The sequence below is a fragment of the Tabrizicola sp. genome, assembly GCF_016792905.1.
Taxonomy (GTDB): Bacteria; Pseudomonadota; Alphaproteobacteria; order Rhodobacterales; family Rhodobacteraceae; genus Tabrizicola.
Genome location: NZ_JAEULP010000022.1, coordinates 1 through 44,862 on the forward strand (window position 1 = coordinate 1; position 44,862 = coordinate 44,862).

Annotated in this window: 46 protein-coding genes and 1 tRNA gene; 26 read left to right on the plus strand and 21 right to left on the minus strand. The window is 66.9% G+C overall.

What is annotated here, in order from left to right; translation table 11 throughout:
• Positions 1 to 446: 446 nt before the first annotated feature.
• Together msrQ and msrP are read right to left on the minus strand one after the other, a co-directional pair.
• The gene (gene msrQ / locus JNL31_RS04320; protein ID WP_294970457.1) at positions 447 to 1,055 is read right to left on the minus strand and encodes a protein-methionine-sulfoxide reductase heme-binding subunit MsrQ; all 609 of its coding nucleotides are present in this window, start codon (positions 1,053 to 1,055) and stop codon (positions 447 to 449) included.
• The gene (msrP, locus tag JNL31_RS04325) at positions 1,055 to 1,957 is read right to left on the minus strand and encodes a protein-methionine-sulfoxide reductase catalytic subunit MsrP (RefSeq protein WP_294970458.1); all 903 of its coding nucleotides are present in this window, start codon (positions 1,955 to 1,957) and stop codon (positions 1,055 to 1,057) included. Before msrP ends, msrQ begins: the two co-directional genes overlap by 1 nt.
• 365 nt (positions 1,958 to 2,322) lie before the next feature.
• Here msrP and JNL31_RS04330 point away from each other — a divergent pair, with 365 nt between their 5' ends.
• A complete protein-coding gene (locus JNL31_RS04330) occupies positions 2,323 to 3,828 on the plus strand; it encodes a caspase family protein (RefSeq protein ID WP_294970459.1) in 1,506 nt (501 codons plus the stop codon).
• Positions 3,829 to 3,934: 106 nt separating this feature from the next.
• On the plus strand, positions 3,935 to 4,471 hold the full coding sequence (locus tag JNL31_RS04335; RefSeq protein WP_294970461.1) for a hypothetical protein: 537 nt from the start codon (positions 3,935 to 3,937) through the stop codon (positions 4,469 to 4,471).
• Positions 4,472 to 4,543: 72 nt separating this feature from the next.
• Here JNL31_RS04335 and clpB read toward each other — a convergent pair whose 3' ends face one another.
• The gene (gene clpB, locus JNL31_RS04340; protein WP_294970463.1) at positions 4,544 to 7,159 is read right to left on the minus strand and encodes an ATP-dependent chaperone ClpB; all 2,616 of its coding nucleotides are present in this window, start codon (positions 7,157 to 7,159) and stop codon (positions 4,544 to 4,546) included.
• Between the two features lie 295 nt (positions 7,160 to 7,454).
• Here clpB and JNL31_RS04345 point away from each other — a divergent pair, with 295 nt between their 5' ends.
• Positions 7,455 to 7,892, plus strand: a complete 438-nt coding sequence (locus JNL31_RS04345; protein WP_294970465.1) for a hypothetical protein — start codon at positions 7,455 to 7,457, stop codon at positions 7,890 to 7,892.
• On the opposite strand, the gene JNL31_RS04350 is transcribed toward JNL31_RS04345, so the two are convergent.
• The 4 genes from JNL31_RS04350 to JNL31_RS04365 form a co-directional block, all read right to left on the minus strand.
• Complete coding sequence (locus JNL31_RS04350; protein WP_294970467.1) at positions 7,889 to 8,713, minus strand: hypothetical protein; 825 nt, start codon at positions 8,711 to 8,713, stop codon at positions 7,889 to 7,891. The genes JNL31_RS04345 and JNL31_RS04350 overlap by 4 nt on opposite strands.
• Before the next feature lie 102 nt (positions 8,714 to 8,815).
• Positions 8,816 to 9,589, minus strand: a complete 774-nt coding sequence (locus JNL31_RS04355) for a hypothetical protein (protein ID WP_294970469.1) — start codon at positions 9,587 to 9,589, stop codon at positions 8,816 to 8,818.
• A gap of 9 nt (positions 9,590 to 9,598) precedes the next feature.
• Complete coding sequence (locus JNL31_RS04360) at positions 9,599 to 10,393, minus strand: copper homeostasis protein CutC (RefSeq protein ID WP_294970470.1); 795 nt, start codon at positions 10,391 to 10,393, stop codon at positions 9,599 to 9,601.
• On the minus strand, positions 10,384 to 11,253 hold the full coding sequence (locus tag JNL31_RS04365) for an ROK family protein (RefSeq protein ID WP_294970472.1): 870 nt from the start codon (positions 11,251 to 11,253) through the stop codon (positions 10,384 to 10,386). The genes JNL31_RS04360 and JNL31_RS04365 overlap by 10 nt, the downstream gene beginning before the upstream one ends.
• Before the next feature lie 75 nt (positions 11,254 to 11,328).
• Between JNL31_RS04365 and pyrF the strand changes: the two genes are divergently transcribed.
• The 8 genes from pyrF to JNL31_RS04405 all read left to right on the plus strand — a co-directional run bounded on the left by pyrF (position 11,329) and on the right by JNL31_RS04405 (position 19,302).
• The gene (gene pyrF / locus JNL31_RS04370; RefSeq protein ID WP_294970474.1) at positions 11,329 to 12,033 is read left to right on the plus strand and encodes an orotidine-5'-phosphate decarboxylase; all 705 of its coding nucleotides are present in this window, start codon (positions 11,329 to 11,331) and stop codon (positions 12,031 to 12,033) included.
• A gap of 134 nt (positions 12,034 to 12,167) precedes the next feature.
• Entirely contained in the window at positions 12,168 to 13,418 is a 1,251-nt protein-coding gene (locus JNL31_RS04375) for an imelysin family protein (protein WP_294970476.1), read from the plus strand.
• A 4-nt stretch (positions 13,419 to 13,422) separates the two neighbouring features.
• On the plus strand, positions 13,423 to 13,671 hold the full coding sequence (locus JNL31_RS04380; protein ID WP_294970479.1) for a bacterioferritin-associated ferredoxin: 249 nt from the start codon (positions 13,423 to 13,425) through the stop codon (positions 13,669 to 13,671).
• Between the two features lie 161 nt (positions 13,672 to 13,832).
• A complete protein-coding gene (gene bfr / locus JNL31_RS04385) occupies positions 13,833 to 14,318 on the plus strand; it encodes a bacterioferritin (RefSeq protein WP_294970481.1) in 486 nt (161 codons plus the stop codon).
• Between the two features lie 234 nt (positions 14,319 to 14,552).
• On the plus strand, positions 14,553 to 15,092 hold the full coding sequence (locus JNL31_RS04390) for a hypothetical protein (protein ID WP_294970483.1): 540 nt from the start codon (positions 14,553 to 14,555) through the stop codon (positions 15,090 to 15,092).
• A 699-nt stretch (positions 15,093 to 15,791) separates the two neighbouring features.
• A complete protein-coding gene (locus tag JNL31_RS04395; protein ID WP_294970485.1) occupies positions 15,792 to 17,300 on the plus strand; it encodes a di-heme oxidoredictase family protein in 1,509 nt (502 codons plus the stop codon).
• Positions 17,300 to 18,256 carry an imelysin family protein gene (locus JNL31_RS04400; protein WP_294970487.1) on the plus strand — a complete coding sequence of 319 codons (957 nt, stop codon included), beginning with the start codon at positions 17,300 to 17,302 and terminating at the stop codon, positions 18,254 to 18,256. The genes JNL31_RS04395 and JNL31_RS04400 overlap by 1 nt, the downstream gene beginning before the upstream one ends.
• A complete protein-coding gene (locus JNL31_RS04405) occupies positions 18,256 to 19,302 on the plus strand; it encodes a DUF1513 domain-containing protein (protein WP_294970489.1) in 1,047 nt (348 codons plus the stop codon). The genes JNL31_RS04400 and JNL31_RS04405 overlap by 1 nt, the downstream gene beginning before the upstream one ends.
• Before the next feature lie 406 nt (positions 19,303 to 19,708).
• Here JNL31_RS04405 and mtaB read toward each other — a convergent pair whose 3' ends face one another.
• Both mtaB and dapF read right to left on the minus strand, forming a co-directional pair.
• Positions 19,709 to 20,959, minus strand: coding sequence for a tRNA (N(6)-L-threonylcarbamoyladenosine(37)-C(2))-methylthiotransferase MtaB (gene mtaB / locus JNL31_RS04410; protein ID WP_294970535.1), 1,251 nt, complete (start codon positions 20,957 to 20,959; stop codon positions 19,709 to 19,711).
• A gap of 17 nt (positions 20,960 to 20,976) precedes the next feature.
• Positions 20,977 to 21,816, minus strand: coding sequence for a diaminopimelate epimerase (gene dapF, locus JNL31_RS04415; protein ID WP_294970491.1), 840 nt, complete (start codon positions 21,814 to 21,816; stop codon positions 20,977 to 20,979).
• A 95-nt stretch (positions 21,817 to 21,911) separates the two neighbouring features.
• Between dapF and JNL31_RS04420 the strand changes: the two genes are divergently transcribed.
• Positions 21,912 to 21,987, plus strand: a tRNA-Lys gene (locus JNL31_RS04420).
• A gap of 43 nt (positions 21,988 to 22,030) precedes the next feature.
• Here the strand turns inward: JNL31_RS04420 and JNL31_RS04425 are convergent.
• Both JNL31_RS04425 and JNL31_RS04430 read right to left on the minus strand, forming a co-directional pair.
• Positions 22,031 to 22,735, minus strand: coding sequence for a hypothetical protein (locus JNL31_RS04425; protein WP_294970493.1), 705 nt, complete (start codon positions 22,733 to 22,735; stop codon positions 22,031 to 22,033).
• Complete coding sequence (locus tag JNL31_RS04430) at positions 22,707 to 22,991, minus strand: hypothetical protein (protein ID WP_294970495.1); 285 nt, start codon at positions 22,989 to 22,991, stop codon at positions 22,707 to 22,709. The genes JNL31_RS04425 and JNL31_RS04430 overlap by 29 nt, the downstream gene beginning before the upstream one ends.
• Positions 22,992 to 23,245: 254 nt before the next feature.
• Here JNL31_RS04430 and JNL31_RS04435 point away from each other — a divergent pair, with 254 nt between their 5' ends.
• The 5 genes from JNL31_RS04435 (at position 23,246) to JNL31_RS04455 (ending at position 28,032) form a co-directional block, all read left to right on the plus strand.
• On the plus strand, positions 23,246 to 23,707 hold the full coding sequence (locus JNL31_RS04435; protein WP_294970496.1) for a hypothetical protein: 462 nt from the start codon (positions 23,246 to 23,248) through the stop codon (positions 23,705 to 23,707).
• A gap of 142 nt (positions 23,708 to 23,849) precedes the next feature.
• Positions 23,850 to 24,482, plus strand: coding sequence for a ribonuclease HII (locus JNL31_RS04440; protein WP_294970498.1), 633 nt, complete (start codon positions 23,850 to 23,852; stop codon positions 24,480 to 24,482).
• A gap of 89 nt (positions 24,483 to 24,571) precedes the next feature.
• Complete coding sequence (locus JNL31_RS04445; RefSeq protein ID WP_294970500.1) at positions 24,572 to 25,693, plus strand: site-specific DNA-methyltransferase; 1,122 nt, start codon at positions 24,572 to 24,574, stop codon at positions 25,691 to 25,693.
• Positions 25,694 to 25,841: 148 nt separating this feature from the next.
• Positions 25,842 to 26,486: a DUF2062 domain-containing protein gene (locus JNL31_RS04450; RefSeq protein ID WP_294970502.1), complete on the plus strand. Its 645-nt coding sequence runs from the start codon at positions 25,842 to 25,844 to the stop codon at positions 26,484 to 26,486.
• 1 nt (position 26,487) lies between these two features.
• Positions 26,488 to 28,032 carry an acetolactate synthase large subunit gene (locus JNL31_RS04455; RefSeq protein ID WP_294970504.1) on the plus strand — a complete coding sequence of 515 codons (1,545 nt, stop codon included), beginning with the start codon at positions 26,488 to 26,490 and terminating at the stop codon, positions 28,030 to 28,032.
• Between the two features lie 106 nt (positions 28,033 to 28,138).
• Here the strand turns inward: JNL31_RS04455 and JNL31_RS04460 are convergent, their stop codons facing one another.
• Positions 28,139 to 29,254, minus strand: coding sequence for an alkane 1-monooxygenase (locus JNL31_RS04460; protein WP_294970506.1), 1,116 nt, complete (start codon positions 29,252 to 29,254; stop codon positions 28,139 to 28,141).
• 105 nt (positions 29,255 to 29,359) lie between these two features.
• On the minus strand, positions 29,360 to 30,403 hold the full coding sequence (gene mutY, locus JNL31_RS04465) for an A/G-specific adenine glycosylase (RefSeq protein WP_294970508.1): 1,044 nt from the start codon (positions 30,401 to 30,403) through the stop codon (positions 29,360 to 29,362).
• A gap of 141 nt (positions 30,404 to 30,544) precedes the next feature.
• On the opposite strand from mutY, the gene JNL31_RS04470 reads away from it, so the two are divergent.
• Genes JNL31_RS04470 through JNL31_RS04480 form a run of 3 tightly spaced genes read left to right on the plus strand, consistent with a single transcriptional unit; the run spans position 30,545 to position 32,867 of the window.
• Positions 30,545 to 31,069, plus strand: a complete 525-nt coding sequence (locus JNL31_RS04470) for a DUF721 domain-containing protein (protein WP_294970510.1) — start codon at positions 30,545 to 30,547, stop codon at positions 31,067 to 31,069.
• Positions 31,070 to 31,121: 52 nt separating this feature from the next.
• Positions 31,122 to 31,733, plus strand: coding sequence for a DsbA family protein (locus JNL31_RS04475; protein ID WP_294970537.1), 612 nt, complete (start codon positions 31,122 to 31,124; stop codon positions 31,731 to 31,733).
• Entirely contained in the window at positions 31,734 to 32,867 is a 1,134-nt protein-coding gene (locus JNL31_RS04480; RefSeq protein ID WP_294970512.1) for a CaiB/BaiF CoA-transferase family protein, read from the plus strand.
• 71 nt (positions 32,868 to 32,938) lie between these two features.
• Here the strand turns inward: JNL31_RS04480 and lpxK are convergent, their stop codons facing one another.
• The 3 genes from lpxK to JNL31_RS04495 are packed head-to-tail and all read right to left on the minus strand — an operon-like array spanning position 32,939 to position 35,370.
• Complete coding sequence (lpxK, locus tag JNL31_RS04485) at positions 32,939 to 33,925, minus strand: tetraacyldisaccharide 4'-kinase (RefSeq protein WP_294970539.1); 987 nt, start codon at positions 33,923 to 33,925, stop codon at positions 32,939 to 32,941.
• Complete coding sequence (locus tag JNL31_RS04490) at positions 33,925 to 35,121, minus strand: glycosyltransferase N-terminal domain-containing protein (RefSeq protein ID WP_294970513.1); 1,197 nt, start codon at positions 35,119 to 35,121, stop codon at positions 33,925 to 33,927. Before JNL31_RS04490 ends, lpxK begins: the two co-directional genes overlap by 1 nt.
• A 3-nt stretch (positions 35,122 to 35,124) precedes the next feature.
• A complete protein-coding gene (locus tag JNL31_RS04495; protein ID WP_294970515.1) occupies positions 35,125 to 35,370 on the minus strand; it encodes a DUF4170 domain-containing protein in 246 nt (81 codons plus the stop codon).
• Between the two features lie 160 nt (positions 35,371 to 35,530).
• On the opposite strand from JNL31_RS04495, the gene JNL31_RS04500 reads away from it, so the two are divergent.
• From JNL31_RS04500 to JNL31_RS04510, 3 genes are read left to right on the plus strand one after another with little or no spacing between them, the layout of a single operon-like run.
• Positions 35,531 to 36,412 carry an SPFH domain-containing protein gene (locus JNL31_RS04500; RefSeq protein WP_294970517.1) on the plus strand — a complete coding sequence of 294 codons (882 nt, stop codon included), beginning with the start codon at positions 35,531 to 35,533 and terminating at the stop codon, positions 36,410 to 36,412.
• 4 nt (positions 36,413 to 36,416) lie between these two features.
• The gene (locus JNL31_RS04505; protein ID WP_294970541.1) at positions 36,417 to 36,695 is read left to right on the plus strand and encodes a hypothetical protein; all 279 of its coding nucleotides are present in this window, start codon (positions 36,417 to 36,419) and stop codon (positions 36,693 to 36,695) included.
• Between the two features lie 9 nt (positions 36,696 to 36,704).
• Complete coding sequence (locus tag JNL31_RS04510; RefSeq protein WP_294970519.1) at positions 36,705 to 37,859, plus strand: CDGSH iron-sulfur domain-containing protein; 1,155 nt, start codon at positions 36,705 to 36,707, stop codon at positions 37,857 to 37,859.
• Between the two features lie 214 nt (positions 37,860 to 38,073).
• Here JNL31_RS04510 and JNL31_RS04515 read toward each other — a convergent pair whose 3' ends face one another.
• Positions 38,074 to 39,777 carry an acyl-CoA dehydrogenase gene (locus tag JNL31_RS04515; protein WP_294970521.1) on the minus strand — a complete coding sequence of 568 codons (1,704 nt, stop codon included), beginning with the start codon at positions 39,775 to 39,777 and terminating at the stop codon, positions 38,074 to 38,076.
• Positions 39,778 to 39,889: 112 nt separating this feature from the next.
• On the opposite strand from JNL31_RS04515, the gene JNL31_RS04520 reads away from it, so the two are divergent.
• Positions 39,890 to 40,834 (plus strand): L-threonylcarbamoyladenylate synthase, encoded by a 945-nt coding sequence (locus JNL31_RS04520; RefSeq protein WP_294970523.1) that lies wholly within the window; start codon positions 39,890 to 39,892, stop codon positions 40,832 to 40,834.
• A 172-nt stretch (positions 40,835 to 41,006) separates the two neighbouring features.
• Entirely contained in the window at positions 41,007 to 41,378 is a 372-nt protein-coding gene (mscL, locus tag JNL31_RS04525) for a large conductance mechanosensitive channel protein MscL (protein ID WP_294970525.1), read from the plus strand.
• 50 nt (positions 41,379 to 41,428) lie between these two features.
• Here mscL and JNL31_RS04530 read toward each other — a convergent pair whose 3' ends face one another.
• Positions 41,429 to 42,037 (minus strand): ferric reductase-like transmembrane domain-containing protein, encoded by a 609-nt coding sequence (locus JNL31_RS04530; protein ID WP_294970526.1) that lies wholly within the window; start codon positions 42,035 to 42,037, stop codon positions 41,429 to 41,431.
• A gap of 55 nt (positions 42,038 to 42,092) precedes the next feature.
• Positions 42,093 to 43,211, minus strand: coding sequence for an alanine dehydrogenase (gene ald, locus JNL31_RS04535; protein ID WP_294970528.1), 1,119 nt, complete (start codon positions 43,209 to 43,211; stop codon positions 42,093 to 42,095).
• 140 nt (positions 43,212 to 43,351) lie between these two features.
• On the opposite strand from ald, the gene JNL31_RS04540 reads away from it, so the two are divergent.
• Complete coding sequence (locus JNL31_RS04540; RefSeq protein ID WP_294970530.1) at positions 43,352 to 43,816, plus strand: Lrp/AsnC family transcriptional regulator; 465 nt, start codon at positions 43,352 to 43,354, stop codon at positions 43,814 to 43,816.
• Here JNL31_RS04540 and JNL31_RS04545 read toward each other — a convergent pair.
• A complete protein-coding gene (locus JNL31_RS04545) occupies positions 43,813 to 44,400 on the minus strand; it encodes a TetR/AcrR family transcriptional regulator (RefSeq protein ID WP_294970532.1) in 588 nt (195 codons plus the stop codon). The genes JNL31_RS04540 and JNL31_RS04545 overlap by 4 nt on opposite strands.
• A 233-nt stretch (positions 44,401 to 44,633) precedes the next feature.
• Entirely contained in the window at positions 44,634 to 44,840 is a 207-nt protein-coding gene (rpsU, locus tag JNL31_RS04550; protein ID WP_008027119.1) for a 30S ribosomal protein S21, read from the minus strand.
• Positions 44,841 to 44,862: the final 22 nt, after the last annotated feature.

The window sequence follows — 44,862 nt, forward strand, 5'->3', positions numbered from 1 at the left end:
CCCACAAGTAGTGAAGCTGACACTCACATCATCGGTCCATCCCCTCGCAGGAACTTCCCTAGTGAGCCGATATGCGCGTCTCCGACGCCGATGCGCCCAAACCGCCCGCATATCCCTTCATTCATTCAAATTTCAAAGAGCCATCGTCAGACAAAAAACGTGCGATCCGCCAATTCCTTGGCGTATCCCTTCGCGCCTTGCCTTCAGATTTTCCGAACTTCCGCTTCCGTCGCCAGCCGCTTCCGTCCGTCACCGTCGCGTCTCCGCTTCGGTGAGGGGGTATTTACGGAGAGGCCGCGGCGCCCGCAAGAGCAAAAAACGCGTTCCTCGCAAAATTTTCGCAGATGGCGGAAAACAGCGCAAAATCTGGTGGTTGGCGCAAGAAACCCCACAATCAACGCGGCACGGCGGCAATATTCTTGCCTTGGCAGCCTTGCCGGAACGGTTCAGGCCGCGGCCGGACGGCGCGGGCGGGCCTTGGGCAGCAGCCGCAGCGCCAGCAGGCCAAGGCCGAGCGTGAGGTAGACGAGGATTTCCGTCGTCCACACCTTGGACAACAGCGCCAGATGGATCACGCCGGCCAGAATCGCCACATAGGCCAGCCGGTGCAGCCGGTTCCAGGCCGCCGCCCCCATCCTGCGGATCGCCCCATTCCAGGAGGTCGCGGCCAGGGGAATCATCGCCGCGAATCCGATCATCCCCAGGATCACGAAGGGCCGCTTGGTCAGGTCGCCCGCCATCTCGCCCCAGCGCAGCCCCATGTCGAGCCAGACCCAGGCCACAAGGTGCAGGCTGACATAGATGAAGGAGAGCAGCCCGAGCGCCCTGCGGAACCGGAGCAGGTTCAGCCCCGCCCGCCGCAGAGGCGTGATCGCGAGCGACGCCAGCAGGAACTGCAAACCGCGCAGGCCCAGCCCCCGCTCGATCGCCTTGACCGGGTCGGGACCGATGCCACCGAAGATCGCGCCCCAGACCAGGAAGCCCAGGGGCACCAGCCCCAGGACATAGACCACCCAGGTCGGGACCCGTCGTGCCTGCCGGTTCAGCCAGTCCATCAGTAGTCGACCTTGAGGTCCTGCCCGGCATACAGCGACGCCACCTCGGCCTCATAGCCGTTGAACATCAGCGTATCCTGCCGTCCACCGAACAGCCCGGCGCCGATGCGGCGTTCCGAGGCCTGGCTCCAGCGCGGATGGTCGACGGCTGGGTTCACGTTGGAATAGAAGCCGTACTCGTTCGGTTGCAGCATGTTCCAGGTGGTTTGCGGCATCTTGTCGACCAGGCTGATCCGCACGATCGACTTGATCGACTTGAACCCGTATTTCCACGGTACCACCAGCCGGATCGGCGCGCCGTTCGGCTTCGGCATTGCCTCGCCGTAAAGCCCGGTCGCCAGGATCGTCAGCGGATGCATCGCCTCGTCCAGCCGCAGCCCCTCGCGGTAGGGCCAGTCGATGAAGGGCGAGGCCTGGCCCGGCATTTCTTCCGGCCGCAGCAGCGTTTCGAAGGCCACGAATTTCGCGTCGGACTGCACGCCCACGCGGTTCAGAAGCCCCGCCAGCTCGAAGCCGATCCAGGGGATGACCATCGCCCAGGCCTCGACGCAGCGGAAACGGTAGATGCGTTCCTCCAGCGGCTGACCCTTGACCAGGTCGGCGAGATCATAGGTGCCGGGCCGGTCGACCATTCCGTCGATCACGACCGACCAGGGGTCCACGGTCAGACTGCCTGCATAGTCCGACGGGTCGCTCTTGCCGGTGCCGAATTCGTAGAAGTTGTTGTAGGTCGTGATGTCTTCCAGCGAATTCGGCGCGTCACCGGTCGAATACTTGCTGGGTGCGGCCTCGATCCGGGCCATGGCGGGCGTCGCAGCCAGCGCGGCGGCCCCGGCGATCAGCTGGCGGCGGTTCAGCCAGAGCGGTTTCGGAGTCACATCGGACCAGGTCAGGCGGCGCATCGGCTTGCTCCATGCGGGTTTCGCCAAGGATGCGCCATCTTGAATGAAAGGCAAAACAATCCGCCTCACGTCTGCGCCAGACGGTTGAAACATTGCGCGCGCCGGTAGCGGCTGTCCACGCAGGACAGGCGGGGCGGCGCAAATGGAATCAACCGTTTGGCCGCGGGCATTCACGATTCGTCAAGCATGACACCGCAGCCTGCACCCGCCACACGCATCCGCCCGTGCCCGATCCCGCGTCAAGTCACCCTTTCCGACCCAGAGGCCACGCGCTTTTGACGGGCCGCTCACGGTTTGGCCTTTGCCGCATGCGGGAATTGGGCGTAGCCTTTGACCCAACGTCACTTTCGGCCCCGGATCCCGCCATGTTCCGCCGACTGATCGCCCTGCCGCTCTGCCTTCTGCTGCTGGTCAGCGCTGCCCTGGCCGAAACCCGGGCGAAGGATCGGGTGGCGCTCGTCTTCGGCATGGCCAATTACCAGAACGTCACCGCGCTGCGGAACACGATCAGCGACGCGGGCGCGCTGGCGAAGACGCTGGAGGACATCGGCTTCGACGTCGATGTCCGGATGGACGCCACGAAGGAGGAAGCCCTCGCCGCGCTGGACAAGTTCGCCTTCGAGGCCGAAACCGCCGACATCGCGCTGATCTACTTCGCCGGGCATGGCGTCTCCGTCCAGGGAACCACCTTCCTGTTCCCGGTCGACGCAAAGATCAGCGAGGCGCGGGACATCGTCACCGCTTCGGTCACGATGGACCAGATGCTCGCGGCCCTCGACGGTGCCCGGAAGATGTCGATCCTGATCCTCGACAGTTGCCGCAACAATCCACTGCCCGACGTGATCGACCTGCGTGACCCCGAGGTCGCCAAGGGCCTGACCACCGGCAAGGGCGGGCTCGCCGCCCCCTCGCCCGACCGTGGCACGCTTGTCGCCTATGCCGCGCGGGACGGCGAGGTGGCGCTGGATGGAAGGGGCGCGAACAGCCCGTTCAACATCGCGCTGCGCGCCAACATGGTGAAGCCGAATGTCGAGATCGGCCTTCTCTTTCGCCAGGTGCGCGATGACGTCCTTGCCGCGACCGACAACCGGCAGGAACCCGCAACCTATGGCTCGCTGCCGGGTGAGCCCTTCTATCTGACTGCGGACGCCAGCACCGGAGCGGCAGAACCGGGGGTCGAGGATCTGGCCATTGCCTGGCAGCGCGTCGTGGATGCCGACCGCGCGAGCCTGGAGAAATCGGCCGCGGCCGGGGACACCCGTTCCATCGTCGGGCTGGCGCTGGCCAAGCTTGACCGGCAAGGCACCGACTACGATCCACAGGCGGCGCAGGCACTGCTGGAGAAAGCGGTGGCGGCGGGCGACCCGGATGCGAAGTACCGGCTGGCCAAGGTGCTGGAGGGCGGGATCGGCGTCGACCCCGACCCCGCCCGCGCACTGAAGCTGTACGAGGAGGCGGCAGAGGCGAAGATTCCCGCCGCCCTGAACGACATGGGCTATTTCCACTTCACCGGCGAACTTGGCCTGCCGGTCGACCGCGACGCGGCTCTCGCGCTCTTCCGCGAGGCCGCCGCGCAGGGCCATACCGAGGCAATGTTCAACGTGGCCTCCTTCGCCGCCAACGGTCTGGTTCCGGACCTTGGCCCGAAGGACGCCGCCGACCTGTTGTATCGCGCCCTGCGCGGCGGCAGCGAGCTGGCGCTGGATGGGCTTCTGAACAACGCCGACAAGTTCCCGAAGGAAACCTGGGCCGACCTGCAGGCCACCCTGGCTGAAAAGGGGCTCTATGACGGCAAGGTGGACGGTTCGTTTGGTCCAGGCACCCGGCGGGCGATCCTTGCAGCTTACGGTATTTTTGAAACGGAGAACTGAAATGACAAAATCAATCCTGACCGCATTTCTATTCGCTCTCGGCCTCCTCTTCTTGCTCCCGGTAGGTGCCGCAAGGGCAGACTGTCTTGAACCGGAAGTCGAGTCCGTGCCACCGGATCTCGATCTTTCGGTCGGCCTGCTCCGCATTTCCTGTCAGGATGGCAGCCCGCACCCGGCTCACATCGTCAACACCAACGTCACCAAGGCGATCGTCAAGATCCTGCAAGGTGCCGACAAGACCTGCGACGCGCGCATCGACCTGCGCTACCGGATCGACTGCCTCCGGCTCTATTACCTGAAAGTCGCGGCAAATCTGCCGGACTCCGGTGACTACCTGCCGATCAAGACGGCGATGCTGGATGCGGCCGGAAAGCTCGATGCCATCGTCACGAAATATGAGGACGACATGGCCCCGCCCCTTCGCCTGCGCGAAGGCCACAAGCCCATGGCCAAACGGTTGCCGCCGGTGCGCGCCGTCAAGGAGGGTTTCGCCGACGAGGCCGCCGCCGAGGCCGCCGCGGTGGTGAAGGAAACCGAGTTGATCATCATCCGATCGGGCGGCGACCCGGCCCGTCGGACGCAGGCCTACACCGATGTGGCGGCAGCCGTCGAAGACAACCTGGTGATCCTGCGCTCGGCCTGAACTGAAAGGGCGCCGTAGGCAGAACTGCCCACCCTACGTTTCGGTAGGGTGGGCGATCCGCCCACGCCTCTCTTAATGCACCACAGCCGACTGCGGACGCTCGCGCCGACTTTGCACCACGCGGTCGCCGATGATCAGCCCCTCCGGCCCCGCCGTGACGCGGATCACACTGCCGTCCAGGATTTCCCCGGCCAGCAGCATTTCCGCCAGCGGATCCTGCAACTGGCGCTGGATCACCCGCTTCAGCGGCCGTGCGCCGAAGACCGGATCGTAGCCTTCGTCCGCCAGCCAGGCCTTCGCCGTGGCATCAAGGTCCAGCGTGATCTTCCGCGCGGCAAGCCGCTGTTCCAGGCGCTTCAGCTGGATCTCCACGATCCCCGACATATCCGCCCGGTTCAGCCGGTCGAAGATGATCTGCTCGTCCAGGCGGTTCAGGAACTCGGGCCGGAAATGCGCCCGGACCGCTTCCATCACCTCGGCCTTCGCGGCGCTGGCGTCGGCGCCTTCCGGCAATTCGCTCAGCGCCCGCGCCCCGAGGTTCGAGGTCAGGATGATCAGCGTCTGCTTGAAGTCCACCGTCCGGCCCTGACCGTCGGTCAGGCGACCATCGTCCAGCACCTGCAGAAGCACGTTGAACACGTCGGGATGCGCCTTTTCCACCTCGTCGAACAGGACAACCTGATAGGGCCGCCTGCGGACGGCTTCGGTCAACACGCCGCCTTCGTCATAGCCGACATAGCCGGGGGGGGCCCCGATCAGCCGGGCTACCGAGTGCTTCTCCATGAACTCCGACATGTCGATCCGAACCATCGCATTGTCGTCATCGAACAGGTATTCGGCCAGGGCCTTGGTCAGTTCGGTCTTGCCGACGCCGGTGGGCCCCAGGAACAGGAACGACCCGAGCGGACGGTTCTCGTCCGACAGCCCGGCACGGGCCCGGCGCACGGCCTTGGACACGGCTTCCACCGCTGCCCGCTGGCCGATCACCCGGCGCCCCAGCTCCTCTTCCATCTTGAGAAGCTTCTCCTTCTCGCCTTCCAGCATCTTGGTCGTCGGGATGCCGGTCCAGCGTTCCACCACCTCGGCAATCTGCTCGGGGCGCACGGCCTCGGCGACCAGCGCCTCGCCCTCGCGGCCCTCGGCCTCTCCCAGTTGCTTCTCCAGCTCCGGGATGCGGCCATACTGCAACTCCCCGGCCTTGGCGAAGTTGCCTTCGCGCTTGGCCTGGTCAAGCTCGGCCCGGGCGTGGTCAAGCTGCTCCTTCAGCCCACGCGCAGCTTCCAGGCTCGCCCGTTCGTTCTGCCACTTGGCGGTCAGTTCGGCCGATTTCTGTTGCAGGTCGGCAAGCTCCTTCTCCAGCTTTTCCAGCCGGTCCCTGGACGCCGCGTCGTCTTCCTTCTTCAAGGCCTCGGCCTCGATCTGGAACTGCAGGATCTGCCGGTCCAGCGCATCCAGCTCCTCGGGCTTGCTGTCCACCTCCATCCGCAACCGGCTGGCGGCTTCATCGACCAGGTCGATGGCCTTGTCGGGCAGGAAGCGGTCGGTGATGTAGCGGTGCGACAGGGTCGCCGCCGCGACCAGCGCCGCGTCGGTGATCCGCACCCCGTGGTGCATCTCGTATTTTTCCTTGATCCCGCGCAGGATGCTGATCGTGTCCTCGACCGTCGGCTCCTCGACAAAGACCGGCTGGAACCTGCGGGCCAGCGCCGCGTCCTTCTCGACGTGCTTGCGGTATTCGTCCAACGTGGTCGCGCCGATGCAGTGCAGCTCACCGCGCGCCAGCGCCGGCTTGATCAGGTTGGCCGCGTCCATCGCGCCTTCGGACTTCCCGGCGCCGACCAGCGTGTGCATCTCGTCGATGAAGAGGATGATCTCGCCCGCCGCCGCCTCGATCTCCTTCAGGATCGCCTTCAGCCGCTCCTCGAACTCGCCGCGATACTTGGCGCCCGCGATGAGGGCACCCATGTCCAAGGCCATCAGCTTCTTGTTGCGCAGGGATTCGGGCACGTCGCCATTCACGATGCGCAGCGCCAGCCCCTCGGCGATGGCGGTCTTGCCGACACCGGGTTCGCCGATCAGCACCGGGTTGTTCTTCGTCCGGCGCGACAGCACCTGCATCGCGCGCCTGATCTCTTCATCCCGGCCGATGATCGGGTCGATCTTGCCGTCCCGCGCGGCTTCCGTCAGGTCGCGGGCATATTTCTTCAGGGCCTCCATCGTGTCTTCCGACGAAGCCGAATCCGCCGTCCGCCCCTTGCGGACCTCGTTGATCGCGGAATTCAGCCCCTGGGCCGTCACCGCCCCCGCCGTCAGCGCATCCTTCGCCCGCGTGTTCACCAGCGCCAGCGCCGTCAGCAGGCGTTCAACCGGAACGAAACTGTCCCCGGCCTTCTTGGCCACGGTTTCCGCCTCGTCCAGCACCCGCACCAGTTGCGGGTCGATATAGGTCTGCGCGTCCCCGCCCGTGACCTTGGGCAGCTTGCCAAGTGCTGCATTCACCGCCGCATTGACCTGCTCTGGCGAACCGCCCGCCTTGCGGATCAGGTTCGCGGCCAGCCCCTGGTCGTCATCCATCAAGGCTTTCAACAGATGGTCGGGCAGCACGCGCTGGTGGCTTTCCCGCATCGCGATGGTCTGGGCCGCCTGAAGGAAGCCGCGCGACCGTTCCGTGAATTTCTCCAAATTCATCGGTCATTCCCCTTTCATGAAGCGCCTTGCCTGCGGTGCCCGGGTTTCCAGCCCACCGCTCAAGGCCTTGACCCTCACTTGGGCGTGGCCCGCTTTCTTTGCAATCCCCGCTTGCGCAAAAACCACACTGCGCGAAAACCCGGCGCAGGGCCATGAGATCGGCCTTTCCTTGCCGATCCACGCCGCACGCATCGGCGGTATCGGGCTGGCCCTTGTCCGACAGCGCAACCTTGCCTTGCATCCTGTCGCGGCACCTCCCCATCCTCGGTGCTTCCGAAGACGAAAGGCCCAAGGCATGAGCGACGCCAAACTCCCCCTGATCCACAAGGCCCCGGTCGAGGGCCTGGCGATCCATGTCTCCCGCACCGGCCTGTCCATCGGTGACGCCGCCCGGCTCGACCGGCTGTCCGATGGGCGGATCGGCGTCTTCGCCCGGCTGAGGAAGCCGATCCTCGGTGTCATCCCGCATCACCGCGAAGGGCTGGTCGGCCACCTGGGTCCAGTGGCGGAAGAGATCATCGCCCCCTCGCTTGCCCATGGCGACGACCTGCGCGTCCGGATCATCGACCTGACGCCCGAGCATCTGGCCAACGGCTACCCGCCCGAGGTCTACATCTCGGTCTGGGGCGACCCGCGCCACCTGCAACCCGTGCTCGCCGCCGTCGACCTGCCGCTTCCAGAGGCGCCGAAGCCGAAGGCCCCGAAGGGCCTCAGCGGCTTGCGCCCGGCCTAGGGCTCGTAGCGCACATAGGCGAAGGCGCTGGAATCCGGCGCCCACGAGGGAACGTTGATCGTCCCCTGCCCGCCGGTGAACTCCCGCACCCGCCGCCGGTTGCCACCCTCGGGGTCGCACAGCACCAGCGCCACCTCCAGGTCCGCCGGATGCCCGGTCGTCCCCGGCGGATACGCGAGATACAGAAGCTGCCGCCCGTCCGGCGAGGGATGCGGGAACCAGTTGACGAACTGATCCTCGAACAACTGCCGCTGCGCCGAACCATCGGCGCTCATCACCCAGATCTGCGCATGCCCCGTGCGGTCGCAGTTGTAAAAGATGCACTCCCCGTCCGGCGAAAAATCCGGCCCGTCGCAATGCCCCTCGCCCATGGTCAGCCGCTTCTCCTCCGCCCCCGGGACCAGCGTGTAGACGTCGATCACGCGCGACCCGCCCCGCGCCGCGACATAGGCCAGCACCCGCCCGTCGGGCGAGACCCCATGCCACCAGCTTGGGCTGCCAGGCGACACCCTCACCGGCTCCCCGCCAGAGACCGGCATCACATAGACCTGCGACCCTTCGCCCTCATGATGCGAGGACAGGATGATCGCCGCCCCGTCCGGGCTGATCCCGTGGTCGTTGTTGCACTTGACCGCCGCGCCCGCGTCCACCGGCACCAGCGCGGGCTTGTCCAGCGGCACCCGGAACAACCGCCCCTCGCCGTTCACCAGGAGCCAGTCGCCGGACGGCGCCCAGTTCGGCGCCTCGATCCGCCCCTCGACCGCCAGCACCTCGCGCACCTTGCCCGAGGCGACCTCATAGGTCTCGATGATGCTGCGCACGGGTTGCCTCCAATTCAACTAAAATTGCGCTTTCATACTGGCGCACATATCCCGCAGGGGGTCCGGGGGACGCGAAGTCCCCCGGCGGCCGACCAGAGGCGTCTACTCCCGGGATTTCGCAACCAACAGCCTCTTCGGCCGCAGCCCCTCCGCCGCCTTGAACAGCGAGAAGGTCTGGTTGACGTAGTTCACCACGCCCGAGACCTTCTCCAGATAGGCCTGCAATTCCGCCGTCCGCTCCGCCTCGACCACCTGCACCGACCGCGACGGATCCATTCCCTCGAACTGCACATAGAACAGCGGCTCGCCCCGCTTCAGGATCAGGTCCTTCTTCGGCTCGTGCCATTCAAAGGCCCACATCAGGGGCCGCGGCCAGATCGAGATCGGGAAGCGCCCGCCGAAGATCGTGCCGGGCAGGGGATCGGGCCGGTAATGCGCAAAGGCCGCCAGCTGGGTCAGGTAGACCATCTCGTCGGCGACGAAATAGTAGGGCAGGTGCAGTTGGATCGTCGGGCGGTCGGGGAAACGCCATTCCGCCTCGCTCACCAGCGTCAGCACTTCGTTCAGCTTCGAGGACCGGATCGGCGAGGACGCCCCCGCCCGGTTCACCAGCACCGGCTTGCCCTTGTCGTCGCGCTGGAACCCGATGTGCAGATCGAACGGGCATTTCACCATGAAATACCGGCTTTCCAGCTGGATCACCGCCGGACAGCGGCTGGCCGACTTGGCGTGCGCCTTGTTCGGCGGGCGGATCACCACACGCTCCGGCGGGTCATACAGCACCGCGCCCTTGTCCTGCGCCAGGAACCAGCCCACGGTCAGCGGCCCCGACCCCGGACCCTCCTCCGGGCGGTCGTAATCCAGCCTCAACTCCATCGCCCGCTCCTATTCCAACGCCGTCTTCAGGGCACGCACCGCATCCGCGTCAGTCTGCCGCCACAGGGCAGGCGCAAAACCCATCTCGACCGCCCGGCCCGTGACCGGGATCGTGGCCGAACATGAGGCATGTATCTCGGTGATGCCAAGCGCTTTCAACTGCGGCGCATTGACGGGCGTCACCCCCGACCCCGGCATCACCGTGATCCGCCCCGCAGCCTGTTTCACCAGCGCCGCGATCCGCGCCGCGCCTTTCTCCGCCGTAACCTCTGCGCCCGAGGTCAGGACGCGGTGAAAGCCCAGCGCCACCGCATCCTCCAGCGCCGCGCTCATGTCCGGCGCCAGGTCGATGCAGCGGTGCAGGACCAGTTCCAGAGGCGCCGGAATTATTGAAAATTCCGCTTCGGAGCCTTCAAAGGCTCCGGTCCGATTTCTTTGAAGAAATCGACGACCCTCCATCCCCACCGCAGCCGCCACCAGCCGCCGCAGCACCGTCCCGTCCAGCCGCCCGTCCGGCAACGAGGCCCCGAGCACCACCCCCGCCAGACCGGCCGCGCGAACCGCGCCGATTTCCACCTCCATCATCCCGACTTCCGCCTTGGACCAGACGAAATCCCCCGCGCGGGGTCGGATCATGGCGACAACGGGCACCCCACACTCCGCGGCCAGCCCGATCAACCCCGCCGAGGGCGTCAGCCCGCCCAGCGCCAGCGCCGCGCACAACTCGATCCGCTCCGCCCCTCCGGCGACCGCCTGCGCCAGCCCCTCCGCCGTATCGACGCAGACCTCCAGCCTCACCCCCATGCCGCCACCCCCGCCATCGCCGCGCCGAGAAGCCCCGCATCCGCCCCGCATTCCGCAGGCACCAGCAAGGGCCCCTTCGTCCGCCGCAAAATCCGCACCCGCACCGCCTCGTCCAGATAGCCGACCAGCCCCGGCGCGCGGCTCAGCCCGCCGCCGACCGGCACGACATCGGCGCCCACCACGTTCACCACCATCGCCAGGGGCCCCGCCACCAGGTCCCGCCACAGCGCCATGGTCTCGCCCGCCTCCGCCTCGCCCGCGATCCAGTTGGTGATGATCGCCTCCGCCCCCAGCAGTTCCGCCGTGCGCTTCCGATGCAGCCGCTCCAGCCCACGCGCGGACCCGACGGTATCCACGCAGCCCACCTGCCCGCAGCCGCATTGAAAGGCGAACTCGCCCCGGATCACCGGCCCGTGCCCCCATTCCCCGGCATAGCCCCCCGCCCCGGTCACGACCTGCCCGCCGATCACCAACCCGCCGCCGACGCCCGACCCCAGGATCACCCCGAAGACCGAGCCATGCCCCCGCCCCGCGCCCTGCATCGCCTCGGCCAGCGCAAAACTGTCGGCGTCATTCAAGACCTTGACCGGTAGGCCGGTCGCCGCCTGAACCTCCGGCCCGAGCCGCCGCCCGTCAATCGCCGGAATATTCGCCACCTTCCCCACGCCCGTCGCAGGATCGACCACCCCGGCAATGGAAATCGCGATTCCCGTCTCGCGCCCGGTCGCGAACCCCGCCACCGCCGCCGTGAACGCCGCCTCGTCACCCAGCGGAGTCGCCACTTCCCCCAGTGGTCGCAATGCTCCGTCCCAGACCGCCGCCTTGATCCGGCTGCCACCGATGTCGAATGCCAGGATCATGCCTCACCCCGATTTTCCGCCAGTCTTGACAGGCTGACCCCGCCCCGTCAAACCGCCCCAAACCCGGAGGCCCCCATGACCGCAGATGACCGCCTGATCGTCGCCCTCGACGTGCCGAACGTGGTGCAGGGCCTCGAACTCGTCGCCCGCATCGGCGAGGAGGCCAGCTTCTACAAGATCGGCCTCGGCATGCTGACCGGCGGCGGTCTCGCACTGGCAAACGAACTCAAGCACGAGCAGGGCAAGCGCATCTTCCTCGACATGAAGCTCTTCGACATCGGTGCCACCATCGAAGCCGCCGTCCGGGGCCTTGCGCAATACGACCTTGACTTCCTCACCGTCCACGGCGACCCTCAGGTCGTGACCGCCGCCGCCACCGGCAAAGGCGGCACAAACCTCAAGATCCTCGCCGTGACCGTCCTCACCTCGCTCGACCGCGCCGACCTGGACGCGAACCTGATCAAACCCGGCGACATCCACCAGATCACCCTCGAACGCGCCGCCCGCGCCTTGGCTGCCGGGGCCGACGGTGTGATCGCGTCGCCGCAAGAGGCCGCGATGATCCGCGCCCTGCCCGAGGCGAAGGGCAAGCTGATCGTCACCCCCGGCGTCCGCCCTGCGGGGGCCGCGACGGGCGACCAGAAACGCATCGCCACCCCGCACCAGGCGATCACCGACGGGGCCGACCACATCGTCGTCGGCCGACCCGTCTGGCAGGCGAAAGATCCCGCCGCCGCTGCCCGCGCGATCACCGGCGAGCTACCGCCCCGTCAAGCCTAGGATTTTCCGACGAAATATCCCGAACATCGCCCTCGCTGCCACTTGCGGCGAATTGCCCGATCAAAAGAATCAGCCTTTACAAATCCGAGCAATTTGGTCAGAGAAAGGGAAATCCCGACTGAAAAGGTTTCCTGATGCGCTATCTGTCCGCCCTGGCCCTGTCGACCGCGCTTTGCGCCCCCGCCTTCGCCACCACCCCGGACGAAGTGGTCAGCCATTATGCCGACATGGCCCTTGCCGGCTACCAGGACAGCCTGACTACCGCGCAGACCCTGCAAGTCACCGTCGCCGCGCTGATCGCCACGCCCTCGGACGAAACCCTGCAAGCCGCCCGTGACGCCTGGAAAGCCGCCCGCATTCCCTACCAGCAGACCGAAGCCTTCCGCTTCGGCAACCCGATCGTCGACGACTGGGAAGGCCGGGTGAACTCCTGGCCGCTGGACGAAGGCCTGATCGACTACACCTCGGGCGACTACGGCAACGAGGAAAACGCGCTGGCCACGCTGAACGTCATCGCAACGCCGAAATTCACCCTATCCGGCAGGGAGATCGACGCCAGCACGATCACGCCCGAGCTGATTTCCGGCACCCTGCACGAGGCCGACGGGATCGAGGCCAACGTCGCCTCGGGCTATCATGCCATCGAATTCATGCTCTGGGGCCAGGATCTGAACGGCACCAACCCCGGCGCGGGCGCCCGGCCCTATACCGACTACGCCGCTGGGGACGCCTGCACGAACGGCAACTGCGACCGCCGCGCCGCCTATCTCCAGTCCGCGACCGACCTCCTGGTCAGCGACCTGACCGAGATGGTCGACAACTGGGATGAAGACGGCCCCGCCCGCGCCGCCGTCACCGCCGACCCGCAGAAAGGCATCCTCGCCATGCTGACCGGCATGGGCAGCCTCTCCTACGGCGAGCTTGGCGGCGAGCGGATGAAGCTTGGCCTGATGCTCAACGACCCCGAGGAAGAGCATGACTGCTTCTCGGACAACACCCACAACAGCCATTTCTACGATGGCCTCGGCATCCGGAACGTCTATCTCGGCTCCTACACCCGGACCGATGGCAGCACCGTCCAGGGCCCGTCGCTCTCCGAACTGGTCGCCGCCGCCGACCCGGCCGTGGACACGCAACTGAAAGCCGAACTCGACGCCTCGGTCGCTGCCCTTCAGGCGGTGAAGGACGCGGGCGACGCGGGCAAGACCTATGACACGCTGATCGCCCCCGGCAACGCCGAAGGCGAGGCGCTGATCATGGGCGCCGTCAGCGCGCTCGTCACCCAGACCGCCTCGGTCGACCGCGCCGTCACCGCGCTTGGCCTCTCCAAGGTCGAATTCGAAGGCTCCGACAGCCTCGACAACCCCAACGCCGTCTTCCAGTGATGCCATGATCGTCTGTCACTGCCAGTCCATCACCGATCACGACATCCGCGCGGCGGTGGACTGGATGCGCGCAGCCGATGCCGACACGGTGATCACTCCCGGCAAGATCTACCACGCGCTCGGCAAGCGCGCCGATTGCGGGGGGTGCATGCCCCTGTTTCTCAACACCATGCGCGCGAACGAGAATTTTCGCGTGCCTGGCAAGGATGCGGTCCCGGTGCTGCGCCGCCCGAGGATCATTGCCGCAGAATAGCCTAGTTTTTCTATAAACTTCTGGAAAGGCAGGGAAATCCCGCCTCCGCACCCCTGTCGCGCTGGACAGGGCGGCTGGATCGGCCTAACTTCGCCTCGACTCCAGCCAGGCAGCACCGCCCCAGCCAGGGTCAGCCCCGCACAGCGCGAAAGGATCCGGCCATGAAGGGCGACGCGAAAGTCATCGAATTTCTCAACTCTGCGCTCCGGTCAGAGCTGACTGCCGTCAGCCAGTACTGGCTGCACTATCGGCTTCAGGAAGACTGGGGCTTCGGTCACCTCGCCGACAAGTCGCGGGCCGAATCGATCGAGGAGATGCATCACGCCGACCGCCTGATTGCACGGATCATCTTTCTGGAAGGCCACCCGAACCTGCAGAAGCTCGACTCCCTGCGCATCGGCCAGTCGATCCGCGAGACCCTGGAATGCGACCTCGCCGGGGAATACGACGCGCGCACCCTCTACATCGAGGCGCGGCAGCACTGCGACAAGGTCGGCGACTACGTCTCCCGCGCGCTTTTCGACGACCTGATCGCGGACGAGGAAGGCCATATCGACTTCCTCGAAACCCAGATCGGCCTCTTCGACAAACTCGGCGCCGAACGCTACGGCCTCCTCAACGCCAAACCTGCCAGCAAGGCGGAATAGCGCGGTTGGCTGGGTGCCAACCCACCATGCCATCGACCACCCATTCGAATGCCTGGCGCGATAGCCGGGCATTTCCTTTGACGATCCGGTGTTCGTCCTCGCCCTCCCCCTCTCCGCCTGCCGCAAAGACCATTCCTGGCACCGGACGCCGAGGCAGGTCGCCGAAGTGCGAACCATCTTGAGATCAAGTATCCGCGTGAATGTTCGCTCGATGCCCCCGCGAGGCGCAAGAAGATGTCGGTATCCTATGAGACCATTGAGTGTGAGCGCTGCGGCTATGCTGAAACCAGCTTGGTGACAGCAGGAAAGTTTGTCTGGTCGGACGGCAGCGAGGAATACTGGTTCAGCCGACAACTTGCGGTCTGCAAGAATTGCGAATGCGTTGTCGCAATGGAGGAGTTTCCGGAACCGGCTGTTCTGGCCGAGGCGCGGAAACGCCTTGGCAGCTATTGGCGTAAGCTCACCAGGAACTACGGAGTTGATGACGTGGGCATGATGGCACGCAGCAAGGGGCTTGCAGTGGCGGAGAAAGTCATCGCGTTGCAGCGCAAGCCCGTTTGCCTTTCCTGCGGCAGCGCGAACGTAGCGCCGCTCGTGACCCCTGACGATGGTGGTTCCGACGACACGCGGATTCGATCCTTGGGTATCCAGCATCCGGGATGCGGTGGAATGCTGACGATTTACGGATCTGGTGGTGATCGCGCAGCACCGCTGGAAGTGACGCGAATCTACGACCTCCATGGAAGGCAGATAGGGACGCGACCCGGATGGTAGGATTGTTATCTGTTCACTGAGTCCTTGACGCTGTTCAGCCGTACCGATGAGCACGGGCGCGCAATTTCACGCACCATTCCTCACCGACACTCTTGCAAGTCGGCCGCCAGCCCGCTCTCCCCTCGGTGAACCGGGCCAAACGCGGGTCTCACCCGACCCTCACCACCGGGCCAGACCCGCCTTGATCCCAAATCGCCCGGCGCAAGACCCGTCCACACCATGCGCCCAGCCCTACCTTTCACCTGTCCCCAAATATCCCCGCCGGAGGCCCTTCGCCCGAGCCGGTTGGCCGCAAGGCCAGAGGCGAGAGAAAGGCTTGCGCGTCAGCGCTCAATTTGCGAACCGCCGCCGCCCACACGACGCCCCCCCGCCCGTCCCGACGGCCAGCCCCAAGCGCCTCCCCTCCCCCACCGTGGGGAGGGGCCGGGGGTGGGGGGCATCGCGCCAGATTCCGATTCGCTCCGAATGGTTAACGCCCAAGTCCCCCTACGCACGTATGGCCGCTTTCCAGACGCATTCCATACGGTTTCCATACGTAAATCCTTCGGCCAACCTCTTGATCTAACGCACCGAACTCTCCGCCGCCCCGACGCCACCCCCCAAGATCGTGAAACACCCCCTGCGACCCCCCGCCGCAGCCTTATTTTCCGATTGAAACGCTCGGAAAAGCGGCGCTATCTCCCGGCAAAGGAGCCCACCATGCGTTTCGCCACCGCTCTCATCTGCCTGATCGCCGCCCCCGTCCTGGCCCAGGACCTGGATGACCGCCACCTCCCCGTCCTGCCCCGCACCGACAAGGACAGCGCGAAGATCGCCAAAGTCCTCGCCCCACCCGCCGATTTCACCAAGCCCGAACCCTTCGAGGCCAACCCCGGCGGTGCCGCCACCGTCCGCGACATCGCCACCGCCGACGCCTTCAGCCAGCACTCCGCCAACATGGCCTTCGAGCGCGAGATGGACTTCAAGCTCGGCAACGCGCTTTTCCGCAAGACCTGGGTCGCCGCCCCCTCCTCCACGGCCGCCTCCGACGGCCTCGGTCCCCTCTACAATGCCCGCGGCTGCCAGGATTGCCACCTGAAGGACGGTCGCGGCCATACCCCTCCCACCCCCGACGCCAGCCGCGTCTCGATGTTCCTCCGCCTCTCCGTCCCCGGCGGCCCAGCCCCCGAAGGCATCGCCGACTGGATCGCCACCTCGCCCGACCCGACCTATGGCGGCCAGCTGCAGGACCTCGCCGCCCCCGGCCATGCCGCCGAAGGCCGGATGGACGTGACCTGGACAGAAACCCCCGTCACCCTGGGCGACGGCACCGTGGTCAACCTCCGCACCCCCGCTTACGTCTTCGCCGACCCCGCCTACGGTGCCCCGGCGCCGGACATCATGCTCTCGCCCCGTGTCGCCCCCCAGATGATCGGCCTCGGGCTTCTGGAGGCCATCCCCGCCGCCGACATCCTCGCCAAGGCCGATCCCGACGACACTGACGGCGACGGCATCTCCGGTCGCCCGCAGATCGTCCCCTCCGTCGAATTCGCCACCCCCATGCTCGGGCGCTTCGGCCTGAAGGGCGGCGCCCCGACCGTCAAGGAACAATCCGCCGGGGCCTTCGCCGGCGACATGGGCCTCTCCACCGTGCTCCACCCCGACCCCTGGGGCGACTGCACCAAGGGCGAACAGACCTGCATCGACGCCCCCCACGGCCAGGAACCCGGCATCCGCGACGGGCTGGAAGTCGACGGCCCCAGCCTCGACCTCGTCACCTTCTATGCCCGCAACCTTGGCGTCCCGGAACGGCGCGGTGTCGACGACCCCAAGGTGCTGAAGGGCAAGGAATTGTTCTACACCACCGGCTGCCAGTCCTGCCACACGCCGAAATACGTCACCAACCGCCTCAAGGACCAGCCGGAGCAGAGCTTCCAGCTGATCTGGCCCTATACCGACCTTCTCCTGCACGACATGGGCGAAGGCCTGGCCGACAACCGCCCGGAGGGCCGCGCCACCGGCAGCGAATGGAAGACCGCACCGCTTTGGGGCATCGGGCTGACCGAACAGGTCTCGGGTCACAGCGAATTCCTGCACGACGGTCGCGCCCGCAGCCTGATCGAGGCTATCCTCTGGCACGGCGGTGAGGCACAATCCCAGCGCGACGCCGTCGCAGCAATGACCACCGAGGACCGCGAGGCCCTCCTTGCCTTCCTGGGAAGCCTCTGATGCGTATCCTCTTCCTGTCGCTCGCCCTTGCCGGCCCGGTCGCTGCCGACACCGCCGCCGTGGTGCGCGACCATGCCCGGCCCGGCTATGCCGCCTTCGACGAAGCCGCCGGACGCCTGGCCGATATCGACAGCTGCGACACCGAAACCTTGCGGAGCGCCTTCCAGGCCACTTATGACGCCTGGCTTGCGGTAGAGCACCTCCATCTCGGACCGGCCGAAGACGAGGGCCGCTCGCTTGCCATCCTGTTCTGGCCCGATCCCAAGCGCCTCGGCGCCAAGGCGCAGACCGCGCTCCTCGTCGGCGATCCCGCGGCCCTGACCACCGAGGCCATGGCCCAGCAATCGGTCGCCGCGCGCGGCCTCGCAGGACTTGAACGCCTGCTCTATCCGGCCGAAACGCTCCCTGCGGATCCCTGCCCGCTGATCGAGGCCACCGCGAACGACCTGTCCCGAGCCGCCGCCGTGCTGGACAACGAATGGGGCGGGTTCGGCGATCTTCTCATGACGGCGGGCCAGCCCGGCAATGATCGCTACCTGTCCGAGAAGGAGGCGACGCAGGCGTTGTTCACCCAGCTTGCCACCGGGCTTGAGTTCGTGGCCGACCGCCGCATCGGCCGCCCCCTCGGCACCTTCGACAAACCGCGCCCCGATCTCGCCGAAGGCATCGCCTCGGGCCGGGCGCTGGCCAACATCACCCTGTCGCTCAAGGCGCTGCGCGACCTTGCCCTGCGGCTCGACCCCGACAGCGCAAAGACCCAGGCCGCCTTCGACCATGCGATCGGCCTGTCCGAGACGCTGAACGATCCCCTGCTCGACCACATCACCGACCCGCAGGCCTGGCTGAAGCTGGAAATCCTGCAACAGGCCATCCGCGCCACCCGCGACACCGCGATTGCCGAAATCGGCCCGGCGCTTGGCGTCGAGCTTGGCTTCAATTCGCAGGATGGTGACTGATGCAGCGCCGCACCTTCCTTGCCAGCTTCGCCGCGACGCTTGCCCCCCGCCTGACCTGGGCCGATGTCGGCGCCCCCGCCTTCCTGGCCGCCGGGAAGCGCGGCGAGGACTATTTCCTGCACGGGCTGTCCGTCACCGGCGCCTCGCTCTTCCAGTTGCCTTTGCCCGGGCGCGGCCATGCCGCCGCCGCACATCCGACCCGGGCCGAGGCCGTCGCCTTCGCGCGCCGCCCCGGTACCTTCGCCCTGGTGCTCGACTGCGCCACCGGCGAGATCCGCCACCGCCTGACCCCGCCCGAGGGGATGCAGTTCAACGGCCACGGCGCCTATTCGCCGGATGGCTCCCTCCTGATGACCTCCGAGGTCGTCGCAGACACGTCCGAGGGTCGGATCGGGCTCTGGGACACCGCCCGTTACACGCGGCTGACCGACTGGCCCAGCCACGGCATCGGCCCGCATGAGGTGAAACGTCTCGCCGATGGCCGTCTCGTGGTGGCGAACGGCGGTATCCAGACCGATCCTGTGGACCGGACCAAGCTGAACATCCCGGACATGCGGCCGAACCTGACGCTGCTGGCCGAGGATGGCGCCCTGATCGACCAGATCGACCTGCCAGACCTGCACCAGAACTCGATCCGCCACCTTGCGCTGCAAGGCGACAGCATTGCCTTCGCCATGCAATGGGAGGGCGACCCGGCGGAACCCGTGCCGCAGCTTGGCCTCTGGACCCCGGGGCAGCCGCCAGTCCTCTGCCCCCCGCGCGAAGCCGAGGCCTTCACGATGCAGGGCTACGCAGGCTCCGTCGCCGCCACGACGGACCGCATCCTGATTACCTCGCCCAAAGGGGGCGCGCTGATGCTCTTCGACGCGGGCGGCAGTCCTGTCGCCACGCATCTGCGCGCCGACCTCTGCGGCGCGGCCACGGCGTCGGGGGCTTTCACCGTGACCGACGGTCAGGGCGCGATCTGGTCCGTCGACGATGAGGGTCTCACCCCGCTCGGCACCGATGAAACCCAGTGGGACAACCACCTCGTCGCGTTGACCTGAGCCCCTGTAGGGTGGGTGAAACCCACCATCCTGCGGGAACCATCCTGCTCGAACGGTGGATCGGCATCCACCCTGCAAGCCTCTCCGCCGCCGCAGGATGGGTACTCTGCCCACGCGCTTCCTGTCATGTTCCCCTGTGCGCGGACGACATCGCTCGCCACTTCCGGCCCCCAACCCCTTTCACCTGGCACCAAATATCCTCAGGGGGTTCGGGGGGCGAAGCGCCCCCGACAACCGAGCCGGTTGGCGCTTGCGCCAGAGGCGAGACAAGAGGCTTGCGCGCCAGCGCTCACTTTGAAAGGCGCCCGTCCCTCGGCACCCCGCCCGAAATCCTTGCCAAACCCCTAACGCCCGCGCACAAGCCGTTGATTTCAAATGCCCGAAAAATCTGTCCACCGTGGACAGGTCACGCCAAGAGCCGCGCCCCGTCCTGCCCCGCGATGCGGATTTCCCGGATCGCCCCCTCCGGCTGGTCCGCCGCGAAGGCGACCTCGGTGAACTGCTCGGTCCGTCCGACCCGCGGCCCCTCGGTCAGGACCCGGTGGGTCTGCCCGACCTGGGCCACCAGATGCCGCCCAAGGACCTCGTGCCCCAAGGCCCGCAGCCGCGCCGCCCGCTCCCGGATTTCCGGGCCCCTGACCTGCGGCATCCGCGCCGCCGGGGTGCCCTTGCGGGGCGAAAAGGGAAAGACATGCAGGAAGGTCAGCCCGCAATCCCGAACCAGATCCAGCGACCGCTGGAACATCGCCTCGGTCTCGGTCGGGAACCCCGCGATGATGTCGGCCCCGAAGACCATCTCCGGCCGCAAGGCGCGCACCTCCTCGCAGAACCGGATCGCGTCGTCCCTGAGATGCCGCCGCTTCATTCGCTTCAATATCAGGTCATCCCCCGCCTGCAGGCTGAGATGCAGGTGCGGCATCAGCCGCGACTCGGTCGCGATCGCCTCGATCAGCGCCGGGTCGGCCTCGATGCTGTCGATCGAGGAAATCCGCAACCTAGGAACCGACGTCAGCTTCAGGATCCGGCGCACCAGATCGCCCAGCCGCGGCTCTCCCGGCAGGTCGGCCCCCCATGAGGTCAGGTCCACGCCGGTCAGCACCACCTCGTTGAAGCCCCTGTCGACCAGCCGGTTGATCTGCTCGACCACCACCCCCGCCGGAACCGATCGCGAATTGCCCCGGCCATAAGGGATGATGCAGAAGGTGCAACGATGGTCGCAGCCGTTCTGGACCTGCACATAGGCCCGGTGCCGCCCGAAGCCGTCGATCAGATGCCCCGCGGTTTCCCTGACCGACATGATGTCGTCGACCTGCACCCGCTCGGTCGCGCCGATCAGGCCCGGGGCCGCGATACCCTTCCAGGTCTCGGCCTGCATCTTCTCGTGGTTGCCGACAACCCGCGTCACTTCGGGCATTGCCGCGAAAGTCTCCGGCTCGGTCTGCGCCGCGCAGCCGGTGACGATGATTGCCGCCCCCGGATTCTCCCGCGACAGCCGCCGGATTTCCTGCTTGGCCTTCCGCACCGCCTCGCCCGTCACCGCGCAGGTGTTGACGATGACCGCTTCCGACAGGCCCGCCGCCGCCGCCAACTCCTTCATCGCCTCGGTCTCATAGGCGTTCAGGCGACACCCAAGGGTCGCGAAGACCGGGGGCTTCACGGGGCGGGTGGGTGCGTTCATCTGTTGGCCGCGATATACTCGGGCGACAGCACCCCGTCGAAGACTCGCGCCACCGGCCCGGTCAGCCAGACGCCATCGTCACGCCAGTCAACCTCCAGCGTGCCACCATCCGCCTCCAGCACCACATGCCGCCCGGTCAGGCCACGCAGGTGCGCCGCGACCGCTGTCGCACAGGCGCCGGAGCCACAAGCGAGCGTGATCCCCGTCCCCCGCTCCCAGACCCGCATCCGCAGGTGGTCGGGACCAAGCAGCGAGGCAAACTCGACATTGGTGCGCTGCGGGAACAGCGGGTCATGCTCATGGCCCGCACCCACCGCCACAAGGTCCACCGCCTCGGCATCCGGGACGAAACGCACAGAATGCGGGTTGCCCATGCCGACGGCCACCGGATCGCCCGGAAGCGGCAGGTGCAGCGCGTCGACCTCGCGCGCCAAGGGCACCTCGCGCCAGTCAAGCTGCGGCTGCCCCATGTTCACCGCGACCCGGCCATCTGCCAGCCGCTCGGCCCTGAGACCGCCCCGCGCCGTAACTAGCGAGGCTTCTTCGGCCCCGATACCGCGCATCACATAGTCCGCCACGCAGCGGGTGGCATTGCCGCAGGCCCCGGCCTGCGAGCCGTCGCTGTTCCAGAACACCAGCCCGAAATCCGCGCCGTCTGCATCGGTGATCTCGGCCAACTGGTCGAAGCCCACGCCGCGGTTCCGGTCGCCCAGCGCGCGGGCCAGCCCGGCCGTCATCACCGCCCCGCGCCCGCGCGAGTCGATCACCACGAAGTCATTGCCCGCGCCGTGCATTTTCATGAACGGCAGGCCGGTCCGGGGAGTCATGTCCTTCATGCCCCGGCATATACGCCCGCGGCCCAAGATTTGCCAGTGCCGCATGCTTTTGCCCTTGACCCCCGTCCCCGGCTTGCCTAATCAGCCGCCTCGTGGGGCCGGTAGCTCAGTTGGTAGAGCAGCTGACTTTTAATCAGCGGGTCACAGGTTCGAATCCTGTCCGGCTCACCACCCACAGAAAGGCCCGGGTCCTGCGACCCGGGCCTTTTGCGTTTCAGATCATGCGGATCGTATCCTTGCCCACCGCCAGCATGTAGCCGCGGCGGGCGATGGTCTTGACCAGAAGCTCGCTGACAAGCTGGTTGCCCAGGGCGTCGCGCAGCCGTTTCACGCGCGTCGCCCCGGCGGCTTCGTCGCAGTCGGCCTCGTTGCGGCCCGAGATCACCGATTCAATCTGCGCGCCAGTCAGCACCTCGTCATCCATCCGCGCCTCGGCGAGAACCGACAGCGTCTCCAGCGCGGCCTCGGTCAGCTGGAATTCCAGGTCGTTGATGTAGACCGCCCGCGCCTCGCGGCTGATCATCAGGCTTGCCACCTGGATGCCTGACCGCTGGATCGCGGAGATCCGGCGGTTCAGCGCGATGATCATGACAAGGAATACCAGCGCGGCAATGAGGAGCGCGGTGGAGAAGACCAAAAGGACGAAGATGACCGAACGGTAGCTGGCCAGCACCGAGGAAAAGGCCGTGCCCGATTGCGCCAGGATTTCCAGAAGCTTGATCTCGGCCCCGGTGTTCAGATTGTCGTTCTCGACGAACAGCCGTTCGACCCGGGCGTTGAACGCGTTCGCATCCGGCAGGTTCAGGAACAGGAACAGCGCCGCCCCCAGAAGGATGAGGACGATGGCGGCAATTCCGAAGGCGACGACACGGTTGCCGGCCTTGAGGCTTTCAGTAACGGAGGAAGTAGTCTCCGGCACTCGCTTTCCTTTCTGCAAGACCTTCCGGCCCGAATGTGGACAGAACGTTCAGCAGCGTCCAGCCGTCGGCCGCCAGTCTCGGCGCCAATTCGCCTTCGGCCGCGCCGGGCGAGCAGTTGGCATCGGACACCTGCGCGACACCGTAGTGCAGTTGCAGCGGCTCGTCACGCTTGGCCTTGTAGTCCGCATAGCACTCTGCCGCCGCCGGTCCGGCCAGGGCCAGCGCTAAGGCTGCAGAGGTGATCAGTCTTTTCATCTTCCCGCTCCGGAAAAGGAGGCTGCTCGATTGCTGACGGACAATGCGCGGGCGCGCACTGATATTCAATATCACGCCGGATTCTGGCGTTCCGCTATCGGATAGCAAGTCGGATTTTCCGCACCGCTATGGCCTAGCAGGCAGGCGATATTGCTTACGGCGAAACCCCGGGGCGAGGCTTGGGTCATCGGGCCGGAGACGCCATTGGCAACAGGCCGCCCCGAGGAAACGAAGACCGTCACAAGGAGCCAGCCATGTCCGTCGAATTCAGAAGCAAGTCGTACCGCATCGCGTCGCACGGCATTGCCGAGACGACTCTCTCGGGTCGCCGGCTGGCCGCGATGATCACCGGAGGCGCGGCAGCCCTGGCGCTGGTGCTGGCCACAGCCATTCCGGCCCGGGCCGAGCCCAATGACCTGACGAAGGCGCTGATTGCGGCCCTGGTGGTCGGCGCCATCGCGCACGAATTGAACGACAAGGACAAGCCCGCGCCCGAACCGGCGAAGTCGAAGCGCGTGCCGTCGGTCTGCGCGATCTCCATCGACGGGGCCGAGCGGTCGGTCACGCTGTTCCCGGAAAGCTGCCTGCGCAAGGAAGGCTTCGACTATCGCCTGCCGCGCTACTGCGCGAACAGCGCCACCATCTTCGGCAAGCGCGACCGGGTCTATTCGGCACAGTGCCTGCGCGAGGCCGGGTTCCGGGTTCCGGGGCGCTGATCCCGGGGACATCGAAACGCGGGCCGCCGAGGCGGCCTTGAACGAAGCGGGACGGCCCTAGCCCCGCTTCCGTCTGGGGGGCGGGAGGGTGAGCAGCTCCCGCCCCCTTTTTCTGCCTCCGGTTCCGGGATAGGTCCGGATCATGGCTGGCATCCTTCCCGACTTCACCCATGAGACCGAGGCGATGGCGCGTGGCGCGTGTCGGGTGGTGGGCGTTGACGAGGTCGGTCGCGGCCCCCTCGCCGGACCCGTGACCGCCTGTGCCGTGCGGCTTGATCGTGGCCGCATTCCGCAGGGCCTGCACGATTCCAAGCTGCTGACCGCCGCGCGGCGCGAAGCCCTGTTCGACGCGATCATGGCGGTGGCCGAGGTCGCGGTCGCCCATGCCTCGGTCGAGGAGATCGACAGGTTGAACATCCTGCGCGCCAGCCACCTGGCGATGGAGCGGGCGGTGGCGGGGCTTCAGGCCGACCATGCGCTGATCGACGGCAACCTGATCCCGCGCGGACTGGGCTGCGCCGCGACGGCCATCGTGAAGGGTGACGCGCGCTGCCTGTCGATCGCGGCGGCCTCGATCGTGGCCAAGGTCACGCGCGACCGGATCATGGTGGATTTGGCGCAACAACACCCCGGCTACGGCTGGGAGGCCAACGCGGGCTACCCGACAAAGGCGCATCTGGAGGCACTGCAAATCCTAGGTGTAACCCCTTGGCATAGGCGTTCCTTCCGGCCGGTCCACAACATCTTGTATCAAGGGAATTCTGTAACTTCTTGATTCAAAAAAGAATTTGACGGCGAATCGGCTCTGACTCATGATTCTGGGCAAGAACGGCACATCAATGATGCCGGGGGCAGAGGCAGAGAATGACGACCAGGAATACCGCGGCGGAAGGGGCGCTTCCGCTGAACCAGATCCTTGCTGGCGACTGCGTGGAGGTGATGAACTCCCTCCCGGCAGGCTCCGTCGACCTGATCTTTGCCGATCCGCCCTACAACCTCCAGCTTCGCGGCGACCTGCATCGGCCCGACAACTCAAAGGTCGACGCGGTGGACGACCACTGGGACCAGTTCTCCAGCTTTGCCACCTATGACAGCTTCACCAAGGACTGGCTGGCGGCGGCCAAGCGGCTGTTGAAGCCGAACGGGGCCATCTGGGTGATCGGCAGCTATCACAACGTCTTCCGCCTGGGGTCCGAGTTGCAGAACCAGGGCTTCTGGCTCTTGAACGACGTGGTCTGGCGCAAGTCGAACCCGATGCCGAACTTCAAGGGCAAGCGGCTGACCAACGCGCATGAGACGTTGATCTGGGCCAGCCGCGACGAGGCGGCGAAATACACCTTCAACTACGAGGCGCTGAAGGCGCTGAACGACGGCGTGCAGATGCGGTCGGACTGGGTGATCCCGCTCTGCACCGGGCATGAGCGGCTGAAGGATGAAAACGGCGACAAAGCGCATCCGACGCAGAAGCCAGAGGCGCTCTTGCATCGGGTGATCGTCGCGACGACCAATCCGGGCGACGTGGTGCTGGACCCGTTCTTCGGCACCGGGACGACCGGGGCGGTCGCCAAGATGCTGGGCCGCGACTTCATCGGCATCGAGCGCGAGGCAGCCTATCGCAAGGCCGCCACGCAGCGGATCGACCGGGTGCGGCGTTTCGATGCCTCGGCTTTGGAGGTTTCAGGGTCGAAGCGGGCGGAGCCGCGGGTGCCGTTCGGCCAAGTCGTCGAACGCGGGATGCTGCGGCCGGGGGAGGAGCTGTTTTCCCTGGGCAACCGCTTCAAGGCCAAGGTGCGCGCGGATGGCACGCTGATCGGCAATGACGTGAAGGGGTCGATCCACCAGGTCGGCGCGGCGCTGGAAGGGGCGCCAAGCTGCAATGGCTGGACCTACTGGCACTTCAAGCGGGACGGAAAGATGGTCCCGATCGACATCCTGCGGCAGCAGATCCGGGCCGAGATGGAGGCCGACGGGGCACGCCCGCACTGACATTGGAACACGCCTGTCCCCCGGACCGCCTGGGGGACACCTTTACCCCGCCGAGATGTCTCGGCGGGGTTTTTTCCTGTGACGCGGCCATTTGCGCGAAGGGCACCGGGACTCCCCTTTCCCGGAAAAGTTCTGCTATTGGGTCAGCATGGTCTTTCGACGGCGCACCCCCCTGACCCTGCCGCAGAAGCTGCGCGCTTTTGTCCTGCCGCCCGGAGGCTGGCGCCGGTCCCTCACCTATCTGCGGCTGCGCCTGACCCGGATTTCCGACCAGCCGCACCGCGTGGCGCGCGGCATCGCCTGCGGGATGTTTGTCGGCTGCACCCCCTTCTTCGGTCTGCACCTGCCGCTCGCCGCCGCGCTGGCCTGGGCCTTCCGCGGCAATGTCGTCGCGGCGCTGCTCGGGACCGCTGTCAGCAACCCTGTCACGATCCCGCTGATGGCGGTCCTGTCGCTGGACCTTGGCCGGGTGATCCTGGGCGATGGCCTGACGCTGCCCTTCCGCGAGATCATGACCGCCTTCGGTCAGGCGGGGGACGAGATCACCCGCAATATCGAGGCGATCTTCACGCCCGCAGTCATGCACTGGGACAAGCTTGCCCAGTTCTGGCACGAGGTCTTCCTGCCCTATCTGGTCGGAAGCCTCGGGCCGGCACTTGGTGCAGCACTTCTCGGCTACTGGATCAGCCTGCCGATGATCGAAGCCTACCACACCATGCGGGCCAGACGGCGCGAGGCGCGGGCGCGGAACCGTCCCGAAAGCACCCGAGACAGCTTCACCAAGGAGAATTGAGATGAACGGCGCGGAAACCCTGGTGAAAACCCTTCTGGCCAGCGGTGTGCGTATCTGCTTCGCCAACCCCGGCACCTCCGAGATGCATTTCGTCGCGGCATTAGACCGCCATCCGGAGATGCGCTGCATCCTGTGCCTGTTCGAGGGCGGCGTCTCAGGCGCGGCTGATGGCTATTATCGGATGACGGGCGAGGTTGCGGCGACGCTCCTGCACCTTGCCCCCGGCTTCGGCAATGCCTTCGCCAATCTGCACAACGCACGCAAGGCGCAAAGCGGGGTGCTGAACATCATGGGCGACCATGCCGACTATCACCTGCGCTTCGAGGCGCCGCTCAAGGGTGACACGGTGGGGGTTTCTCAGGCCGTCTCGCACTGGACAAGGGTTTCCGGTGCGGCTGGAAAGGTCGCGGGCGATGCGGCCGAGGCGGTGCAGGCGGCGCGGGCGAAGGGCGGGCAGATCGCCACGCTGATCCTGCCGGCGAACACGGCCTGGGAAGCGGCGGAAGGGCATGCGGTGGCCGCAGAACCCCCGGCCCTGCGCCGCCCGTCGCAGGGGGAAATCAAGGCCGCCGCGCGGGCGCTGCGCCAGCCAGGGGCGGTGCTGCTGCTGGACGGCCCGGCGCTCTACACCGACCTCGGGCTGCTGGCGAAGCGCCTGACCAAGGCCTCGGGTGCGCGGCTGATGCAGCCCTTCTTTGCCAGCCGCTTCCGGCGCGGTGCGGGTGTGGTGAAGTTCGAGCGGATGGCCTACCGGATCGACGACAACCTGAAGCTTCTGGCCGGGGTGCCTTCGCTGGTGCTGTGCGGCACGACCCGCCCCGCCGGGTTCTTCGCCTATCCCGGCCTGCCCTCCACGCCCGACGACCCCGACACCCGGCTGATCGAGCTGTGCGGCCGCGAGATGGATATCGCATGGACCTTGCAGGCGCTGGCGGGGGAGTTGGGGGAGGCGGCGCTTGGGCCGGAGGATTTCGTGGCCGAAGACCTGCCTCCGCTGCCGGACGGGGCGCTGACCGTGGCCAAGGTCGGCGAGGCGGTGGCGGCGCTGATGCCGGACAACGCCATCGTGGTGGATGAGGGGATCACCGCCTCGTACTTTCTTGCGCCGGGGCTGAAGCGAGCGCGGGGGCATGACGTGCTGACGATCACCGGCGGGTCGATCGGCTTTGGCCTGCCGAATGCGGTGGGGGCGGCGGTGGCCTGCCGGGACCGCAAGGTGGTGGTGATGGAGGGCGACGGGTCGGGAATGTACACGCTCCAGTCGCTGTGGACGATGGCGCGGGAGGGGCTGGACGTGACCACGGTGATCTTCGCGAACCGGGGCTACCAGATCCTGCGCGAGGAACTGGCGGCGATGGGGGTGAACGAGGTCGGACGGAACGCGGCGCGGATGTTCGACATGGATGGCCCCGCGCTGGACTGGGTTGCGCTGGCCAAGGGGCATGGGGTGCAGGCGGTGCGGGTCGATGACATGGCCGGGTTCAACGCGGCGTTTGCCGAGGCGATGGGGCAGCGGGGGCCACGGCTGATCGAGGTGGTGTGCTGATTCAGCAGAGTGGGTGTCCACGGTGGACAGATTTTTCGAGTGAACGATTTCAATGACTTGGTCGCGGACATTCATGAAAAGTTAACTTCTCAGCACTTGCCGTCGTTTACCCCGCCACCGGGTTCAGTGCCTTGTTGTAAGGGTGCCAGTCGGCGATGTCGGGGTAGTGTTGCCGACGCCAGGCCTTCACCCGGCGGTTCATGATCCGCTTCCACAGGGGCGGGACCATCGCGGCCATGGTCATCAGCGGATAGCCGTAGGGCAGTTGCGGGGCCTCGTCCTCGGCATAGGTTTGCAGCACCGGAAAGCGGCGGTCGGGCTTGTAGTGGTGGTCGGAATGGCGCTGGAGGTTGATCAGGAGCCAGTTCGAGGCCTTCTGGTCGGCGTTCCAGCTGTGACGGGGCAGGACATGCTCGTACTTCCCCTCGCCCAGGTGGCGGCGGGTGAGGCCGTAGTGCTCGATGTAGTTGACCAGCTCCAGTTGCCAGATCGCGGTGAAGGCCTGGACCAGGAAGAGGCCGAGGCCCTGCCAGCCTCCCAAGCTTAGGGCCAGGGCGAGGAAGCCGGCTTGCAGCAGGGCATAGCGCCAGAAGGGGTTGCTGCGGTGCCACCGGGTCAGGCCCCTGCGGGCCAGCATTGCGGCCTCGGCAGCCCATGCCGATTGCGGGCATTGCCGCAGGACGCGGGGGAAGAAGCGGTGGAAGCCTTCGTTGTAGCGCGCCGTCACCGGGTCGCGCGGGGTGCCGACGTGGAGGTGATGGACGCGAAGATGTTCCGAGCGGAAGTGCGAGTAGAGCACCGAGGCGAGCAGGAGGTCGGCCAGCCAGCGTTCAAGGCGCGATTTCTGGTGCATCAGTTCGTGGGCGTAGTTGATGCCGATGGTGCCCGAGACGACGCCCATGCCGAAGAAGAGGGCGATCTTCTCGCCGGTGTCGAGGTGGGCGGCGCGGGGGACATACCAGAGCATCAGGGCGAGGAGAGCGATCTGGATCGGGAACCAGACCAGCGTGACCATGCGGTAGGCGGTCAGTGCGGCGTCGGGCGTGCCGGGGTCGGGGTTTTCGGTGTTCCGCCCGGTTATCGCGTCGAGGAGGGTGAAGAGCCACCAGGTCGACAAGGGCAGGAGCGCGATGGTCCAGCCGCCCTGCACCATGCCGAGGACGGCAAGCGGCGGCAGGCAGAGGGACAGCCAGAACGGCAGGGCTTTCGGGAGCGGGCTCATGGGCCGGAGTGTAGCGGAATGGCGGGGCGGCTCAACGGGTGAGGGTGTCGCGGCGGTTTGCCCATTCCTCCTGACGCGGGGGAGGGGAGGCGCATGGGGCAGGTCTCAGCTTCCGATCCGGTGCCGGGCAAGGTCCCAGGCCTTGCGCATGACGGTAGGCAGATCGGCGGGGCGGAAGGCCGCACGGGGGATCAGGTCGCCACGGGTGGGGGGGCCGTCGACATGTCCGGCGTGGACGCGCAGGATCAGGTGGAAATGGGTGAAGGTGTGGCGGACCTCGCCGATCTCCTGCCAGTCGGCCTTTGCCGGGGCCTCGCCGCCCTGCCCGTCCCAGCCGTCGCCCGGAATGCCCAGCATCCCGCCGAGAAGACCCCGCTCGGGGCGCCGTTCCAGCAGGATCGCCCCGTTGCGGTGGCCAAGCCAGAGTTTGCCGTGGCGCGTGGGTTTGTCGGGCTTCGGCGACCTGCGGGGCAAGTCGGACTGGAGGCCTTCGGCGCGGGCGCGGCAGGCATGGTTCCACGGGCAGATGCCGCAGGCGGGCGAGCGCGGGGTGCAGATCGTTGCGCCAAGGTCCATGACGGCTTGGGCGTAATCTCCCGGGCGGATCGCCGGGGTCAGGCGGGCCGCGAGCGCGGTGAGTTCCGGCTTGGCGGCGGGCAGCGGCGTTTCGACGCGGTGCAGGCGGGCCATCACCCGTTCGACATTGCCGTCGACCACGGTGGCGGGTTCGTCGAAGGCGATGGCCGCGATGGCGCTGGCGGTATAGGGGCCGATGCCGGGAAGGGTCAGGAGGCCCTCTCGCGTCGTCGGGAACTGGCCGCCATGCAGCGCGACAACCGCACGGGCGCATTTCAGGAGGTTCCGGGCGCGGGCGTAATAGCCGAGGCCGGCCCATTCGCCCATCACCTGCGCGTCTTCGGCAGCGGCAAGCGCGGCGACCGTCGGCCAGCGGGCGGTAAAGCGCTGGAAATAGTCCTTCACGGCGGCGACCGTGGTCTGTTGCAACATCACCTCGGACAGCCAGACGCGGTAGGGATCGGGCCGGACGCCTGCCGCACGGTCCTGCGGCGAGACACGCCAGGGCATGACACGGGCGTTGCGGTCGTACCAACCAAGAAGCTGGAGCGCGAGGGATTCGGGGGTGTCCATCGGAACGACAATAGCCTGTGGGGTGCGGGCGGCCAGAGGGGGCGGATAACCCCGCCATAACGCATTGTTTATTCCTGTTTCAGCCTTCGCTCTGGCGGGGGCGGGTGCTTGCGGTAGAATGCAGCCCAAGGACAGGAGCAGATGAGCCGCAAACCCCTTCCCTCGCCCAGCGCGGACCACCGGATGCGGGGGTTCGAACCGGCCTTCGGGCTGATGAAGGATGCCGTCCGCTCCGCCGGGGAATCGCGCGGCTTTGCCGTGGCGCGGCTTCTGACCCATTGGGCCGAGGCGGTAGGCGAGGACATGGCGCGCAAGACCCGGCCGGTGAAGGTCGGCTACGGGAAAGGCGGCATGGGGGCGACGCTGACGCTCTTGGTCAAGCCCGCCGAGGCGCCGATGGTGCAGATGGCGCTGCCGCAGCTGAAGGACCGGGTCAATGCGGTCTATGGCTATGCGGCCATCAGCCATATCCACCTGACCCAGACCGCCGCCACCGGCTTTGCCGAAGGGCAGGCCGAGTTCACCCCGGCGCCGAAACCCGCGAAGGCCCCCGACCCCGCCACGACTGCCCAGGCGCAAGCTGTGGCGAAGGGCGTCGCCGACCCAAGCTTGCGCAGCGCGCTTGAACAGCTGGCGCAAAACATCTTAACTCGCCCGCGATCTTGATATCCGGACTCACGAAGGACCCTGACCCATGCTGAAACTGAACCGCCGGGCGATGATCGCCCTTGCCGCTGCCGCCACCGCGGCGATGACCCCGGCGCTGGCGCAGGAAACCACCACCGCCGAGACTCCGGCCGCCGCTGGCCCTGGCGATTTCTCGCTGGGTTCGCCGGACGCCAAGGTGAAGATGGTGGAATACGCCAGCTTCACCTGCCCGCACTGCGCGCATTTCCACGAAACCGTCTTCGGCCAGCTGAAGAAGGACTATATCGACACCGGCAAGGTGCATTTCACCCTGCGCGAGGTGTATTTCGACCGCTACGGCTTGTGGGCCGCGCTGATCGCGCGCTGCGGCGGCGAGATGAAGTATTTCGGCATCCAGGACATGCTGTTCGCCAAGCAGGCGGAATGGGCCGCGTCGGATGATCCGGCAGTGGTGGTCGAGAACCTGAAGACCCTTGGCCGGTCCGCCGGGCTGGAAGATGCGGCGATGGACGCCTGCCTGAACGACCAGGCCAATGCCGAGGCGCTGATCACCCAGTTCAAGACCAACTTCGAGGCCGACGGGGTGGAAGGCACGCCGACCCTGTTCATCAACGGCACCAAGTATTCCAACATGGCCTATGAGGACCTGAAACCGATCCTCGACGCAGAGCTGGCAAAGTAAATGGCCGCGACCCTGGAAGGCATCCGCGTCATCGAGCTGGCGCGGATTTTGGCTGGACCCTGGGCCGGGCAGACGCTCGCCGACCTGGGCGCCGACGTGATCAAGGTCGAGGCGCCGGAAGGTGACGATACAAGGCGCTGGGGGCCTCCGTTCATCGAAAGCCACGGCGAGAAGACCGCCGCCTATTTCCACTCGGCCAACCGGGGAAAGCGGTCGATCACCTGCGATTTCCGCACGGCGGAGGGGCAGGAAATCGTGCGTCGGCTGGTGGCCGATGCGGACGTGGTGATCGAGAACTTCAAGGTCGGGGGGCTGGCGAAGTATGGTCTCGACTGGGAGAGCTTGCGCAAGGTGAACCCCCGGCTGATCTACTGTTCCATCACCGGCTTCGGGCAGGACGGGCCCTATGCGCATCGGGCCGGGTATGACTTCATCATCCAGGGCATGTCGGGGCTGATGTCGGTCACCGGCCCTGCGGACGGGCAGCCGCAGAAGGTGGGGGTTGCCGTCACCGACATCTTCACCGGCGTCTATGCGGCGACGGCGATCCTTGCCGCACTGGTGCAGCGCGGACGGACGGGCGAGGGCCAGCAGATCGACATGGCGCTTCTGGACGTGGCGACCAGCGTGATGGCGAACCAGGCGATGAACTATCTGGCAAGCGGCAAGGCACCGGGGCTGATGGGCAACGCGCATCCGAACCTTGCGCCCTATGCGGTGTTCGACTGCAAGGATGGCTGGCTGATCCTGGCCACCGGGAACGATGCGCAGTATCAGCGGCTGTGCCGGATCCTGGGGCTGGAGGCGATGGCCACCGAGCCGCGTTTCCTGACCAACGCCGACCGCATCGCCAACCGGGCCGAGATGACCGAACGGCTGACTGCGGCGACGAAGACCTGGGCGAAGGCCGATCTTCTGGCCGCCTGCGAGGCTGAGGGGGTTCCGGCCGGGCCGATCAACGATCTGGCCGAAGTTTTCGCCGATCCGCAGGTGGTGGCGCGGGGGATGCAGATCGCGCCGGAAGGGATGAAGGGCGTGCGGAGCCCGATGACCTTCTCGGGCGCCGAACTGGCGCTGGACCGACCCGCACCAAGGCTGGGGCAGCATCAGGAAGAGGTGCTGGGGAAGGTGTAGAACCGGAGTTTTCGAAAACTCCGCTGCGAAGCCTTTGAAGGCTTCGGCTCGATTTCTTCGAAGAAATCGGGCTAGAGTCCCAGCCGGTCGAATGCGGTGTCCATCTCCGACCAATCCTCGACCTGCAACCTGACCACCAGCGTCAGCACCTTCGCCCGCCACTGCGGCGGCAGGCGGGCGGCGTCCTTTTCGGTCGTCACCAATTGCGCCCCGGCCTGGTCGGCCTCCATCTCCAATCGCCGCAGCAAGGTTTCCGACAGGGTTTCATGATCCCCCAGCGCCTCGCCCCGGATTACGTCTGCCCCCTGGGCGCGGAGGGTGGCGAAAAAGCGGGAGGGATCGGCTATCCCGGCAAATGCGAGCACCCGCTCACCTTTCCAGTCCATCCCCATCTGCAGGGGCTGCAACTGCCCGCGCAGGCGGGGAAGGTCGAGCGGTCCCCAGATGGCATCGAACTGCACCTGCGCCGCGCTGTCGCCGATGGCCAGCACCAGATCGGCGCGGGAAAGGCCCGTGGCCACGGGCTCGCGCAGGGGTCCTGCCGGAATGCAGCGCCCGTTGCCGAAGCCACGGGCGGCGTCCACGACGACAAGGCCAAGCGAGGGCTTCACCGCCGGGTTCTGGAACCCGTCGTCCATGAGGATCGCCCCGGCCCCGGCCGCCTCGGCCGCGCGAACCCCCGCCGCGCGGTCCCGCGCCACCCAGACCGGCGCGAAGGCCGACAGGAGTAGGGGCTCGTCGCCCACCTCCTCGGCGGTATGGCGGCTGTCGTCCACCCGCAGCGGGCCTTCGAGCCGTCCGCCATACCCGCGGCTGACCACATGCACCTTGCGCCCCCGGGCGGAGAGCCGCTCGATCAGCGCGATCACCGTGGGCGTCTTGCCGGCACCGCCCGCCGTCAGGTTGCCGACGCAGATCACCGGAACCTGCGGGACATAGCCGGGCTGCCGGAGCCGCCGTGCCGTGGCTGCGGCGTAAAGCCAGCCGAGCGGCGCCAGCGCGCGTGGCAGAAGGCCCGGGCGGTCCGGCGGGCGCCACCAGAAGCCGGGCGCGCGCATCATTCCTCGCCGTCCATGATCGCGCGGAGGCGGGTCAGGATGCCCTCGGTCACTTCAGCGCCGTCGCTTGCCACCATCCAGGCCGCCTGCGCCAGCCGTGCGGCGCGATCCGGCGCCAGGAGATCGCCCAGCGCATCGCCAAGATCGCTGGCCGACGCCACCGCCCGCGTCGCGCGCGCCGCGCCAAGCCGCGCAAAGACCGGCCCGGACTGCCCGGTGCGCGGCCCGTGAAGGATCGCCGAGCCCAGCGCCGCAGCTTCCATCGGGGTGCGGACCGGACCCTTGCCCAGCAGGCTGCCGCCAAGGAACGTCACCGGGGCGAGCCGATACCAGAGCCCGTATTCCGCCGGGTTGTCGACGACGAAGACCTCGATGTCGGGCTCGGGTTCCTCGTCCCGCGCGCGCTGCGCCACGGCCCAGCCCATGCCCGCCTCCAGCTTGCGCGCAAGGGTCGCGGCCCGGGCCGGATCTTCCGGCATGAGGATCAGCAAGAGCCGGTGCGAATGTTGCAGCGCCTTGCGGTGCGCCTGCAGGACCGCCTCTTCCTCGGCTTCGATCACACCCGCGGCAAACCAGACCGGCCGTGCCGCCAGGAGGCTGGCCAGCGCGGCGCGCTCCGCCTCCAGCCCCGGCAGGACGGCACTCTCCTCCTCCATCCGTCCGGTCACGGCCACCGCAGACAGCGCCGCGCCGCCCTTGCGGAAGGCGCGCGCGGCGGCCTCGTCCACCGCCATGATCGCCCGGAACCGCGCCAGCGCCGAGCGCATCAGGCCGGGATACCAGCCATCGCGTTCGCGCAGGAAGGCCGGGGCCTTGCCGTTCACCACCAGCATCGGGATCTTCCGCTCGGCGGTTTCATGCATCACGGCGGGGCGCAGCTGGCCACCGGCAAAGACAGCGATTTCCGGGCGCCAGTGGTCAAGGAAGGCCCGGGCATCGACCGGGCTGTCGACGGGCGGCGGCTGGACGATCACGCCGGGCAGCGACGCAACCGGAACCGGGGCGGTCAGGAGGACCGGCAGGCCGTCCTCCTCGACCAGGCGCCGCGCGAGCGCGCGCATCGGGCTGACAAGGCCCTCACCCGGTGCGTGCAGCCACAGAAGCCGCCCCGTCGGCCGGGCGGGCCGGGTCTGATCCTCGCCCGGCTCGCGCCGTTGGCCCAGGTTGTAGAGCGTCAGGCCAAGCGGGGAGGCCATGGGTCAGAGCCCAAGCTCCTCGGTCGCCGATCCGGCCCGGGCCTCGTCGCGCAGGCGGTGGATATGGGCGATGAAATAGCGCATGTGCGCGTTGTCGACGGTGCGCTGCGCCTCGCCCTTCCAGGCCTTGAACGCGCTTTCATAGTCGGGAAAAATCCCGACGACGTGAATCTGGCTGACGTCGCGGAAGACGTTGGTCTGGGGGTCCACCAGCTCGCCACCGAAGACGAGATGCAGGCGCTGGGTCATTTCAGGCTTCCTTCGGATCAGGCGCGGCGACACTACCTGCTTCCTGGGGGCGGGGGAAGTCCGCGCCGCGCCTCTTGCGTTGGGAACCCCGAGGGGTCACATTCCTGTCAACGCGGCGAATGATGATCTTCGGCGTGGTTTTGGAACGGAGGACTTGACCTTGGATCTTGATTTTCTCATCGGCTGGCCGGGTGTCTACCTCGCCATCGCGCTTTTCATCATTCTCTGCATCTTCCTGGGCGTGCGGATCGTGCCGCAGTCGGAGAAGCATGTGGTCGAACGCTTTGGCCGACTTCGGGCGGTTCTGGGGCCGGGGATCAACTTCGTGGTGCCCTTCCTGGACCGGATCGCGCACAAGGTTTCGGTGCTGGAACGCCAGCTGCCGAACGCCAGCCAGGATGCAATCACCGCCGACAACGTGCTGGTGAAGGTCGAGACCTCGGTCTTCTACCGCGTGACCGAACCGGAAAAGACCGTCTACCGCATCCGGGACGTGGACGGGGCGATTGCCACCACGGTCGCCGGGATCGTGCGGTCGGAAATCGGCAAGCTGGAACTGGACCAGGTGCAGTCGAACCGCGCCCAGCTGATCGAACGGGTCCGCGAACAGGTCACGGCGATGGTCGATGACTGGGGCGTCGAAGTGACCCGGGCGGAAATCCTGGACGTGAACCTGGACGAGGCGACCCGCGCCGCGATGCTGCAACAGCTGAACGCGGAACGCGCGCGGCGGGCGCAGGTGATGGAGGCCGAGGGCAAGAAGCGCTCGGTGGAGCTTGCCTCGGACGCCGACCTCTACGCCGCCGAGCAGGCCGCCAAGGCCCGGCGCGTGACGGCGGATGCCGAGGCCTACGCAACGGGGGTGATCGCGGTCGCGATCAAGGAGAACGGGCTGGAAGCGGCGCAGTTCCAGGTCGCGCTGAAGCAGGTCGAGGCCTTGCAGGCGGTGGCCTCGGGCCAGGGCAAGCAGACGATCCTGGTGCCGGCGAATGCACTGGAAGCCTTTGGCGATGCGTTCAAGATGCTGAAAGGACGGGGCTGACATGATGGCGACCCTGATGGGAACCTGGTGGGCCTGGGTGATCCTGGGCTTCGCGCTCGGGGTGCTTGAGGTGCTTGCGCCGGGGTTCATCTTCCTTGGCTTCGCGATCGGGGCGGTGGTGACGGGTGTGCTGGTCGGAATTGGCGTCCCCGCCGGACCAACGGCGCTGATCCTGGTCTTCGCGGTGGTCTCGGTGGTCGCCTGGCTGGTCCTGCGCCGACTGGTCGGGGTTCGGGAAGGCCAGGTCAAGGTCTGGGACCGCGACATCAACGACAACCCCTGAGCCATCGGGGTGGAGTTCACCGGGGCCAAGGCGGCGCTGTTCTGCGGGGCCTCGGTGCTGACCTACCTGCGCGACGAAAAGCCGGGCCTGCGCTGGCCCGGTCTTTGGGATCTTCCCGGCGGGGGCCGCGAAGGGGCGGAGGGGCCGGAAGACTGCCTCCTGCGCGAGCTGTGGGAGGAGTTCGGCCTGCGGCTGGCGGCCGGGCGACTGGTCTGGCGGCGGGTGTTTCCCTCGACGGTGGAGGCGGGCCGGAGTTCGGTCTTCTTCGGGGGATGGCTGTCCCCGGACGAGGTGACGGCGATCCGCTTCGGGGACGAGGGGCAGCGCTGGGAGCTGATGCCGGTCGCGGGGTTCCTCGACCATGCGCGGGCCGTGCCCGAGATGCAGCGGCGGGCCGGGATCGTGTGGAGCGACCTGTTGCCCGGCCAGGGCCATCGACGGCTGCCAGCGCGCGACAGCCTTGCGTCATGGGGCGTTCCCGGATTTGCTGAGGCAAGTCCGAACCGTAGACAGGAGCCACCCATGACCGAGGAAATCGTCAAAGGCCGCGATGTCACGATCCGCTTCGATGGCGGACGCTGCGTCCATTCCCGCAACTGCGTGCTTGGCCATCCCGAGGTCTTTGTGCCGAACGTGCAGGGCGAATGGATCCATCCCGATGCGGCCAGCGCCGAAACGGTGATGTTCACGGCGCTGGCCTGCCCGTCCGGCGCGATCCGGGCATTCCGCAACGACGGATCGGCAACATCCGACACGCCGCCCGTGGTGAACACCGTCCGGGTTCGTGAGAACGGGCCGCTGGCGGTCGAGGCCGAGCTGCAGATCAGGGGCGAAGCACAGGCCACGCCCCGCGCGACGCTGTGCCGCTGCGGCCAGTCGCAGAACAAGCCGTTCTGTGACGGCGCCCACGCCGCCGCCGGGTTTACGGCGACCGGAGAACCAGCCGCGAAGGAGTTCAAGGCGCTGGAGGTGCGGAACGGCCCGCTGAATGTCGAACCGCAGCCCAACGGACCGTTGATGGTGATGGGCAATCTGGAGATTGTCTCGGGCACGGGCCGGACGCTCCACAAGGTGACGAAGACCTGGCTCTGCCGCTGCGGGCATTCGGCGAACAAGCCCTATTGCGATGGCAGCCACAAGGCGGCGGGATTCGTAGCGGACTGAGGGTATGCCTCCTCGCGCGATGCATGTCTCGCCGGAAGGGCAAGGTGGCTTGGCATGTCTTTCATACTGGCCCAAATATCCCCGCCGGAGGCATCCGCGGGGAGGAGGAGACGAACGACGAGCATGTCCTTGGGCAAAGGTTTCGAAATCGTTACCGTCCACGAACAAATATATGATATAAAACGATAATCCAGAAATGTCCACCGTGGACAGATCAGGCCGCGAGGTCGTCTGCCCCCACCGCGTAAAGCCCTGCCGCCCCTTCCTTCGCCTGCGCCAGAAGGGCGCCATGCTCGGGCAGCAGCCGCCGGATCATGACCCGGGCCAGCGCCTCCCGCCCCGGATCGGCCTGCATCGCCTTCAGGTGGGCAGCGCCCCCCAAAACCAGCGAAAAGGCCCGCAGGTAGGGCACCGCCCCGGCAAAGCGGTCGTTCAAGGGCATCGCCACCAGCGCCTCGGTCGCCTCGCGCAGCGCCTCGGCGGCGGACCAGACGTCACCGGCAAGATCGGGGCGGGCAGACCGCGCGGCCTCGGCCCCGCGCTCGACCTCGTCGATCAGCCGGAACGCCGCCTCGCCGCCATCGGCCATCTTGCGGGCCACGAGGTCCATCGCCTGGATGCCGTTGGTGCCCTCGTAGATCGGCAGGATGCGGGCGTCGCGCAGGAACTGCGCCGCACCGGTTTCCTCGATGAAGCCCATCCCGCCGTGGATCTGCACCCCCTGATGCGCGACCGAGCAGGCGGTGTCGGTGCCGTAGGCCTTGGCGATCGGGGTCAGAAATGCCGCACGGGCCTGCCAGTCGGCATTGCCGGTGGCACTGGCCATGTCGATGGCAACGGCGCAGGACAGGGCGATGGAGCGCGCCGCGAAGACCTCGGCCCGCATCGCGGCCAGCATCCGGCGGACATCGGCGTGGTCGATGATCGTCCCCTGCCCCGCGACCGGGGTCGCGCCCTGCCTGCGGTCCATCGCATAGGCCAGCGCGTGCTGCAGCGCGGCTTCCGCGACCCCCACGCCCTGCGCGGCGACCGAGAGCCGGGCGTTGTTCATCATCGTGAACATTGCCGCCATTCCCTTGTGCGGCGCGCCGACCAGCCAGCCCTTTGCCCCGTCGAACTGCATCACGCAGGTCGGGCTGCCGTGGATGCCGAGCTTGTGTTCCAGGCTGACGACCCGCAGGCTGTTGCGGTCGCCCAGCTTGCCGTGAGCGTCGGGGATGAACTTCGGCACCATGAAGAGGCTGATCCCCCTGGTTCCTTCCGCCGCGTCCGGCAGGCGGGCCAGGACCAGATGGCAGACGTTCGGGGTCAGGTCGCTGTCGCCCCAGGTGATGAATATCTTCTGGCCGGAGATCGCGAAGGTCCCGTCCCCGTTCGGCACCGCCTTGGTCCTAAGCGCGCCGACATCGGACCCCGCTTGCGGTTCGGTCAGGTTCATCGTGCCGGACCATTCGCCGGAGGTGAGGCGGGGCAGGTAAAGCGCCTTGATCGCGTCGCTGGCGTGGTGTTCCAGCGCCTCGATCTGGCCCTTGGAGAGGAGGGGTTTCAGTTGCAAGGCGAGACAGGCGCCGGACATCATGTCGTCGACCCCGAGTGCCAGCGAGATCGGCAGGCCCATGCCGCCATGCGCCGGGCTGGCTGCCATGCCTACCCAGCCGCCATCAGCAATCGCGCGGTAGCCTTCGGCGAAGCCGGGCGAGGAGACGACGGCACCGTTCTCCAGCCGGGCCGGGGTGTGGTCAGCGCCCTTGTTCAGCGGCGCGAGGATATCGGTCGAGATGCGGCCCGCCTCGGTCAGGATCGCCTCGGCGAGGTCGGGGGTCGCTTCGGAAAAGCGGGGGGTTGCGGCGACCTCGGCGAAGCCCACGACGTGGTCGAGGATGAAGCGGATATCCTTGACCGGGGCGCGGTAGGGCATGGGTCTCTCCTCAACTCGGCTTGGCAAAACGGGGGGGCTGCCGTAAGGACGGCCCCATGCAACGCTAACGGTTTCGCGTTGTCCTTCAAGCCGGACGCTGCGTCAGAGCATCATGACCGCCACCCTTGCCCCAGATGACGCCGGGATTGCAGAAGCCGCCCGCCTGCTTGCGGCGGGAGAGCTTGTCGCCTTCCCGACCGAGACGGTTTATGGCCTCGGCGGCGATGCGCGGTCCGACCGGGCGGTGGCGCGGATTTACCAGGCGAAGGGGCGGCCCAGTTTCAACCCGCTGATCGTCCACCTGCCCGACCTTAAGGCGGTCGAGGCGATTGCCGAGGTGGGGCCGAAAGCGCGGATGCTGGCGCAGGCGTTCTGGCCGGGGCCATTGACGCTGGTGCTGCCCTTGCGCAACGGGGCGGGGATTTCGCCGCTGGTGACGGCGGGGCTGTCGACGGTGGCAGTGCGAGTGCCTGCGCATCCCCTGGCGCAGCGGCTGTTGCGGGCTTTCGGCGGGCCGCTGGCGGCGCCTTCGGCCAACCCTTCCGGGCGGGTGTCGCCGACGCGGGCGGAACATGTGCTGGAGGGGCTGACAGGCCGGATCGCGGCGGTGCTGGACGGCGGACCCTGCGCGGTGGGGCTGGAATCGACCATCATCCTCGCCGACCCCGAGCCGGTGCTGCTGCGGCCCGGCGGCCTGCCGGTCGAGGCCGCGGAGGCCGCCTTGGGCGAGCCGCTGGCGACGGGCGGCAACGCGGGCAAGCCGACCGCGCCGGGGCAGCTGGCATCGCATTATGCGCCCGAGGCGATGGTACGGCTTGATGCGACGCAGGCACGTCCGGGCGAGGTGCTGGTCGGGTTCGGCGCGGTGAAGGGGGCGTTGTCGCTGTCTGCGGCTGGCGATCTGGTCGAGGCGGCGGCGCGGTTGTTCGACGCCCTGCGCGAGGCGGACCGGCTGGCGGGACCGCGTGGCCGCATCGCCTTCGCGCCGGTACCCGAGACGGGCCTGGGCCGGGCGATCAACGACAGGTTGCGACGGGCGGCGGCCCCGCGGACCTGAAGCGCTTTGGGTGGATTGTTGATTTCGTGCCGATCGGGTGCGAATTGTGGCTTTTTGGTGAAATTTCCCCGTTCTGACTTGCGTTGACCTGTGCGATAGTTTCGCCGGGCCTTAGAGCCTGAGCTATCAGAAAGCTTGCCGATCAAGGCAGGGCAGCAAAGGGAACCGTGAGATGCTTAACGAATTCAAGGCCTTCATTGCGAAGGGCAACGTCCTCGACCTCGCCGTCGGTATCATCATCGGCGCGGCCTTCACCGCCATCGTCACCTCGCTGGTCGATGACCTGATCCAGCCGCTGATCGGCATGATCATCGGCGGGATCGATTTCTCGTCCTGGGGCTTCTCGATCGGTGACGCCAAGTTCGCCATTGGCAACTTCATCACTGCGGTCATCAAGTTCCTGATCGTGGCCTGGGTGGTGTTCCTGATCGTGAAAGCGGTCAACAAGATGATGCCCAAGAAGGAAGAGGCCCCGGCTGCGCCTGCCGGTCCGTCGGACAACGATCTCCTGAAGGACATCCTGGCCGAGCTGAAGAAGAAGTAAGCCACCCGGATCGTGAGGAAAGGCCCGCACCTTGCGGGCCTTTTTTCATTTCAGGCCGCGGCGAGCGGCGCGCGGGGGCGCAGGTACCAGTACCAGAGGCGGTAGGCCCAGAGCGCGACCAGCGGGGCGAACTGGATTGCCGGGGCCTGCCAGCTGCCCCAGTCATGCAGCGCGGCCCAGTGGATCAGCACCAGCACGGCGGCGGGGTAGGCGGCGCGTTGCAGGGTCTTCCAGCCGCTGTGCAGCCAGCGTTGCGCGGCGTTGTTCGAGGTGACGGCCAGCGGCAGGAAGAGAGCCATGGCCAGCCAGCCGGTCCAGATGAAGGTTTCGGGCAGAGCCTCGATGATGCGGGCCAGCGTGCCCCGGTCGATGACATAGACCAGCGTGTGCAGGGCGGCATAGACGAAGGCTGCAACCTCGATGTCGCGGCGGTGGTGCATCAGCCAGCGCGGCCACTGGCGGCCCTTGAACAGGAGCATCAGGCCCGAGGCCATCATGCCGATGATCATGAGGCGCGCGGCCCATTCGCCGGTCGGGTGCAGAAGGCGGTGGAAGGCCCGGTCATCGTCACCCAGAAGCGGGCTGATCATGGTCAGGGCGGGAAGGGCTAGGACGGCCCAGAGGGCGAGGGTCGAAGGTTTGTAACCTGGAAATGTCATGGGGCACCTGTTGTCTGGTGCCCCATATACGCCGCAGCGCAGCAGTTCCGTCGCGTCAGAGTTTCAGGGCCTCGGCCGCCGAAATCACCGGCAGCCCAAGCGCCACGCCGACGGCTTCGTAGGTCAGCTTCCCGGCATGGACGTTCAAGCCGTTCAGGAGGTGCTTGTCATCGGCGCAGGCCTTCTTCCACCCCTTGTTGGCAAGCGCCAGCATGAAGGGCATGGTCGCATTGCCAAGCGCCTGGGTCGAGGTGCGGGCGACCGCGCCCGGCATGTTCGCCACGCAGTAGTGCATGATCCCGTCGACTTCATAGATCGGGTCCTGATGCGTGGTGGCGCGCGAGGTCTCGAAGCAGCCGCCCTGGTCGATGGCGACGTCGACAAGCGCGGCGCCGGGTTTCAGCTCTTTCAGCTGGGCTTTCGAGATCAGCTTGGGTGCCGCGGCGCCGGGGATCAGGACCGCGCCGATGATCAGGTCGGCCTCACGCGCGAGGGCGATTGTGTTCCCGGCGCTGGCGTAGGCGTTCTTGAACTGGCCGCCGAACACGTCGTCCAGATAGCGCAGGCGGTTGATGGACCGGTCAAGCACGGTGACATCCGCGCCCATCCCGGCGGCGACCTTGGCCGCATGGGTGCCGACGACGCCGCCGCCGATGACCAGAACCTTGGCGGGCGAGACGCCGGGCACGCCGCCCAAGAGGACGCCACGGCCGCCATTGGCCTTTTGCAAGGTCCAGGCGCCGACTTGCGGGGCCAGGCGACCGGCGACTTCCGACATCGGCGCCAGAAGCGGCAGGCCGCCCCGGTCGTCGGTGACGGTTTCATAGGCGATGCAGGTCGCGCCCGATGCCAGAAGATCCTTGGTCTGCTCCGGATCGGGGGCGAGGTGGAGGTAGGTGAACAGCACCTGGCCCGGGCGCAGGCGCTTGCGTTCGACGGGTTGCGGTTCCTTGACCTTGACGATCATGTCGGCCTTGGCGAAGACCTCTTCCGCCGTGTCGACGATCTTCGCACCGGCGGCGACATAGTCGGCATCCGCGAAGCCTGCGCCAACCCCGGCCTTGGTCTCGATGATCACGTCATGACCATTGTTGACGGCTTCGCGTGCGGCATCCGGGGTCATGCCGACGCGGAACTCCTGCGGCTTGATTTCTTTCGGGCATCCGATTTTCATGTGTTCTCTCCCTTGGGCGTTGCGCCCTGTGGGCGCAATCCTGATCCGATTCCGTGGCGATGCTTTGAATTCTGGTTGGCGCGACGCGGGGTTCGGCGTAGGTTCTTCGACAAATACCCTCATCAGCCGAAGAATATTCAATGGCCCTTGAACTAGACGCCACCGACCGGCGCATCCTGACGGTGCTGCAAAAGAACGGCCGGATCACCAATGCAGAACTGTCCGAGGCGATCAATCTCTCGCCCTCCGCCTGCCACCGCCGGGTGCAGCGGCTGGAGGAGGACGGATTCATCGCCGGATATGTGGCATTGCTGGACGCCCGCCGCATGGGCCGGATGACCACGGTCTTCGTCGAGATCACCCTGCAAAGCCAGGCCGAGGACCTGCTCGATGCCTTCGAGCGCGAGGTGGCGCGCGTGCCGGACCTCCTGGAATGCCACCTAATGGCGGGGACGGCGGATTACCTGTTGAAGCTGATGGCCGAGGATACCGAGGATTTCGCCCGCATCCACCGGCAATTCCTGTCGCGCCTGCCGGGCGTGCGCCAGATGCAGTCCAGTTTCGCCTTGCGCACCGTGGTCAAGACGACGGCGTTGGCGGTCTAGGCAGCCTGCAGATACCCCAGCACCGCGCGGCGGGTGCGGTCGGTCAGGGCGGAGCGGTCGGCCTCATGCGCCTCGCTCGCGGCGTCGATCATGCCGCGGAGGATGGCAAGGACATCCTGCGCCGTGGTTTCCGGGCGCGAGATCCTCAACTCTTCCAGCCGCGCGGCGATCAGCACGGTGATCCGGGCCGAGAATTCGGCGGCCTCGGGATCAGGCGGAAGCTGGGTGCGCGCAAGGTTCAGCGTGCGCGACAGCGAGGGCCGCGCGAGGTAATGTGCAACGGTGGCTTCGGTCAGCCCGTCGACCAGACGGGTCAGGTCATGCGCCGCGTCCGAACTGACGATGCGCTCCACCGCTTCCAGAAGGTTGGCCCGTTCGGCCCGGATCAGTGCGGCCAGAAGCGCGATCTTGCCGGGGAAGTACTGGTAGAGCGAGCCGATGGAGACCCCGGCCCGTGCGGCGACCGCGTTCGTGGTCAGGGCATCGAGGCCGCGGCCCGAGCAAAGATCGGCGGCCGCGGCGAGAATCCCTTCGACCTTGGCTCGGGACCGGTCCTGGCGGGGTTGTTTGCGAAGCTCGATCATGCCGCAACGGTAGGGTGCCGGGGCACGCCGGAAAACAGCAAAATGTGGCAACAATTGGAAATAGATTGTTGATGCCCGCCCAAGTTGCACCACGGTGCCGCCACAAAGTTGCCACACAATCTGCGGTTGCCGATTGGCGTCTCTTCCGGTCATGTCCGGCCAATGAAAAACCCCCGGCCAGGGGCGCGGGGGTTGATCGGGCGGGAATCGCTTCCCCAGAGTCGCTTGACGTCTTAGAGACCGCCTTCGCGCTGAAGCTTCTTCCGGGCAAGTTTCCTTGCACGGCGGACCGCTTCGGCCTGTTCGCGTGCCTTCTTGACGGAGGGCTTCTCGAAATGCTGCTTGAGCTTCATTTCCCGAAACACCCCTTCACGCTGAAGTTTCTTCTTCAGAGCACGGAGAGCCTGTTCGACGTTGTTGTCGCGGACGCTGACCTGCATGTGGTTGTCACCACCTTCCTAA

Bases quoted from the DNA above. Each gene is read 5' to 3' on its own strand.
- msrQ (WP_294970457.1), bottom strand. From the start codon at position 1,055: ATGGACTGGCTGAACCGGCAGGCACGACGGGTCCCGACCTGGGTGGTC.
- msrP (WP_294970458.1), bottom strand. From the start codon at position 1,957: ATGCGCCGCCTGACCTGGTCCGATGTGACTCCGAAACCGCTCTGGCTG.
- JNL31_RS04330 (WP_294970459.1), top strand. From the start codon at position 2,323: ATGTTCCGCCGACTGATCGCCCTGCCGCTCTGCCTTCTGCTGCTGGTC.
- clpB (WP_294970463.1), bottom strand. From the start codon at position 7,159: ATGAATTTGGAGAAATTCACGGAACGGTCGCGCGGCTTCCTTCAGGCG.
- JNL31_RS04345 (WP_294970465.1), top strand. From the start codon at position 7,455: ATGAGCGACGCCAAACTCCCCCTGATCCACAAGGCCCCGGTCGAGGGC.
- JNL31_RS04355 (WP_294970469.1), bottom strand. From the start codon at position 9,589: ATGGAGTTGAGGCTGGATTACGACCGCCCGGAGGAGGGTCCGGGGTCG.
- JNL31_RS04360 (WP_294970470.1), bottom strand. From the start codon at position 10,393: ATGGGGGTGAGGCTGGAGGTCTGCGTCGATACGGCGGAGGGGCTGGCG.
- JNL31_RS04365 (WP_294970472.1), bottom strand. From the start codon at position 11,253: ATGATCCTGGCATTCGACATCGGTGGCAGCCGGATCAAGGCGGCGGTC.
- pyrF (WP_294970474.1), top strand. From the start codon at position 11,329: ATGACCGCAGATGACCGCCTGATCGTCGCCCTCGACGTGCCGAACGTG.
- JNL31_RS04375 (WP_294970476.1), top strand. From the start codon at position 12,168: ATGCGCTATCTGTCCGCCCTGGCCCTGTCGACCGCGCTTTGCGCCCCC.
- JNL31_RS04380 (WP_294970479.1), top strand. From the start codon at position 13,423: ATGATCGTCTGTCACTGCCAGTCCATCACCGATCACGACATCCGCGCG.
- bfr (WP_294970481.1), top strand. From the start codon at position 13,833: ATGAAGGGCGACGCGAAAGTCATCGAATTTCTCAACTCTGCGCTCCGG.
- JNL31_RS04390 (WP_294970483.1), top strand. From the start codon at position 14,553: ATGTCGGTATCCTATGAGACCATTGAGTGTGAGCGCTGCGGCTATGCT.
- JNL31_RS04395 (WP_294970485.1), top strand. From the start codon at position 15,792: ATGCGTTTCGCCACCGCTCTCATCTGCCTGATCGCCGCCCCCGTCCTG.
- JNL31_RS04400 (WP_294970487.1), top strand. From the start codon at position 17,300: ATGCGTATCCTCTTCCTGTCGCTCGCCCTTGCCGGCCCGGTCGCTGCC.
- JNL31_RS04405 (WP_294970489.1), top strand. From the start codon at position 18,256: ATGCAGCGCCGCACCTTCCTTGCCAGCTTCGCCGCGACGCTTGCCCCC.
- dapF (WP_294970491.1), bottom strand. From the start codon at position 21,816: ATGAAGGACATGACTCCCCGGACCGGCCTGCCGTTCATGAAAATGCAC.
- JNL31_RS04430 (WP_294970495.1), bottom strand. From the start codon at position 22,991: ATGAAAAGACTGATCACCTCTGCAGCCTTAGCGCTGGCCCTGGCCGGA.
- JNL31_RS04435 (WP_294970496.1), top strand. From the start codon at position 23,246: ATGTCCGTCGAATTCAGAAGCAAGTCGTACCGCATCGCGTCGCACGGC.
- JNL31_RS04440 (WP_294970498.1), top strand. From the start codon at position 23,850: ATGGCTGGCATCCTTCCCGACTTCACCCATGAGACCGAGGCGATGGCG.
- JNL31_RS04445 (WP_294970500.1), top strand. From the start codon at position 24,572: ATGACGACCAGGAATACCGCGGCGGAAGGGGCGCTTCCGCTGAACCAG.
- JNL31_RS04450 (WP_294970502.1), top strand. From the start codon at position 25,842: ATGGTCTTTCGACGGCGCACCCCCCTGACCCTGCCGCAGAAGCTGCGC.
- JNL31_RS04455 (WP_294970504.1), top strand. From the start codon at position 26,488: ATGAACGGCGCGGAAACCCTGGTGAAAACCCTTCTGGCCAGCGGTGTG.
- JNL31_RS04460 (WP_294970506.1), bottom strand. From the start codon at position 29,254: ATGAGCCCGCTCCCGAAAGCCCTGCCGTTCTGGCTGTCCCTCTGCCTG.
- mutY (WP_294970508.1), bottom strand. From the start codon at position 30,403: ATGGACACCCCCGAATCCCTCGCGCTCCAGCTTCTTGGTTGGTACGAC.
- JNL31_RS04470 (WP_294970510.1), top strand. From the start codon at position 30,545: ATGAGCCGCAAACCCCTTCCCTCGCCCAGCGCGGACCACCGGATGCGG.
- JNL31_RS04475 (WP_294970537.1), top strand. From the start codon at position 31,122: ATGATCGCCCTTGCCGCTGCCGCCACCGCGGCGATGACCCCGGCGCTG.
- JNL31_RS04480 (WP_294970512.1), top strand. From the start codon at position 31,734: ATGGCCGCGACCCTGGAAGGCATCCGCGTCATCGAGCTGGCGCGGATT.
- lpxK (WP_294970539.1), bottom strand. From the start codon at position 33,925: ATGCGCGCGCCCGGCTTCTGGTGGCGCCCGCCGGACCGCCCGGGCCTT.
- JNL31_RS04490 (WP_294970513.1), bottom strand. From the start codon at position 35,121: ATGGCCTCCCCGCTTGGCCTGACGCTCTACAACCTGGGCCAACGGCGC.
- JNL31_RS04495 (WP_294970515.1), bottom strand. From the start codon at position 35,370: ATGACCCAGCGCCTGCATCTCGTCTTCGGTGGCGAGCTGGTGGACCCC.
- JNL31_RS04505 (WP_294970541.1), top strand. From the start codon at position 36,417: ATGGCGACCCTGATGGGAACCTGGTGGGCCTGGGTGATCCTGGGCTTC.
- JNL31_RS04515 (WP_294970521.1), bottom strand. From the start codon at position 39,777: ATGCCCTACCGCGCCCCGGTCAAGGATATCCGCTTCATCCTCGACCAC.
- JNL31_RS04520 (WP_294970523.1), top strand. From the start codon at position 39,890: ATGACCGCCACCCTTGCCCCAGATGACGCCGGGATTGCAGAAGCCGCC.
- mscL (WP_294970525.1), top strand. From the start codon at position 41,007: ATGCTTAACGAATTCAAGGCCTTCATTGCGAAGGGCAACGTCCTCGAC.
- JNL31_RS04530 (WP_294970526.1), bottom strand. From the start codon at position 42,037: ATGACATTTCCAGGTTACAAACCTTCGACCCTCGCCCTCTGGGCCGTC.
- ald (WP_294970528.1), bottom strand. From the start codon at position 43,211: ATGAAAATCGGATGCCCGAAAGAAATCAAGCCGCAGGAGTTCCGCGTC.
- JNL31_RS04540 (WP_294970530.1), top strand. From the start codon at position 43,352: ATGGCCCTTGAACTAGACGCCACCGACCGGCGCATCCTGACGGTGCTG.
- JNL31_RS04545 (WP_294970532.1), bottom strand. From the start codon at position 44,400: ATGATCGAGCTTCGCAAACAACCCCGCCAGGACCGGTCCCGAGCCAAG.
- rpsU (WP_008027119.1), bottom strand. From the start codon at position 44,840: ATGCAGGTCAGCGTCCGCGACAACAACGTCGAACAGGCTCTCCGTGCT.